General features: G+C 59.5%; 49 protein-coding genes and 1 tRNA gene. 22 read left to right on the forward strand and 28 right to left on the reverse strand.

Features of this window, described 5'->3' with window-relative positions; translation table 11 throughout:
• The first annotated feature begins 181 nt into the window (after positions 1-181).
• Positions 182-1729: a trimethylamine methyltransferase family protein gene (locus ACXAH8_RS19760; RefSeq protein ID WP_475220323.1), complete on the forward strand. Its 1548-nt coding sequence runs from the start codon at positions 182-184 to the stop codon at positions 1727-1729.
• Between the two features lie 136 nt (positions 1730-1865).
• On the opposite strand, the gene ACXAH8_RS19765 is transcribed toward ACXAH8_RS19760, so the two are convergent.
• Genes ACXAH8_RS19765 through ACXAH8_RS19780 form a run of 4 tightly spaced genes read right to left on the reverse strand, consistent with a single transcriptional unit; the run spans position 1866 to position 6350 of the window.
• Complete coding sequence (locus ACXAH8_RS19765) at positions 1866-3206, reverse strand: NAD(P)/FAD-dependent oxidoreductase (protein ID WP_475220324.1); 1341 nt, start codon at positions 3204-3206, stop codon at positions 1866-1868.
• A complete protein-coding gene (locus tag ACXAH8_RS19770) occupies positions 3203-4699 on the reverse strand; it encodes an aldehyde dehydrogenase (protein ID WP_475220325.1) in 1497 nt (498 codons plus the stop codon). Before ACXAH8_RS19770 ends, ACXAH8_RS19765 begins: the two co-directional genes overlap by 4 nt.
• A gap of 3 nt (positions 4700-4702) precedes the next feature.
• Complete coding sequence (locus ACXAH8_RS19775; RefSeq protein WP_475220326.1) at positions 4703-5632, reverse strand: dihydrodipicolinate synthase family protein; 930 nt, start codon at positions 5630-5632, stop codon at positions 4703-4705.
• A gap of 7 nt (positions 5633-5639) precedes the next feature.
• Positions 5640-6350, reverse strand: coding sequence for a GntR family transcriptional regulator (locus ACXAH8_RS19780; protein ID WP_475220327.1), 711 nt, complete (start codon positions 6348-6350; stop codon positions 5640-5642).
• Between the two features lie 163 nt (positions 6351-6513).
• Between ACXAH8_RS19780 and ACXAH8_RS19785 the strand changes: the two genes are divergently transcribed.
• Positions 6514-7464 (forward strand): GlxA family transcriptional regulator, encoded by a 951-nt coding sequence (locus tag ACXAH8_RS19785; RefSeq protein ID WP_475220328.1) that lies wholly within the window; start codon positions 6514-6516, stop codon positions 7462-7464.
• A 378-nt stretch (positions 7465-7842) separates the two neighbouring features.
• Here ACXAH8_RS19785 and ACXAH8_RS19790 read toward each other — a convergent pair whose 3' ends face one another.
• Entirely contained in the window at positions 7843-8382 is a 540-nt protein-coding gene (locus tag ACXAH8_RS19790) for a ZrgA family zinc uptake protein (protein WP_475220329.1), read from the reverse strand.
• Positions 8383-8619: 237 nt separating this feature from the next.
• Here ACXAH8_RS19790 and ACXAH8_RS19795 point away from each other — a divergent pair, with 237 nt between their 5' ends.
• The 10 genes from ACXAH8_RS19795 to speB all read left to right on the forward strand — a co-directional run bounded on the left by ACXAH8_RS19795 (position 8620) and on the right by speB (position 19663).
• Positions 8620-9891 (forward strand): imelysin family protein, encoded by a 1272-nt coding sequence (locus ACXAH8_RS19795; protein WP_475220394.1) that lies wholly within the window; start codon positions 8620-8622, stop codon positions 9889-9891.
• A gap of 125 nt (positions 9892-10016) precedes the next feature.
• A complete protein-coding gene (locus tag ACXAH8_RS19800; RefSeq protein ID WP_475220395.1) occupies positions 10017-10310 on the forward strand; it encodes a (2Fe-2S)-binding protein in 294 nt (97 codons plus the stop codon).
• Positions 10258-10743, forward strand: coding sequence for a bacterioferritin (gene bfr / locus ACXAH8_RS19805; protein ID WP_170556457.1), 486 nt, complete (start codon positions 10258-10260; stop codon positions 10741-10743). The genes ACXAH8_RS19800 and bfr overlap by 53 nt, the downstream gene beginning before the upstream one ends.
• Positions 10703-12250 (forward strand): di-heme oxidoreductase family protein, encoded by a 1548-nt coding sequence (locus tag ACXAH8_RS19810; protein ID WP_475220330.1) that lies wholly within the window; start codon positions 10703-10705, stop codon positions 12248-12250. The genes bfr and ACXAH8_RS19810 overlap by 41 nt, the downstream gene beginning before the upstream one ends.
• Positions 12251-12253: 3 nt before the next feature.
• On the forward strand, positions 12254-13264 hold the full coding sequence (locus tag ACXAH8_RS19815; RefSeq protein WP_475220331.1) for an imelysin family protein: 1011 nt from the start codon (positions 12254-12256) through the stop codon (positions 13262-13264).
• Between the two features lie 3 nt (positions 13265-13267).
• Positions 13268-14353 (forward strand): DUF1513 domain-containing protein, encoded by a 1086-nt coding sequence (locus ACXAH8_RS19820; RefSeq protein WP_170693070.1) that lies wholly within the window; start codon positions 13268-13270, stop codon positions 14351-14353.
• 101 nt (positions 14354-14454) lie between these two features.
• Complete coding sequence (gene speA / locus ACXAH8_RS19825) at positions 14455-16344, forward strand: biosynthetic arginine decarboxylase (protein ID WP_475220332.1); 1890 nt, start codon at positions 14455-14457, stop codon at positions 16342-16344.
• A gap of 14 nt (positions 16345-16358) precedes the next feature.
• Positions 16359-17570 (forward strand): saccharopine dehydrogenase family protein, encoded by a 1212-nt coding sequence (locus tag ACXAH8_RS19830; RefSeq protein WP_475220333.1) that lies wholly within the window; start codon positions 16359-16361, stop codon positions 17568-17570.
• 84 nt (positions 17571-17654) lie between these two features.
• On the forward strand, positions 17655-18824 hold the full coding sequence (nspC, locus tag ACXAH8_RS19835) for a carboxynorspermidine decarboxylase (RefSeq protein ID WP_475220334.1): 1170 nt from the start codon (positions 17655-17657) through the stop codon (positions 18822-18824).
• The gene (gene speB / locus ACXAH8_RS19840) at positions 18821-19663 is read left to right on the forward strand and encodes an agmatinase (protein ID WP_475220335.1); all 843 of its coding nucleotides are present in this window, start codon (positions 18821-18823) and stop codon (positions 19661-19663) included. Before nspC ends, speB begins: the two co-directional genes overlap by 4 nt.
• Here speB and ACXAH8_RS19845 read toward each other — a convergent pair.
• Positions 19660-20250 carry an HD domain-containing protein gene (locus ACXAH8_RS19845; RefSeq protein WP_209255260.1) on the reverse strand — a complete coding sequence of 197 codons (591 nt, stop codon included), beginning with the start codon at positions 20248-20250 and terminating at the stop codon, positions 19660-19662. The two genes, speB and ACXAH8_RS19845, sit on opposite strands and share 4 nt — an antisense overlap.
• A gap of 97 nt (positions 20251-20347) precedes the next feature.
• Between ACXAH8_RS19845 and ACXAH8_RS19850 the strand changes: the two genes are divergently transcribed.
• The gene (locus ACXAH8_RS19850) at positions 20348-21181 is read left to right on the forward strand and encodes a LysR family transcriptional regulator (RefSeq protein WP_475220336.1); all 834 of its coding nucleotides are present in this window, start codon (positions 20348-20350) and stop codon (positions 21179-21181) included.
• On the opposite strand, the gene lptF is transcribed toward ACXAH8_RS19850, so the two are convergent.
• The 3 genes from lptF to ACXAH8_RS19865 all read right to left on the reverse strand — a co-directional run bounded on the left by lptF (position 21178) and on the right by ACXAH8_RS19865 (position 24068).
• Positions 21178-22302, reverse strand: a complete 1125-nt coding sequence (gene lptF, locus ACXAH8_RS19855) for an LPS export ABC transporter permease LptF (protein ID WP_475220337.1) — start codon at positions 22300-22302, stop codon at positions 21178-21180. The two genes, ACXAH8_RS19850 and lptF, sit on opposite strands and share 4 nt — an antisense overlap.
• A 99-nt stretch (positions 22303-22401) precedes the next feature.
• Entirely contained in the window at positions 22402-23247 is an 846-nt protein-coding gene (locus tag ACXAH8_RS19860; RefSeq protein ID WP_475220338.1) for an FkbM family methyltransferase, read from the reverse strand.
• 745 nt (positions 23248-23992) lie between these two features.
• Positions 23993-24068, reverse strand: a tRNA-Trp gene (locus tag ACXAH8_RS19865).
• Between the two features lie 142 nt (positions 24069-24210).
• On the opposite strand from ACXAH8_RS19865, the gene ACXAH8_RS19870 reads away from it, so the two are divergent.
• On the forward strand, positions 24211-24918 hold the full coding sequence (locus tag ACXAH8_RS19870) for a lysophospholipid acyltransferase family protein (protein WP_475220339.1): 708 nt from the start codon (positions 24211-24213) through the stop codon (positions 24916-24918).
• A gap of 96 nt (positions 24919-25014) precedes the next feature.
• On the opposite strand, the gene ACXAH8_RS19875 is transcribed toward ACXAH8_RS19870, so the two are convergent.
• The 5 genes from ACXAH8_RS19875 to ACXAH8_RS19895 form a co-directional block, all read right to left on the reverse strand.
• Positions 25015-25260 carry a MoaD/ThiS family protein gene (locus tag ACXAH8_RS19875; protein ID WP_170468530.1) on the reverse strand — a complete coding sequence of 82 codons (246 nt, stop codon included), beginning with the start codon at positions 25258-25260 and terminating at the stop codon, positions 25015-25017.
• A complete protein-coding gene (locus ACXAH8_RS19880) occupies positions 25253-27508 on the reverse strand; it encodes a xanthine dehydrogenase family protein molybdopterin-binding subunit (protein ID WP_475220340.1) in 2256 nt (751 codons plus the stop codon). The genes ACXAH8_RS19875 and ACXAH8_RS19880 overlap by 8 nt, the downstream gene beginning before the upstream one ends.
• The gene (locus ACXAH8_RS19885) at positions 27508-27987 is read right to left on the reverse strand and encodes a (2Fe-2S)-binding protein (RefSeq protein WP_170484530.1); all 480 of its coding nucleotides are present in this window, start codon (positions 27985-27987) and stop codon (positions 27508-27510) included. The genes ACXAH8_RS19880 and ACXAH8_RS19885 overlap by 1 nt, the downstream gene beginning before the upstream one ends.
• On the reverse strand, positions 27984-28850 hold the full coding sequence (locus tag ACXAH8_RS19890) for an FAD binding domain-containing protein (protein ID WP_475220341.1): 867 nt from the start codon (positions 28848-28850) through the stop codon (positions 27984-27986). Before ACXAH8_RS19890 ends, ACXAH8_RS19885 begins: the two co-directional genes overlap by 4 nt.
• Before the next feature lie 127 nt (positions 28851-28977).
• Positions 28978-32190, reverse strand: coding sequence for a reductive dehalogenase (locus tag ACXAH8_RS19895; protein WP_475220342.1), 3213 nt, complete (start codon positions 32188-32190; stop codon positions 28978-28980).
• A gap of 74 nt (positions 32191-32264) precedes the next feature.
• Between ACXAH8_RS19895 and ACXAH8_RS19900 the strand changes: the two genes are divergently transcribed.
• Positions 32265-33173, forward strand: coding sequence for a LysR family transcriptional regulator (locus tag ACXAH8_RS19900; protein ID WP_475220343.1), 909 nt, complete (start codon positions 32265-32267; stop codon positions 33171-33173).
• Positions 33174-33181: 8 nt separating this feature from the next.
• On the opposite strand, the gene ACXAH8_RS19905 is transcribed toward ACXAH8_RS19900, so the two are convergent.
• Together ACXAH8_RS19905 and ACXAH8_RS19910 are read right to left on the reverse strand one after the other, a co-directional pair.
• Complete coding sequence (locus ACXAH8_RS19905; RefSeq protein WP_475220344.1) at positions 33182-34216, reverse strand: ACP S-malonyltransferase; 1035 nt, start codon at positions 34214-34216, stop codon at positions 33182-33184.
• Positions 34213-36405, reverse strand: a complete 2193-nt coding sequence (locus tag ACXAH8_RS19910; protein WP_475220345.1) for a dehydrogenase E1 component subunit alpha/beta — start codon at positions 36403-36405, stop codon at positions 34213-34215. The genes ACXAH8_RS19905 and ACXAH8_RS19910 overlap by 4 nt, the downstream gene beginning before the upstream one ends.
• Positions 36406-36549: 144 nt before the next feature.
• On the opposite strand from ACXAH8_RS19910, the gene ACXAH8_RS19915 reads away from it, so the two are divergent.
• Positions 36550-37446, forward strand: a complete 897-nt coding sequence (locus ACXAH8_RS19915; RefSeq protein WP_475220346.1) for a LysR substrate-binding domain-containing protein — start codon at positions 36550-36552, stop codon at positions 37444-37446.
• A gap of 118 nt (positions 37447-37564) precedes the next feature.
• On the opposite strand, the gene ACXAH8_RS19920 is transcribed toward ACXAH8_RS19915, so the two are convergent.
• The 3 genes from ACXAH8_RS19920 to ACXAH8_RS19930 form a co-directional block, all read right to left on the reverse strand.
• Positions 37565-38722, reverse strand: a complete 1158-nt coding sequence (locus ACXAH8_RS19920) for an acyl-CoA dehydrogenase family protein (RefSeq protein ID WP_475220347.1) — start codon at positions 38720-38722, stop codon at positions 37565-37567.
• A gap of 80 nt (positions 38723-38802) precedes the next feature.
• On the reverse strand, positions 38803-39387 hold the full coding sequence (locus ACXAH8_RS19925; protein WP_475220348.1) for a TetR/AcrR family transcriptional regulator: 585 nt from the start codon (positions 39385-39387) through the stop codon (positions 38803-38805).
• Positions 39388-39451: 64 nt separating this feature from the next.
• Complete coding sequence (locus tag ACXAH8_RS19930; protein ID WP_475220349.1) at positions 39452-39718, reverse strand: hypothetical protein; 267 nt, start codon at positions 39716-39718, stop codon at positions 39452-39454.
• A gap of 208 nt (positions 39719-39926) precedes the next feature.
• Between ACXAH8_RS19930 and ACXAH8_RS19935 the strand changes: the two genes are divergently transcribed.
• The 4 genes from ACXAH8_RS19935 to ACXAH8_RS19950 all read left to right on the forward strand — a co-directional run bounded on the left by ACXAH8_RS19935 (position 39927) and on the right by ACXAH8_RS19950 (position 46914).
• On the forward strand, positions 39927-42398 hold the full coding sequence (locus ACXAH8_RS19935) for a heavy metal translocating P-type ATPase (protein WP_475220350.1): 2472 nt from the start codon (positions 39927-39929) through the stop codon (positions 42396-42398).
• Positions 42395-42784 (forward strand): Cu(I)-responsive transcriptional regulator, encoded by a 390-nt coding sequence (gene cueR, locus ACXAH8_RS19940; RefSeq protein ID WP_475220351.1) that lies wholly within the window; start codon positions 42395-42397, stop codon positions 42782-42784. The genes ACXAH8_RS19935 and cueR overlap by 4 nt, the downstream gene beginning before the upstream one ends.
• A 90-nt stretch (positions 42785-42874) precedes the next feature.
• Positions 42875-43747, forward strand: coding sequence for an NAD(P)-dependent oxidoreductase (locus ACXAH8_RS19945; RefSeq protein ID WP_475220352.1), 873 nt, complete (start codon positions 42875-42877; stop codon positions 43745-43747).
• A 101-nt stretch (positions 43748-43848) separates the two neighbouring features.
• Positions 43849-46914, forward strand: coding sequence for an aminotransferase class III-fold pyridoxal phosphate-dependent enzyme (locus tag ACXAH8_RS19950; RefSeq protein ID WP_475220396.1), 3066 nt, complete (start codon positions 43849-43851; stop codon positions 46912-46914).
• 40 nt (positions 46915-46954) lie between these two features.
• Here ACXAH8_RS19950 and ACXAH8_RS19955 read toward each other — a convergent pair whose 3' ends face one another.
• Both ACXAH8_RS19955 and hemP read right to left on the reverse strand, forming a co-directional pair.
• Entirely contained in the window at positions 46955-47431 is a 477-nt protein-coding gene (locus tag ACXAH8_RS19955; RefSeq protein ID WP_475220353.1) for a hypothetical protein, read from the reverse strand.
• Positions 47428-47595, reverse strand: coding sequence for a hemin uptake protein HemP (gene hemP / locus ACXAH8_RS19960; RefSeq protein ID WP_170468565.1), 168 nt, complete (start codon positions 47593-47595; stop codon positions 47428-47430). The genes ACXAH8_RS19955 and hemP overlap by 4 nt, the downstream gene beginning before the upstream one ends.
• Before the next feature lie 219 nt (positions 47596-47814).
• Here hemP and gph point away from each other — a divergent pair, with 219 nt between their 5' ends.
• Entirely contained in the window at positions 47815-48489 is a 675-nt protein-coding gene (gene gph, locus ACXAH8_RS19965) for a phosphoglycolate phosphatase (RefSeq protein ID WP_475220354.1), read from the forward strand.
• Between the two features lie 341 nt (positions 48490-48830).
• Here the strand turns inward: gph and dld are convergent, their stop codons facing one another.
• The 4 genes from dld to ACXAH8_RS19985 all read right to left on the reverse strand — a co-directional run bounded on the left by dld (position 48831) and on the right by ACXAH8_RS19985 (position 54928).
• Positions 48831-50519 (reverse strand): D-lactate dehydrogenase, encoded by a 1689-nt coding sequence (gene dld / locus ACXAH8_RS19970; RefSeq protein WP_475220355.1) that lies wholly within the window; start codon positions 50517-50519, stop codon positions 48831-48833.
• Between the two features lie 16 nt (positions 50520-50535).
• On the reverse strand, positions 50536-51687 hold the full coding sequence (locus tag ACXAH8_RS19975; protein WP_475220356.1) for an alpha-hydroxy acid oxidase: 1152 nt from the start codon (positions 51685-51687) through the stop codon (positions 50536-50538).
• A 12-nt stretch (positions 51688-51699) separates the two neighbouring features.
• Positions 51700-53763, reverse strand: a complete 2064-nt coding sequence (locus ACXAH8_RS19980) for a TRAP transporter large permease subunit (RefSeq protein ID WP_475220357.1) — start codon at positions 53761-53763, stop codon at positions 51700-51702.
• Positions 53764-53878: 115 nt separating this feature from the next.
• Positions 53879-54928 (reverse strand): TRAP transporter substrate-binding protein, encoded by a 1050-nt coding sequence (locus ACXAH8_RS19985; protein ID WP_475220358.1) that lies wholly within the window; start codon positions 54926-54928, stop codon positions 53879-53881.
• Positions 54929-55241: 313 nt separating this feature from the next.
• On the opposite strand from ACXAH8_RS19985, the gene ACXAH8_RS19990 reads away from it, so the two are divergent.
• On the forward strand, positions 55242-56015 hold the full coding sequence (locus ACXAH8_RS19990) for a FadR/GntR family transcriptional regulator (RefSeq protein ID WP_170468578.1): 774 nt from the start codon (positions 55242-55244) through the stop codon (positions 56013-56015).
• Positions 56016-56083: 68 nt separating this feature from the next.
• Here ACXAH8_RS19990 and comE read toward each other — a convergent pair whose 3' ends face one another.
• Genes comE through ACXAH8_RS20005 form a run of 3 tightly spaced genes read right to left on the reverse strand, consistent with a single transcriptional unit; the run spans position 56084 to position 57600 of the window.
• The gene (gene comE, locus ACXAH8_RS19995) at positions 56084-56638 is read right to left on the reverse strand and encodes a sulfopyruvate decarboxylase subunit beta (RefSeq protein ID WP_170494501.1); all 555 of its coding nucleotides are present in this window, start codon (positions 56636-56638) and stop codon (positions 56084-56086) included.
• Positions 56635-57141: a sulfopyruvate decarboxylase subunit alpha gene (gene comD, locus ACXAH8_RS20000; protein ID WP_475220359.1), complete on the reverse strand. Its 507-nt coding sequence runs from the start codon at positions 57139-57141 to the stop codon at positions 56635-56637. The genes comE and comD overlap by 4 nt, the downstream gene beginning before the upstream one ends.
• A gap of 51 nt (positions 57142-57192) precedes the next feature.
• Positions 57193-57600, reverse strand: coding sequence for a universal stress protein (locus tag ACXAH8_RS20005; RefSeq protein WP_170380527.1), 408 nt, complete (start codon positions 57598-57600; stop codon positions 57193-57195).
• Between the last annotated feature and the right edge of the window lie 71 nt (positions 57601-57671).

Consider the following 57671-nt stretch of genomic DNA (forward strand, 5'->3'; position numbering starts at 1 on the left):
GCGTGACAAACACGCCGAGGCACCACAGGCCGCAGAATAAACCCACCAAAACACAAACAATCCAAGCGCCGCCCAAAAGGGCGGCGCTTTTGCGTGTCGCATCCTGCAAACACATATCGCTATCAGAGAGGTCGGCGCGCAGCGAATCCGTCATTTTGGTTCCAAGATGGAGGATTGCCCTTTGAATATTCGAACCCAATCACGTTCCGGAGGCCGCGCGGCGCGGCGCGCGCAACGCACAGCTCCGAACTTTGAAATGCTCCCCGGCCTGACCCGCGCCATCCCCGAATGCGAGGTGATGGACGGCAGTCAGGTCGAGATGATCGACAATGCCGCCATGGACATTCTGGAAAATGTCGGCGTTCAGTTCCGCGACCCGATCGCGTTGGAAGACTGGAAGAAAGCTGGCGCCAAGGTCGACGGAGAGCTGGTCTATCTGGACCGCAACATGGTGCGTGAGCTTATCTCGACCATTCCGGCACAGTTCACATATCACGCGCGCAACCCGGCCAAAAACGTCAAGCTGGGCGGTAAGCATTCAGTCTTTGTGCCAATGACAGGCGCGCCTTTCCTGCGCGATCTGGACGACGTGCGCCGCAACCCGCTGCTGGAAGATCTGGCGATGTTCCACAAGCTCAGCCATATGATGCCTGCGCTGCATAGCTCGGCCCACCATATCGTCGAGCCTTATGATCATCCGATCAGTCAGCGCCACCTGCGCATCACCTACTCGTCGATGAAATACTCGGACAAGATGTTCATGGGCATGACCACCTCGCCCAAGAATGCCGAGGACGTGATGGATATGTGCGCGATCCTGTTTGGGGACGAGTTCATCGACACCCACCCCGTGACCACCGGTAACTGCAACGGCAACAGCCCTCTGGTTTGGGATGAGACGATGCTGGGCGCGATGCGTGCTTTCTGTCGCCGCAATCAGCCGGTCCTCTGCTCGCCCTTCGTTCTGGGGGGTGCAAACACGCCTGCCTCTGTACCTGCCACTGTGGCGCAATTGACGGCCGAGGCGCTTTCAGCGCTGGCCTATACGCAGGTGGTCCGCAAAGGGGCGCCCGCGATCTGGGGACACTACCTGTCGACCGTGTCGATGAAATCCGGCGCTCCGATGGCGGGTACGCCCGAGATCAGCCTGATGAACTTCATGATCGGTCAGATGGCGCGGTTCTATGATGTTCCCTGGCGTACCTCGAACACGCTGGGCGGGGCCAAAACCTTTGATGCACAGGCTGGCTACGAATCTGCCACGACGCTCAGCGCGGTTCTGCATGCCGGCGCGAACTACATCTGGCACTCGGCGGGCTGGAACGAGGCCGGCATGCATTGCTCGGTCGCCAAGTTCATCGTGGATTCGGAACAATGCGCCATGGCCTATCGCATGGCGGAAGGTCCCAAATGGGGCGACTTCGATCAGGCACTGGCCGCCGTTCCGGATGTCGGCCCGGGCGGTCACTATCTGGGCCATCCGCATACGCAGGACAACTTCCAGACGGCGTTCTTTATGCCCGAGCTGTTCGACAACAACTCGATCGAGCAGTGGCAGGCCGAAGGCAGCGTTGAGATCACGGAACGCGCCCTCAAACACGCTAAGAAACTTCTGGCCGAGTACCAGGAACCAAAGCTGGACGAGGCCAAGAACGAAGAACTTCTGGACTATATCGCGCGTCGGGAACGGGAGATTCCGGCAGCGGATGAGTTGAACCAGACCTACTGATACCAACTCCCCTACTGGCCCGCCCACCATTCAGGGCGGGCCTTTTTTTTTGCAAAGTCGCTAAAGCTGCAACAGGCGAGAGAACTTCTTGTCCCAAGCCGCTTGGTGTCGGCAGTCTCGGTTGAGCCCGCCATACTCATTCATCCCGCGCACGCCATTCTTTCCATCGCAACAAGGCATTCGCCCCGATTTCCCGGAATGGTTGGGGCGGCAGGCGTTTGGGGGCCTCTTCGGCTTCGAAGAAACCTGTAATGGCGGAAGTGTGGCCGCAGGCCCTCTCGGCTGCGGCGATCCCGGTCAGGGTCCCGCGCGCAGTGCCCAGCCCGTTCTGAACGCAACCGGAAAAAACACCCGGCTCGATCTCTCGGGCGACAGAGACACCATTGAGACTGAGGCACAGGTGACCAGCCCATTGATGTTCCATCCTCAGTCCCGCCAGTTGAGGGAACCGCTGATCGAATTTGCGCTGCATCACTTTGGCCGCGCGCGCCAGATCGCGGGAGGTTGCACTCATGCCCGGGCGCAACGCTGCACAGGTCCGGGTGACAATGCGATTGCCGCCCTGCCCGGTGTCGATCCTGCGCATGGTCGTTCCCATCGGGTCCGAGGGCGTCACGCCCCAGCGCGGCTGACCGCCCAAACGGGCCAGCGCATTGGCATCCAACTCGGGCGTCATGGAGGCAAAGAGGAACAACTGCATCAACCGATCACGCTCGATCCCGAAGCTTTCCAGATGGCCGTTAACCGTCAGGATGATCTTGCCGGTGCTTACGGTGCCTTTCGCAGTCCGCACCATCCAATCGCTGCCGCGTTTTTCAAACCCAAGAACGGGCGAGTTTTCGAAAATGGCGACCCCATCCCCGGCCAACCCCGCAGCCACCCCCCGAACATAACCCGCCGGTTGCAGCATAACCGTTCCGGGCGTGAAGAGGCCCGATTGATAGTGCCGTGATCCGGTGAGCGCGTGCATCTGCGCGGGGTCCAGCATCTCGCTGGTTTCGCCCAAGGTTTCCAGATGCCGCGCGTAGCTGACATTATGCGCATGGCCCGTGTCGCCAAACGCTCCGTTGACCTTGCCCACTTCGTCGAAAAAGTTGCGATCGATCTGGTATTGCTCAACAGCGGACCGCGCGAATGCGATGGCCTGCCGGTTGAGGGCGATCATTGTCTTGTCGTCCCCCGCACCGGCATAGTCATCCGATGCAAGGTCATGCGGCAGATCGATCATAAAGCCCGAGTTTCGCCCCGCGGCCCCTTCGGCCACGCGACCGGCCTCAAGCACGACCACACGCGCCTTAGGGTCCAATTGGGTCAGACGCCGCGCCGCCGACAAACCGGCAAAGCCGGCGCCGACGACCACGACATCAGCCGTCAGGTCCTTGTCCAACTCCACCGCGGGCGGCTGGGCGCCGAGGATGGCGCTCCAGGCCGCAGGGCCGCGATGGGTTGGCAGTTTGCGTGCTGAGTATGCGCTCAATCGACGGCCTCATCCGCATCATCGGCCAGATCAATCCAGATGGTTTTCAATTGGGTGTACTGATCATGCGCATGGACGGAGTTGTCGCGCCCGCCGAAGCCGGACTGCTTGTAGCCGCCAAAGGGCGTGGTGATATCCCCTTCGCCAAAGCTGTTCACGGTCACTGTCCCTGCCCGGATCGCCCGAGCACCCCGGATCGCGCGTTTCGCGTTGGCCGTGAAGATCGAGGCGCAGAGGCCATACTCTGTATCATTGGCGATCTTGATGGCCTCATCAAAGCCCGAGACCTCAATCACCGACAGGACGGGGCCAAAGATCTCCTCACGCGCCAGAGTGGCGTCATTGCCCGAGACTTCGACGACGGTGGCTTCGACAAACCCTTTTTCGGCTTTGCCGCCAATCACTACGTTCTCGGCCTGATCCAGATAGCCACACACTTTGTTATAGTGTCCTTCGCTGACCAGCGCGCCCATACGGGTTTCCGGGTCCAGCGGGTCGCCAATGTTCCACTGTTTGGCGTGATGGGCGATGCGCTCCAGCAGTTCGGCCTTAACATCCTTGTGCACGATCAGCCGTGATGAGGCCGAGCAGTTTTCGCCCATGTTCCAGAACGCACCATTCACGATATGCGCGGCCACGCGATCCAGGTTTTCGGCGTGATCCATCACGATGGCGGGGTTCTTGCCGCCCATCTCCAGCACGACCTCTTTGGCGTTGCTCTCAGCCGAGTAGGTCAGGAACCGCTTACCGGTCACGGTCGAGCCGGTGAACGAGACCATGTCGACATCCATATGCCGCCCGATAGGCTCACCCACCGCGGCACCGCCGCCGGGGACGATGTTGAGAACGCCACGCGGCAGGCCCGCCTCCATTGCCAGTTCAGCCAGACGAAGTGCGGTCAGCGTGGTCTCGACAGCAGGCTTCACCACGACCGAGCAACCCGCCGCCAGAGCTGGTCCGATTTTCCACGCCAGCATGAGCAGCGGGAAGTTCCAAGGCAGCACCAGCCCCACCACGCCAATCGGCTCACGCACGACCATGGCGATATGGTCATCGCTGGCGGGTGAGACCTGATCGTAGATCTTGTCGATCGCTTCCGCGTGCCATTTCAGACAGTGGATCGTTTCGGGCACGTCCACGGTTTCGCAGTCATAGATGGTCTTGCCGCTGTCGATGCTCTCCATCACAGCCAGTTCGCGGGCATTGCGGGTCATCAGTTTGCAGAGCCGGATCAACACGTCCTTGCGCTCCGAAGGGTGCAGTTTCGACCACCGCCCATCATCAAAGGCTTCGCGCGCTTTTTCGACCGCGAAATCAACATCCGCAGCGCCGCAAGCGGCAATATCGGCCAGCTTCTCTCCGGTCGCGGGGTTCACCGTTTCGAACGTCTCGCCTGAGATCGCCGGGCGGTACGCGCCGTCAATGAATGCTCCGGTCGGCAGAGTCAGGTCTGCGGCGATGGATTTGTATTCGTCCTGTGTCAGCAATTCCATGCCTTAGCCCCCAATCTTCTTTTCAGCTACGATATCAGCGATTGTTTTCTTCAACACGCGGGTCACCTGTTCCAGCGCCCGCTTGTCATCCTTGTTCAGCCCCTTCAGCGGAGGCCGCATTGCGCCCGCCTCAATGCCGTTCATGGTGACACCATGTTTGATGGTCTGGATGAACTTGCCGCCCTGTTCCAGCACCCGCATCAGAGGCATCATCGCGCTCATGATCCTGCGGCCTTTGGCGAAATCACCTTCGATCACACAGGCGTTGTACAGCGCCACATGCTCTTCCGGCAAAAAGTTCGACCCACCGCACACCCAAAACGGCGCGCCCCAGGCGAAGAACTCCAACGCCTGATCGTCCATGCCACATCCCAGTTGGATATGCGGGTAGTCGCGCGCCAGCAGATGCACCCGGTTGATATCGCCCGAACTTTCCTTGATGCCGCAGAAATTCCGGCTGCGGCCCACACGGTCGAGGAACTCCTCGCCCATCATCGTTCCGGTGCGGTGCGGGTAGTTGTACAGCATCACCGGCAGGTCAGCGGCCTTGTCGATGGCCAGCGCGTTCAGTGCATTCTCACGATCCGTAGGCACCGAATAGGGCGGGCTTGCCAGCAGGATCGAGTCTGCTCCGATCTCACGCGCCCCCGAGGCCAGCGCAATCGAGTCCGGCGTCAGCATCGCTCCGGTCCCAACGACCAGAGGCAGACGACCTTTCAACTGCGCATGCGTGAACTTGGCCAGCTCCAGCCGCTCTTCAACGGTTTGAGCATAGTTTTCGCCGGTCGAGCCGCCCGAGATCAGCCCGTGAACGCCACTGGCGATCAGGTATTCGATCACTTCGGACAAAGCGTCCCAATTCACGCTGCCATCCTCGTGATAGGGCGTGACCACAGGGGTATAGATCCCCTCAAACTTGAAAATCGGGTTCATTCCGTCCTCATGCAGGTTTCGAAAGAGGCGGGACGCCCATCGGGACATCCAGCGCATCAGGCATCACGAACAGCTCAATCTGATCGCGAGACAGGTTCCAGTGGTCTTCGGCCAGCTGCGCAGCAGCCGCCTCATCGCCCGCCTCGATGGCGGCGATGATGGCGTCGTGCTGACGGCTGGCCTCAGTCAGGTTTTCGGTCAGACCCGTGTTGCGCGGTCTGTAAAAGGTCATCCCGATCCGCGCATGGTCGATCAAAAGGCGATTGAACGACGGCAACAGATATACATTGCCAGACATCTGCCCCGTAACATCGTGAAACCGATTGTTGGCAAGCGCACGATCCTCGGCCGAACCCGACTGCAAAGCCGAACAAAAGGACCGTTGGGCATCCTTCAAGGCGTCAATTTGATCTGGCAGAGCGTTGCGCGCGGCCAGCCGCAGGATGGCGCCATACACCATCGGGGCCGCCAGAAAGAAATCCCGCAGCGTGGTATGCGACATCTCGGATACGCGCGTGCTGCGGTTGGCGCGTTGATCCAGATATCCCTCACCGGCCAGTTGCCGGAACACTTCGCGCAGGGGGGTTCGCGACAGGCCGAATGCCTCGGAAAGATGCGCCTCATCGAGATCTGCGCCGGGTTGTAGCCGCAAGGTCAGAATCGAGACCTTGAGGTGTTCTGCAAGCTCAGATTTGCGCGAACGCGCTTCGTCCTTCATCCGCCGATCCCTTCGCCGCGGCCACTTGGCGAATCGAGATCGCCCAGCCAAGGGCGTTGTATGCGATTATAATACAACTTGTATACAATTAATTTTCGTGCAGCATAGGCAACCTGCGAATAATGTCGAATCCAACCAGCAGCCCGGAAGCGCAAAGACCGCCATGCCCGATCCCAGCCGCATCACTTTCATTCTGATCGAGGAGTTCTCGCACCTCGCGTTTTCCTGCGCGGTCGAGCCTTTGCGGATTGCCAACCTCGTCAGCGGGCAGGATCTCTACAGCTGGTCTTTTGTGTCTGAGCATGGTGAACACGCTGTCTGCTCCAACGGCTCGGTGACTCTGGTACATGGGGGATTCGATAGTCTCCCCAAATCTGATCAGATTTTCGTGCTGTCCGGCATCCACATGCGGAACCACGCCTCCAAACCTCTGCTGGCCTTGCTGCGGCGTGAACGTGCACGAGGAACTGCCATCGGCGCACTATGTTCGGGCGCTTGGCTTTTGGCCGAGGCCGGTTTTCTGAACGAAATGCAGGCCGCCATTCACTGGGAATACCATGACGCCTTCACCGAAGCGTTTCCCGATGTGAACCTGGTACGCAGCGTATTTGTAGCCGACGAAAAGCACATCACCGCCTCGGGCGGAACGGCGACCGCCGACCTGATGCTGCACTTGATCGAACGAGATCACGGGGTCGAGCTGGCCATGGATGTGGCCGATCAGATGGTTTACAACGCCGTGCGCAACGCAACGGCCAAACAACGCGTTTCCCTGCAATCGCGAAACGGAATGCGCAACATCCATCTGGCCAAAGCGATTGAGGTCATGCGAAACAACATCGAAACGCCGGTCTCACCCTCTGCGATTGCTGATGAGCTTGGCATTTCTACACGACAGCTCGAACGGCTTTTCGGGAAATACCTGAATACGTCGCCCAAAAAGTACTTTATGGAGATGCGCCTGGAGCGCGCGCAAAAACTGCTGTTGCAAACCGAGGCTTCTGTGACCGAGGTTGCCATGGCATGCGGATTTGAGAATCCCGGCCATTTCTCACGCGTGTTTCGCCTGAGTTTTGGCGTCACCCCTCACGCACAGCGCAACAAGATTGACTGAAATCAAGCAAACCCACCACTGGGGGAGAGCATCCTGATCTGCCCGAAACTGGGCACATCCACGCTCATCCCCCGATCCCTTCGAGAACCCCCTCATTAAAATCGGACTAGTCAACACCTCGGTAGGATAGTGTGGTGGTACCGACGAATGTTGGCACAACTATTGCCAATTCGTGTCAGATCTTGGTTTCTTTCCGACACAAACATTAATTTTGCGGAATTTGATCAGAATCCAGGTCAGAGTTGAGTGTTTTGTGCACGCATAAGCACCCATGTACCCGCTCAGGCCCCAGGTGATTCCGATCCGACTTTCGAGCTTGTCTACTTTGCTGGTCGACCCATCCTGCCGAAACCTTTTTCGATAAGCGTGGAGGCAGTGTTAGTCCGCGCCTTGTAAAGCCGAGACATCAAGGACCGGCGATTGCGAGGTCACATGGACGCGCCGCGTAGCACTCTGCGACGATGCGGTGATATCCAACGCCGAAACTTGATCAAAACGTTCAAAATACGCGAATTCGATCGTATCCAGAGCGGCCATGTCCGAACACTGAATAACATACTCGGCCAGGAACTCGGGCGCGCCCACCGCGTCTGCATCCGACCCCAGCCCTTCGCCCGTCAACGACACATTGGCCGACGCCGTGGCGCACCCAGCCTGCTCAGGGACGACGAAAAGGGTCAACGGCTTTGACAAGGACGAAATGGCATCCGCGACCGCGGAGCGATCCACGTCATCTGCTGCGCGATGGTCAAACCCCAGAATATCCTCGCTCGGGACTGCTAAAGACACGCTGAACTGAGTTTCCTCAAAGGAAATATCCAATGATCCCGCAGCAGCACTCTGCGCGGGCACCTGATCCCCTGCCCATGCCTGGACGGTTGCTGCACACAAACCGATCGAAGCACTCAACCACTTCATGAACTCACACCACTCGCAATAGAATCACATGGATTAGTCTAACTTTTTACGAACATGGCGCAATCGCGACTGCGTGTAGCAGACCCACCAGATATGGGGATGTCGCGCTGCCGCAATAAATCCGACAATAAAACTCAGGTTGACATTGTCGACTATTTCACTCAGCTATATGCGTGCAAGTGCAGCCCCTTTTGGACGCACCTGACCGAGATTTCTGACATGAAAGACCTGAACCCAATGACGAAATTCTTTGCTGCCGCCAGCACTCTGATCCTATGCGTGGCCACCGCCGCATCTGCCGGTGACGCACCTGCAAAAGCGGACGTACTGGACACTTATGCCGATATTGCAGAAGCCAAATATGATGACAGCCTGATCGCCGCCAAAACGCTGCAAAACGCTGTCAACGCGCTGATCGCCGACCCGTCGGACGCCACGCTGAACGCCGCCCGCGCGGCCTGGATTGCCGCCCGCGTCCCCTATCAGCAGACCGAGGTCTACCGCTTTGGCAACGCCATCGTCGATGATTGGGAAGGCAAAGTAAATGCGTGGCCGCTGGACGAAGGCCTGATCGACTATGTCGACGCCTCCTACGGCGGCGCCACTGACGAGAACGAATTCGCCGTTCTCAACGTCATAGCAAACCCGAACTTCGAGCTTTCGGGAACCGCGATTGACGCAACCGAGATCACCCCCGAACTGCTGGCAGACACCCTGCACGAAGCCGACGGGATCGAGGCCAACGTCGCCACCGGCTACCACGCCATCGAATTCCTGCTTTGGGGGCAGGACCTGAACGATCACGGCGCGGGCGCAGGCAACCGCCCTGCAACCGATTATGCCAAAGGCGACGACTGCACCAACGGCAACTGCGACCGCCGTGCGCAATATCTGAGCGCCGCGACCGACCTGCTGATCAGCGATCTGGAATGGATGACCGCACAGTGGGCCGAAGGTGGTGATGCACGCGTCGCCCTCACCGAGAACGAATCCGCAGGCATCAGCGCCATTTTGACTGGCATGGGTTCGCTGTCCTACGGGGAACAGGCTGGTGAGCGTATGCGCCTGGGCCTGATGCTGAACGACCCTGAGGAAGAGCATGATTGCTTTGCCGACAACACTCACAACAGCCACTACTATGATGGCCTTGGCATTCAGAACGTCTATCTGGGCAGCTACACCCGCATCGACGGCACCCCGATCTCCGGCGCGTCTCTGTCGGATCTGGTGATCGCCGCTGACCCGTCGCTGGATACTGAGATGAAAGTCAAGCTGTCGACCACGATGCAAGCTCTGGGCCGGATCAAATCGACAGCCGAGGCCGGTTTCGCCTATGACCAGATGCTGGAGCGCGGCAATGCCGGTGGCGAGGCCCTGATCATGGGCGGCGTCAACGGTCTGGTCGATCAGACCAAGACCATCGAGCGTATCGTATCGACCCTCGACCTCGACGGGATCGAGTTCGAAGGATCGGACAGCCTGGACAACCCTGACGCGGTTTTCCACTAAACACATAAAAGGGCCGGATGCGTCGGCAAAACGGCGCCTCCGGCAACCCGGCCACCGCAAGGTGACTGGACTTGCAGGAATTACCTTACTAAATGAGTAAGAAACAAAACGAGCCTCGATTCGCCATGATCGTCTGCCACTGCACAAACATCTCCGACCACGAAATCCGGGCCGCTATCGACTGGATGCGGACCTCTGACCCGCAAGCGATCATAACCCCAGGCAAGATCTACCACGCGCTCGGGAAATCTGCCGACTGTGGCGGGTGCATGCCGCTTTTTCTAGACACGATGCGAACCGACGATAATCTGGAAGTCCCCATGCAGCTGCGTGCGTTACGCACCGGCCTATCACAGGAGAAGGCAGATGAAGGGCGATCCCAAGGTCATAGAGTATCTCAACAAATCCCTGCGGCATGAGCTGACAGCCGTCAGCCAGTATTGGCTGCACTACCGGCTTCAGGAAGACTGGGGCCTGGCCCATATGGCCAAGAAAAGCCGCGAAGAAAGCATCGAAGAGATGGGTCATGCGGACAAGCTGATCGAACGGATCATCTTTCTGGAAGGCCACCCGAACCTGCAAAAGCTTGATCCTCTGCGGATCGGGCAGAACCCCAAGGAAACGCTGGAATGCGATCTGGCCGCCGAACACGATGCCCGCACATTGTATGTCGAAGCGCGGGAATATTGCCGCGAGGCGGGCGACTACGTCTCTATGTCGCTGTTTGAGGAACTGATCAGCGATGAAGAAGGTCATATCGACTTCCTCGAAACGCAGCTCGATCTGTATGAAAGGATTGGCGACGCCAATTATGCGCAACTCAACGCCGCGAAAATGGACGCCGAAGAATAGTATTCTCGCCCTCTTGGTGGTCGCATCTGCGGCCACCCCTTCCCTGTCAGCCGAGCTGCAGGACCTTCACCTCAACATCACCCCACGTACCGAAGACGAACGTGCACGCATTGCGGGTGTAACAGCATCGCCGCAGGATTTCAACGCACCGCAAAGGTTCGAAGAACTGCCTGCCGGGGCCGCCACCGTACGTGTGCGCAACAATGCGGATGCGTTCTCGCAACCGTCCAAGAACCTGAGCTTTGAGCAAGAGCTGGATTTCAAAGTCGGCAACGGGTTGTTCAAGAAAATCTGGGTCTCTTCGCCGTCCTCGACCCTCGCGTCTGATGGCCTTGGGCCGCTGTACAACGCGCGTTCATGCCAGCGCTGTCACATCAAGGATGGGCGCGGGCATACACCGAACGGGCCAGATGACAACGTCGTCTCGATGTTCCTGCGCGTATCCATTCCCGGAGGCCCTCAGGACGCGCCGGTGGGGATCGAAGACTACCTCTCCACCTTGCCCGAGCCGAATTATGGCGGCCAAATGCAGGATTTCGCTTTGGCCGGGCATCCAGCGGAATACAGGTTGGAGATCACTTACGAAGGGATCCCAGTTGCGCTGTCCGAGGGCGAAACCGCTTCGCTCCGCCGTCCCACCTACACGGCTGCCGATCTGGGATATGGTCCATTACACCCCGATGCCATGCTCAGCCCGCGCGTTGCCCCTCAGATGATCGGCCTTGGTCTGCTTGAGGCGATCCCTGTCGAGGACCTGCTGGCCAAAGCCGACCCGGATGATACGGATGGCGATGGCATCTCAGGCCGGGCGAACATCGTATGGTCGGTCGAATACGACGCCCCGATGATGGGCCGTTTTGGCCACAAAGCTGGTATGCCCACAGTCATGGAGCAATCAGCAGCGGCTTTCGCAGGAGATATCGGCATCTCGACCCCGCTGTTTCCGGCCCCGTACGGAGATTGCACCGATGCCCAGGACAATTGCGTAAAAGCCCCGCATGGCGACGGCGATGTGCGCGTTTTCGAGGTTGATCAGGTCGGCATGGACCTCGTGGCCTTTTACAGCCGCAATCTGGGCGTCCCCGGCCGCCGGGATGCGGATGACCCGCAAGTGCTGCGCGGGAAAGAGGTGTTCCACACTACAGGCTGCGCCGCCTGCCATACCCCGACCCATGTCACTCATCGCATGGAGGATAGGCCCGAGCATAGTTTTCAGCTGATCTGGCCCTATACCGACCTGCTGCTGCATGACATGGGCGACGGTCTGGCCGACAACCGCCCCGAAGCCCGCGCCACAGGCCGCGAATGGCGCACGCCGCCCCTCTGGGGGATTGGCCTGACACAGCGTGTGTCCGGTCATACCGAATTCCTGCATGACGGGCGTGCCCGCACCCTGCTGGAGGCCGTGCTTTGGCACGGGGGCGAGGCGCAATCCGCCCGCGATACTGTCGTGACCATGCCCAAAGCCGACCGCGACGCCCTTATCCGTTTTCTCGAAAGTCTTTGACCCATGCGAATATTTGCTTTTGCCATTGCCCTCACTGCCCCTCTGGCGGCGTCAGCCCAAGACCGTACAGCGATCCTGACGGATGCGCCTGCCGCGCATATTCTGCCGCGCTTTGCTGAATTGGCAGACGCGACCGAGGCTTTGTCCGCCGCATCCCAATCCGATTGCGCCCCTCAATCAAAGGCTCTGCGCGCGACCTATGGCACCGCATTTGACGCGTGGATATCGGCCAGCCATATGCGCTTTGGCCCCACCGAGGCCGACGACCGCGCCTTTGCCATGGCCTTTTGGCCGGACACGAAAGGCTTCACGCCCAAGGCCCTCTCGCAACATATCGCGGCCGAAGACCCTGCGGTGAACGACACGGCCGCCTATGCCGAAACCTCGGTCGCGGGGCGCGGGTTCTTTGCGCTGGAGCAAATGCTATACGACCCCAAATTCGCTGATCAGGGCAGTGCCGCCTACCGATGCGCTCTGATCCGGGCCATCACGGCCGATATCGACGCAAATGCCGACGCGATGGCGGAAGAATGGCAAAGCTATGCGGTGAAGCTAGAACAGCCGGGGGGCGACAGCCCGTACCGCACGCAGGATGAGGCGATGCAGGAGCTGTTCAAAGCGCTCTCAACCGGGCTGCAATTCACCGCCGAGACCCGATTGGGCCGCCCTCTTGGCACTTTCGACCGCCCTCGCCCCAACAGGGCCGAAGCCCGCCGCTCGGAACGCGCCTTGCGTCATGTCGAGCTGTCTCTGATTGCGCTGCAGGATCTTGCGGCGCGTCTGTCCGCCGACCATCCCGAGATTGCGCAGGATCTGGACGTGGCCTTCAACCGCGCAATCAAAAGCGCCCGGTCCATCGACGACCCCGCCTTCGCTGGCGTAGCAGATCCCGCAGGCCGGTTCCGGGTCGAAGCGCTGCAACAGGCGGTGAATGACATCCGCACCATCGCCACGACCGAGCTTGGCCCAACCCTCGGCATCAGCGCCGGGTTCAACTCTCTGGACGGGGACTGAGTAGTGACCAACCGTCGCCATTTCCTGGCCGGTCTTGCGGCTGCAAGCCTTGCGCCCGCAACGGGGTGGGCCTCGGTCGGAGCACCCGCCTTTCTGGCCGCCGGGCTGTTCCCGGATGGCGCGTTCCGTCTGGCCGGTTTGGATGAGGGCGGAGACATCCTGTTCTCGCTGCCCCTGCCCGCAAGGGGCCACGCTGCCGCCGCACACCCCCACAAGGCGCAGGCCGTGGCCTTTGCCCGCCGTCCCGGCAGGTTTGCTCTGGTCATCGACTGCGCGACCGGGCGAGAGCTTACCCGGCTACAGGCCCCCGAAGGGCGGCATTTCTACGGTCACGGCACGTTCACAGCAGACGGCACCCGGTTCTTTGCCACCGAAAACGACTACGAGGCTGGCGAAGGCCGTATCAGCCTATGGGACGCCACCAGCTTTGAACGTCTGGGAGAGTTTTCCTCGGGCGGCATCGGTCCGCATGACATGCGCCTGATGCCGGATGGTCAAAGCCTTGTGATCGCCAATGGAGGAATCGAAACCCACCCTGAGACCGGGCGGACGAAACTGAACCTACCCGTCATGCAGCCAAACCTGACCTATCTGGACCTGTCCGGTCGACTGCTTGAACGGGTCGAGCTGCCAAACGCCCTGCACAAGAACTCCATCCGCCACCTCAGCGTGCGCAACGACGGGCTGGTGGGGTTCGCGATGCAGTGGCAGGGCAGCCAGACCAAGCACCCGCCATTGTTGGGCCTGCACCGTCGGGGCGCGCCGCCGCAACTTCTGTCCGCACCAGAAGACCTCCAAAACACCTTGCAAGGATACGCTGGCAGCATCGCCTTCTCGGCCAGTGGCGCCGAGGTCGCCATAACCTGCCCACGGGGAAACGCACTGCATCTTTTCGACGTAGCAGGTCGCAGCTTCACGAATGCCTTCGCGCTAGAGGATGTCTGCGGTCTGGGCGCAGGTCCGGACGGGTTGGTCTTTACCACCGGCACAGGCACGTTTGGCGCTGTAGACGGGCTCCGCACGCGGGTTCTGGCCCGCCCCGATTGCCAATGGGACAACCACCTGATCCCGATCCGCTCGCACGCGTAACGTTCGGCAATCCCTGTCACATAGTTTACACTTGGACGAATCAAAATGCTGCCGTATTGGCGGGCGCGAAACAGGCACCTCTGAGTTAAGGACTGACTTGATTGAAACACACGCCCGACGCACCGCATACCATCTACGGGGTTGAGAAATGGGGCAAAGGCCTCATCGAGGTGACGGAGCAGGGCGAGATCGGTCTGCTCAATCCGATGTCTCCGGATACAGCGGCAATCAGCCTGCCCGGTATACTCAGCGATCTGGATGACCGTGGGATCAAGGCACCGATGTTGCTGCGCGTCAGTTCGTATCTGGAACATGAGATCGCGCATCTGAACGAAAGCTTTGCCGACGCCATCGCGCGGGTGGGCTACAAAGGCCCCTATCGTGGCGTGTTTCCGATCAAGGTGAACCAGCAGGCGCAGGTGGTGGACCGCATCGTCGAGTTCGGTAAGAAATACAACTATGGCCTCGAGGCCGGATCAAAGCCCGAACTGGTCGTGGCTCTTGCGCATCGTCTGGCGCGTGAGGCGCTGATCGTCTGCAATGGCGTCAAGGATGCCGAGTTCATCCAATTGGCGATCCTGTCCCGCAAGATCGGGTTCAATACCGTCATCGTTCTGGAAAGCCCGAAAGAGGCGGACACGGTGATCGAGGTCTACAAGGAACTCGGCATCGAACCTCTGATCGGCGTGCGCGTGAAACTGACCAACCAGATCAGCGGCAAGTGGGAAGAAAGCTCGGGCGACCGCTCGGCCTTTGGCATGAACACCGATCAGCTTGTCGCCACTGTGGACAAACTGCGCGAGGCGGGTCTGTTGCACTGCCTCAAGCTGCAGCACTCGCATCTGGGCAGCCAGGTGCAGGACGTGAACGACGTCCGCCGCGCCGTGGGTGAGGCCTGTCGCTACTACACTGAACTCACGCGCGAAGGCGTTCCGCTGACCCACCTGGACCTCGGCGGCGGCATGGGTGTGGACTATACGGGCGAGAAGAAGGCCGCTGAGAACTCGATCAACTACACAGTCGAGGAATATTGCAGCAACGTGGTTGAAACCGTGGCCTATGCCATGGACGAGGCCGAGATTGCGCACCCGACATTGGTCACCGAAAGTGGCCGCGCTGTAGTGGCGACCTCATCCATGTTGGTGTTCAACGTGCTGGAAACCACGCTCTACGATGCGCCCACCGCACCGGATGTGGAGCCTGATGACAACCATCTGGTCTCGGACCTCGCTGCGGTACACGGCTACCTCAGTAAAGACCGCCTGCAAGAATGCTGGAACGATGCCACCTTCTACCGCAACGAACTGCGCGCCCTGTTCCGCCGTGGATATGTGGACCTGCGCCAGATGGCCCGGGCCGAGCGTATCTATCTGTCGCTGATGGCCCGCCTCAAGGCTTTGGCGGCCAGTGATGATCTGGAAACGGACGTCGATGACCAGCTTGAGAAAGTGGCCGATATCTACCACTGCAACTTCTCGCTTTTTCAATCCCTGCCCGATGTCTGGGCCATCGACCAGTTGCACCCGATCGTCCCGCTACAAGGGCTGAACGAAACGCCCGACCGCCGTGCCGTCCTGTCCGATATCACCTGCGACAGCGACGGCAAGATCGATCAGTTCATTCTGGCCGACGGCGTCTCGCCCAGCCTGCCGGTGCATTCCCTGCCCGAGGATGACGAGTATTTCATGGGCGTCTTCTTTGTCGGCGCCTATCAGGAAACACTCGGCGACTTGCACAACCTGTTCGGAGACACAAATGTCGTCACCATCGACCTGCGGGCAGATGGCGGGTTCGACCTGCTCCATGAACAAGAGGGCGACACGATCAGTCAGGTCCTGTCTTACGTTGAATTCGACCCACAAGACTGTGTCGCCGCCTTCCGCAAAATGGTGGACGAGGCGATCTCGACCGGTACTCTGCAAGCCAAGGACCGCAAAACCCTGATGAGCGCCTATCGCGACTCCATCAACGGCTACACCTATTACGAATAAGAAGGAGACATACCATGGGCAAAACACTGGTTGTCGGCGCGGGCGGCGTATCCCACGCAGCCGTGCATAAGATGGCGATGAACTCGGATATCTTCACCGAGATCACTCTGGCCAGCCGCACGAAGTCTAAATGCGACGCCATCGCCAAAGCGGTGAAAGAGCGTGTAGGCGTTGACATCAAGACCGCCGAACTTGACGCCTACAAGGTCGAAGACACAGTCAAGCTGATCAAGGAAACGGGCGCTGAGATACTCGTGAACCTCGCCCTGCCCTATCAAGATCTGGTGTTGATGGACGCATGCCTTGAGGCAGGTATCCACTATCTCGACACCGCGAACTATGAACCCGAGGATGAGGCCAAGTTCGAATACCACTGGCAGTGGGCATATCAGGAGCGCTTCAAAGAGGCCGGTCTGACCGCTATCCTCGGCTCGGGCTTTGACCCGGGCGTGACATCCGTCTTCGCGAAATGGCTGAAAAAGCACAAGCTGGAGACGATCCGCCAGATCGACGTTCTGGACGCCAATGGCGGCAGCAACGATCAGGAATTCGCGACCAACTTCAACCCGGAAATCAACCTGCGCGAAGTGCTGGCCGAGGTCCGCCACTGGGAAGGTGGTGAGTGGAAACACTCCCCCGCCATGACCCACAAGGTCGAGTTCGACTTTCCCGCCATCGGTCCCAAAAACATGTACTTGATGTATCACGAGGAACTGGAATCGCTCAGCACCCACTTCCCCGAGATCGAACGCGCCCGCTTCTGGATGACCTTCGGTGACGCCTATATCACTCACGCCAAAGTGTTGGAAAATGTCGGCATGACCCGCATCGATCCGGTGATGCATGACGGTAAGGAAATCATCCCGATCCAGTTCCTGAAAACCCTGCTGCCTGACCCCGGCGATCTGGGCGCGGAAACCAAGGGCAAAGCCTGCATCGGCGACATCGCCACGGGTCAGGCCAAGGACGGCTCGGGCGAAAAGACCTACTACATTTATAACATCTGCGACCACGAAGAATGCTACGCCGAGGTCGGCAGCCAGGCTGTTAGCTACACCACCGGCGTTCCCGCCATGATCGGGGCGGCACAAGTTCTGAAAGGCAACTGGACCGAGCCGGGCGTGTGGAACATGGAACAGCTCGATCCGGACGATTTCATGGATATGCTGAACACTCAGGGCCTGCCCTGGCAAGTCCACGAACTCGACGGCCCGGTCGAGTTCTAGATCCGGCACTTCATCTGGCTAAAAATATCCCGGGGGGTCCGGGGGGCTGGCCCCCCGGCCTCTCCACAATCGGAGACGCCCGACATGTCCGACATGATGACAACCCAAGCCGGTGACGCCGGTGCCTTCCGCGATTTCGACCTCAGCCGCGTCCCCACACCCTGCTTTGTGGTCGATGAAAAAGCGGTCGAGCGAAACCTGACCATCCTCTCCGAGATTGGCACCCGCTCGGGCGCGCATATCCTCAGCGCGCTCAAAGCGTTTTCCATGTTCTCCCTAGCCCCATTGGTGCGCCAACACCTCGGCGGCACCTGCGCCTCTGGCATCTACGAGGCCCGACTGGGCCGCGAGGAATACGGTGGCGAAGTCGCAACCTTCTGCGCCGGGTACAAAGACGCGGATATCGATGAAATCCTGTCGCTCTCCGACCACATCATCTTCAACTCACCCGCTCAAAAAGACCGGTTCCTGTCCAAAGCCCAAGCGGCCAATGTGCAAATCGGCCTGCGCATCAATCCGGAACACTCCGAAGGAGAGATTCCCAAATACGATCCCTGCGCACCCTGTTCACGCCTCGGGACACCCGTCAGCCAACTGTCCGAAGACACTATGATCGGAGTAGACGGCCTGCACATGCATACGCTCTGCGAACAGGGCTTCGAACCGCTGCATCGCACGTGGGATGCCGTTGAGCCGAAACTCAAACCCTTCCTCGGTCAACTCAAATGGCTGAATTTTGGTGGCGGTCACCATATCACGCGCGATGACTACGACCGGGACGGGCTGGTGGAATTCATCAAATCCATACGCGCGAAATACGATGTCGCCATCTACCTCGAACCCGGCGAGGCCGTCGCGTTGGACGCGGGCATACTGGTTGGAGAAATCCTCGACCTGCCCACCAATGGCATGACACTCGCGATCACCGATATCTCGGCCACCTGCCACATGCCCGACGTGATCGAGGCCCCCTATCGCCCTGCCCTGATGGACGAGGCCGAGTCGGGCCACACCTATCGCCTCGGCGGGCCCTCCTGCCTGGCAGGCGACGTGATCGGCGACTACACATGGGATCAGCCGCTGGAGATCGGGCAACGCTTTGCCTTCCTCGATCAGGCGCATTATTCGATGGTCAAGACCAACACGTTCAACGGTGTTCCCCTGCCGACCATCGCCCTGTGGAACAGCAAAACGGACGAGCTGAAGATCATCAAACAGTTCGGCTATGACGACTTTAAGGACCGCCTCTCATGAGCATTTTCCTCGACAGCGAATTGACTGAAGCCGAACGCAGCGAGGACGCCCGGTTCCGCGTGATCCCCGTGCCGCTAGAGCGCACCGTCTCATACGGCTCGGGCACCGCCAAAGGCCCCGAGGCAATCATCGAAGCCAGCAACGAGCTGGAGCGCATCACCGGCCACGCAGAACCCTGCGTCGAGGGTATCTTTACCGAAACCCCGTTGAACTGCGAAGGCCCTATGCCCGAGGTCATGGAACGCCTCGCCCAACGGACCGAAGCCGCAATTTGTGCAGGCAAGGTGCCCGTGACTCTGGGCGGAGAGCATTCCCTCAGCTACGGCGCGGTGATGGGCGTAGCGCGGGCGCTGAACCAGCCTATCGGAATAGTCCAGATCGACGCCCATGCCGATTTGCGCAACGCGTATCAGGGCGAGAAACACTCCCACGCCTCGGTCATGCACCTGCTGGCCGAAGAGGGTATCCGACTGGCCCAGTTCGGTGTCCGCGCGTTTTCAACCGAAGAGGCCAAGAACCGTCTGAAAAACCACGTCTTCCACGTAGACGCCGAGGAACTGGTCACCGGCAATATCCACGCCGTAAACCTGCCCGAGGATTTCCCGGAGCTGGTCTATGTCAGCTTTGATGTGGATGGTCTCGACCCGTCCCAAATGCCCGCCACCGGGACGCCCGTCCCGGGCGGTTTGGGATACTATCAGGCGCTGCGGCTGGTCGAACACGCCCTTAAAGGCCGCAAATGTGTCGGCTTTGACGTGGTCGAACTGGCCCCCGACGGCAATGCCGCCTGGGACTTTACCACCGCGCAGATCGTCTATCGGCTGATGGCCGCCTGTTAACCCTCGGACGTTTCGTTCAATTCCATGTGCCCCTCGCCCTTGTTCAACACGCGGCGCAGCATGGGTTCGAAGAACTCCAGCGGTTTTGTTGGATAGTTCGGGTCAAACGCCTTCTGATCGTATTCGTGACAGAAATAGCGGCAGTCCTCCCAATAGGGGCTGTCGCGATACTTGTCGCGCGCGTTGCGGTCTCCGCCAAGATGGTGGTTGTAGTAGTAGCCCTGAAACACACAATGATGCTTGAGGATCCAATGGGTTTTTTCGCTGACATAGGGCTTCATCATCGCCGCTGACAGCTCACCATGGTTGTAGGGCGACAAGATATCGCCTGTGTCATGGATCAGCGCGGCGACCACAAGTTCTTCATCCGCTCCATCCTCATAGGCCCGCGTCGCGGCCTGCAGAGAGTGTTGGTACCGGTTCACCGGATATGGCGTCCATTCCTCATCCAACGAACGAATCGCGTCCAGGATCCGGTCTGGCAAAGCGGCATTATAGGCCTCTTCATAGTCCATAACGGCGTCCCAGTCGGCCTTTGTGGCCTCTTCAAAACTGGTCCAGGTCGGCTTGTGGCTTTTGTCCAGCATAGCATTTCCTTTGTCCTAATCGGGAACAGGATATCTGGACTTGTGTGCTGAAAAAAATGAATTGATTTTATCAAGGCGATCAAAAAATACTGCCGTTATGCAGATCAAAGCTTTTGAAACGTTTCTATGCGTGGCCGAGACCGGAGGGTTTCACGCAGCAGCGCGCAAGCTGAATGTGACCCAAACGGCTGTCAGCGCGCGCATACGGCAGATCGAGGACGCCACCGGAAAGCCCCTTTTCACCCGCGGGGCCGGAGGCACGGCACTAACGGATTTCGGGCGCCAATTTCGCCCTTACGCCGAGCAGATGCTCTCACTCTGGTCCTATGCTTCGACTGATTTGCCCACGCAAAACCAGAATCGTCCGGCACTGAGGCTGGGGGCGCAGCTCAGCGTTTGGGACCCCTTGCTGGTCGATCTCGCCATACGTTTCGAACAGCATCTTGGCCAATTGCTGCTGACGCTGAACTACGATCATGATCTGGATATGGTGGATGCGGTCGCAACACATGTGCTGGACGCCGCGCTGACCCATGAAAAGCCCTCAGACCGGCGGGTCATTTTTGAAGCCCTGCCACCAGAGCGGTTGGTTCTGGTCGAAACCGCTGAGGCGGTGGTCGACAACTCGGTATTCGTCAATCTCGAACTTGGCGCAGCTTATCAGGACCATGTGCGGACCACGGCCCGCCAGGCAGAGGGGCAGACGGTCTTTCTGGGCAATTGCATGATGGCCCTGCGCTATGTCCTCAAACGAGGGGGGCGTGGGTTTTTTCCCGCCTATTTGGCTGCCGAGCATATTCGCTCTGGCGCGCTGGTGCGGGTTGAGCCGAGTCCAGACCTAATGTTGCCGCTATATCTTGTAACCCGCCCCGACAGCGCTGCATTCGAGGATATTCTAGACTGCTTGCAAGTTCTGCGAGACCCTGCCTAGACAGCGACCTCGGCCCTGGAACGGCGCCAGATTGGGCGTCCCGCAACCGCCAGGAACAGGCACGAGATCAGGATACCGATGACCGCCGGTGCGTAGAGAACGATCCAAAGACCCGGATCACCTATGACGACCGGAGAGACAAACCCCCGAACACCCTCCAGCAGAACCAGAATGGTAAAAGCTCCCAGAATCTGCGGCCACAACCCGAACCTCGAGAAACTGCCCAGCATCAAGGTGGCATATCCGACCAGCCCGACGGCGACGCAAATCGCGATCCACGAGAACCGTTGGTGCAACTCATCAGTCAGTTCACCCGGGCTGAACCCTTCTGCGCTGGCGATAGCCTCGCGGTCCCGGATCAATTCCATCGTGGGGATCGCTTCAAGGCTGCGGACGCTCATCCCTCCGGTACTGGTCAACGCCGAGATATCGTATGAGGCGTCCTGAAACAGGGTCGATGACAGGGTGCGCCCGTCCTTGTCCAGACGCAGCGCCACCCCATCCAGCATGACAAGGTTGATGCCGGCCGCATTGTTCACCAGATACGCTGTTGAACTTGAATAGCTGACAGAATTCGCCGGGTCCCGCCGGTCTGAGACAAAGACCTCGTGCAAAGTCCCGTCCAGATCAATCCGACCGATATAAACAGTGACACCGTCGGCGGGGTGCAGAAACTCACCTTCGTTCAGCAATTGGGCGGTCACGTCACCTGCGACCTCGGCCTGCCGAATCTCGAGCTGTTCGACAGATGCAGGGCGCAGGAAAACGCTGATCGCCGCCATCATCATCCCTGTAACGAGACCGAAAAGGACCACAGCCCGCGCGAGGCGCCAAGGGCTAGAGCCGGTCGCCAGCATAACCGTCATCTCACTTTCCCGGCTGAGGCGGTTCGTGGCGTAAACGGCAGCAGCAAACACAGCCATCGGCATCACCGTCCGGATCAGGGTCGGCAGCGTCAGAGCGGTGAATTCGAGAAACACAACCGCCGACTGGCCACCACTGATCACCCGATCAAACAGGCTGACAGACCGCGTGATCCAGAAAACACCGACCAGAACCAGAGTGAAAAAGCCAAACAGCACCAGCAACTGCCGCAGGAAGTAACCATCGAAACGCGACATGTACCCTCATCCCTGGTGTCTGCGATTTGAGGGGACTTTAGGCTATCCCGCTGGCAGAGGAAAGACGGTCGCCGCCCGGCTTTGAGATCGGTTGGCGTTTCAGAAAACCAACAGATCGACCTGATGTTCGATCTCCGCAAACTCGTCCCGCGATACGGAGTGAAAGCCCCCAGCGTGACGATATACGCCTCGATAGTTGTCAAATAGCAGGTCACACAGCTCTTGCTGGGTGCTGTGCTGTCCGTCCGGAGTGTATTCCAGAAATATGGCTGGCCTGTATTCTGCGATGAGTTGCTTCATCCCCTTCAGGGCAGATAGCTCATGGCCCTCAACATCCATCCAGACCAGCCCAATTTGATCAGCCTTAAGGGTGCCCGACTGTACCAGATCGTCAATCCGGACGATCTCGACTGAAAAACTCTCTCGGGTTTTGCCGCTTTTGCGTTTGGCCCCCAGACGTGAGCCGCCGCGGTTGAACAGATCTCGGGTAAACTCCGCCGTTCCAGTCGTGTCCGAAGCCGCTACACCCAAAATCTCCACTTTGTCTGTCAGCCCATTCAACGCAAGATTGTGACGCAGCAGGTTCTTGTTGTCCGGGTCTGGCTCGATCGCCACGACGGCGTCACACTGGAGATCGAGGAAGAAATACACGGTTTGGGTGCCGATATTGGCCCCAACCTCCAGAACGGACATGCCGGGCTTATAGGCATTGTTCTGTTCAAGAAACGCCCGCAGATCCTTGACCGAGCCGCGGGCGAACTCACCAGTTTCGCAAAGCGAACGTCCGATGGCATCCGTTGGAAAGAAGGCAAAGGCATGATCGCCCAAGTCCCGAAACAACAGAGTATCCTGATCAAGCAACTCATTCATGACGGCGCGCCGGATTTTACCGTTGCCCAGAACACGTGAGGCAATCTTTTCGGCAATCACGCTTCGCAATCCCATTCAACACCTTTGAATACAAATCAAATCTTGCTCACGGTGCATATCGCCACGTTCGCCACGCAGCAACACTGGGATCGAATTGATACTAAGTATGGTGCATTTGCGCCCTATCGGGCTAGGCATGTTCGCCGTAGGACTACATTCGGCAAGTGTCAGAGCCTTCATCGCCTGGTTGCGGCTTTTTCATTTCCAAAAGAGTCGTTTGAAACAGGCTTCGGAACTCAACCTCTTTCAGCGTGGGTTCGCTTGTTTCTTCATCCGCAGCACAGGTCTCTTGGGGTCGAGGCCGCGTCAGTCGTGCCGCGTGTGAGCGAGAGTCGCGAAAGATCGACCAAAAACTCTGTATCAAATTCCTTCCCTCCCAATGAACTGTGCAAACCTTGTCACTGCGGGGCCGATCCGAACCTCAGTGGTTGGCCGAGGCTCAAGGATCACAGTCCGTGAGTGGCACCCCGCAGTGACGAGGTGCATTTAGGGGTTTCGTTTTGAGACGTAAGGGGGAAGAAAACGCCGGTTTTCGTCACTTTTGTGCATGCAAAACAAAAAATCGAGCGGAAGCTTACGTTTACGTCAACTGTGCCGAAGCGAAAGAAATTTCGCGACGCTACGTCAAATCCTGACCCACTGCACAATATGGCCGCCGCTTCAACGGCGCCTGAGTAACCTCGAATGGAATATCGCCCGGCAAGTCTGGGATTCGACACAACCGCGAAAGTCAACATCTAAGTTTTTTGGAAGGTTTAAATGGCAGGGGCAGCAGGGTTCGAACCCGCGACCTACGGTTTTGGAGACCGTCGCTCTACCAACTGAGCTATACCCCTAGGCTGAGCCTCAGATATGCCAGCCGCGCGGAGGACTCAAGAGGCTTTTTCAGTTTCTCGACCACTTCTCGACAAGACAAACAAGTTGCACGCGGCGTTGAGTTCTATAAGACACGGTTTGGTCAGTATGAGGGACCCATCCGTGAGTATCCGCAAAAAGATCGCCGACAGCGAAGCCGTGTTAAACTGGGCGGCGCGCCGTATTGCGAGCTATATTCGGATGGTCAACCGCAACACCAAATGGCAGCGCATTGGCTATGAAGAACTGGACCAGTTGGCCGAACAGGGCGAACCGGTCATCGTTGTTCTGTGGCATCAGCGGTTGGCGCAGTCACCCTATTTCTTCCCGCTGGACAAGGCGCAAATCTGCTCGATCACATCTTCGGCGCGGGCAGGCAGCATGGTGGGCCGCGTGCAAAAGCTGTTCGGCATGGACACGATCGCCATGGCCAGCAAACACAAAAGCAACGTCGCCGTGTCTCGCGAAGTTCTCGGCAAGATGAAACAGGGGATTTCCATCGGCATCGCCGCCGACGGACCCCGAGGGCCGGAGCGGGTGCTGTCGACCGTACCTTTGGTCTGGGCGCGCACATCCGGCAAACGGGTGTTCGGAATCACCTTCTCGGCACGTCACGGCAGCGAGGCGGGCACGTGGGACCGATTGTTGATGCCCCGCCCCTGGCGCAACGAAGGTGTATTTTTGTGCCGCGAATGGACTGAGACCGTCCCGCGCAAAGCCAGTGAAGAACAGATCGAAACCCTGCGCCAAAACCTTGAGCAGCACATGAACGACATCACGGCCGAGGCCGACCGGATGGTCGGGCGCGAACCGTGGTCGCCTAGACCCTAAAGCGTTTTGCGTTTCACGGGAGGCAAGGCCATCGAAATGCGTGTTCGACCGCAGGGAGAGGCAGCGTATTTCGATTCAAATCAAACGCAAAGCGATCTAACCACCGCGCAGCCTCTGCATCAGATAGACTTCGCTGCCTTCCGGGATTGGCTCCGTCAGGCCCGTAGCAATCACGCGCCCGTCGATCGCGATTGAGACGCCCGCATCAATAGGGGCCTGCAATTGTGGATGCGCGCGCACCAGAGCACGCAGCAACTCTCCTGTCGTTTTGGCCTCGACCTCGACAACGGCCAAGCCCCCGGTCAGAGACCGGAGGCCGGACCAGAGGTGAACCTCAACCATTGCCTTTGAGCGCGGCCAGAATGCGCGGGGGTGACATCGGCAGTTGCTTCATCCGCACACCCGCCGCGTTGGAAACCGCGTTGGCGATCGCGGCAAGCGGCGGCACGATGCCGGTCTCGCCCACACCGCGTACCCCAAACGGGTGGCCGGGGTTGGGCACTTCGACAATCACCGTGTCGATCATCGGCAGGTCACTGGCGACGGGGATCCGGTAGTCGAGGAAGATTGAGTTCTGCAACCGCCCGTCCTCGCCGTAGATATATTCCTCGTTCAGCGCCCAGCCGATGCCTTGCGCGGCACCGCCTTGGAACTGGCCTTCCACATAAGTTGGGTGGATCGCCTTTCCGGCGTCCTGAATGACCGTGTAGCGAGTCACGCTGGTCTTGCCGGTTTCCGGGTCGACCTCGGCGTCGACGATATGGGTGCCAAAGGACACGCCTGCGCCTTCCGGAGTTGCCTCGAAATGACCCGAGATCGGGCCACCGGTGCGCCCCATATCCGCCGTGATATCGGACAGTGCCAGCGGGTCGAAATCGCCTGCGTTGGGGCCTGACGGCACGGCGCAGCCGTCCTCCCATTTCACCGCCTCAACCGGGATACCCCACTTGGCTGCAGCGCGCTCGCACAGTTTTTCGACCGCGTGTTTGGCCGCTTTGATGGTTGCCAGACCTGACGCGTAGGTCACGCGCGAGCCGTGTGAGACGTCGTTATAACCCAGCGTCGCCGTATCCGCGATGGTCACGCGGATGTTCTCGTATGGGATGCCCAGAACCTCGGCCGCCATCAGCGCCATCGACGCGCGTGAGCCGCCGATATCCGGCGTTCCCACCATCAGCTGGGCCGAGCCATCTTCGGACAGGGCCAGAGATACTGAGGTCTCACCGCCGTGGTTGAACCAGAAGCCACAGGAAATCCCGCGCCCCTGCCCCGGCTTCAGCGGGGCCGAATAGTGCGGGTGCGCCTTGGCGGCCTCCAGCGTTTCGACCAGACCAATGCGTTCGTATGTCGGGCCATAGCTGGCCTTGGTGCCTTCGTGGGCGGCGTTTTTCAGGCGGACATCAACGGGGTCGAGACCCAACTTGTTGCACAGCTCATCAATCACCGACTCAACCGCAAAGGCACCCATGGGTGCGCCCGGCGCGCGGTAAGCGGCCTGTTTCGGACGGTTCGACATCACGTCATAGCCGATCTGCTTGACGTTGGTCAGGTTGTACGGCGCGAAGGCGCACATGGCAGTCATATCGCCCGGCGCGCCGGGGAACGCCCCGCCCTGCAGGCGGAATACGCCTTGTGCTGCCGAGATGGTCCCGTCCTTCTTCATGCCGATCTTGACGTCCATCGACGCCGACGCCGTCGGGCCGGTCGCCCGGAACACCTCGGACCGGGTCATTACGACCTTGACCGGACGGTTGGCTTTGCGGCTCAGCGCAAGCGCAACGGGTTCGATGAAAACAGTGGTCTTTCCGCCGAAGCCGCCGCCAATCTCGGACGCGGTGACGCGCAGTTGCGAGGTCTCAATGCCAAGCAGCGCGGCGCATGTCTTTTGCGCGATCCAGTGGCCTTGCGTGGTGCACCACAGCTCACCCTTGCCGTCATTGCCCAACATGCCCAGACAGGCGTGCGGTTCGATATAGCCCTGATGGGTCGCTTCGGTAACAAAGCTGTCTTCAATGACCAGATCCGCTTCGGCAAACCCGGCCTCGACATCTCCGTGGCCGCTTTCGTGGTAGCGTACGACGTTCGGGTGCAGACCTTCGGGCACCGAGTAGTCCGCCGCGCCTTCGCGAATGACCGGCGCATCCGACGCCATCGCTTTGTCCACGTCGGTCACATGGGGCAGAACTTCGTATTCGACCACGATCAGTTTGAGCGCATCCCGCGCCGCCAAAGCCGAAGTGGCCGCGACCGCAGCGACAGCGTGACCGTCATAGAGCGCCTTTTCGCCCGCCATGACGTTTTCCAAAACGTTCCAGAACTCACCCTCGAGACCGGGTTTGAACGGGACATCGGCAAAGTCCGCGCGGGTGACTACAGCTTTGACGTCCTTATGCGCCTTGGCCTTCGAGGTATCGATCTTCACGATCCGCGCGTGGGCATGGGGAGAGCGCAGAACCGCTCCGTGCAACATGCCGGGCGCATAGGCATCAGCCCCGAATTTGGCGCGGCCCGTGACCTTGTCCAAGCCATCCGGTCGGTCCGGACGCGTGCCAACGAAAGTGAATACAGATTTGCGATCGTCGAGTGCCATTACGAAGCCTCCCGCAGCTCTTCCGCCGTTTCCATCACGGCGCGAATGATCTTGTCATAGCCGGTGCAGCGGCAGAGATTGCCTGCCAGCCAGTACCGGGTTTCCTCTTCGGTCGGGCTTGGGTTCTTCTCGAGCAGCGACTTGGCCGCCACCAGAATGCCCGGGGTGCAGATGCCGCACTGAAGCGCCGCGTGTTCGATGAACTTCTTCTGCAGCGGGTGAAGAACGTCGCCATCCGCGATGCCTTCGACGGTTTCGATGGTCTTGCCCTCGGCCTCGACGCCCAGCATCAGGCAGGAACAGACCAGACGGCCATCGACAGTGACGGAACACGCGCCGCAATCGCCGGTGCCGCAGCCCTCTTTCGCGCCGGTCAGGTTCAGCTTGTCGCGTAGACAGTCCAGCAGCGTTTCGCGCGGGTCGCAGAGGTATTCGACCGTGTCCCCGTTCACGGTAGTGGATACGTGGAGCTTGCTCATGCGTCTTCTCCCTTGGCGCGGGCATAGGCGATTTTCGCGGCGCGCTTGGCCAGAACGCCAGCGACCTCGGTGCGGAATTCGATCGTACCGCGTTTGTCGTCAATCGGGTTACAGGCGGCCGAAGCGGCCGCGGCCAACGCGTCGAGGGCGGTGTCGTCCAGTGTGCTGCCGACGATGGCTTTCGCACAGTCTTCAACCAGCAAAACGGTCGGAGCGACAGCGCCCAAGGAAACCCGCGCCTCGGTGATCATGTCGCCGTCCAGACGCAGGCTGACACCCACGCCGACCACAGCGATGTCCATTTCGGTGCGTGGGATGAAACGCAAATAGGCGTCGCCCGCATTGTCGCCCCGCGCGGGGATATTGACGGCCGAGATCACTTCACCCTTCGACAGCGAGGTCTTGCCCGGTCCGGTGGGGATGTCCTCAACAGCAACCTCGCGCGCGCCATCCGGGCCGGTCACGGTGACCGTCACGCCCGCCGCAACCATCGCAGGCACCGAATCCGCCGCCGGCGAGCCATTGCACAGGTTGCCCGTCAACGTCGCGCGGCCCTGCACCTGAGTCGATCCGATCAGATCCATCGCCTCGACCACACCGGGCCAGTCGCGGCCCAGCTCGGGATGCTCGCTCATTTCTGCGCCGGTGACAGCGACGCCAAGCGTCCAGATGCCATCGGCGTTTTTCGTGATCTGATCCACACCGTTGATTTTCTTGATGTCGATCAACGTATCGGGCGTCACCAATTCCGAGCGCAGCTGCACCAACACATCGGTGCCGCCTGCCAGAAACCGTGTCGTGCCCGTCGCGTTTGCAGCCAGAGCCGACGCCTCGGCAAAGCTGGCGGGGCTGTGATAATCCATGAAAATACCTCGCACCTGTCAATCAGGATTCACTGGGTTCTGGGGGAAGGTAATGCAGTGCCTCAGCGGCGTCCATGGCCGCAGCGACCAATTTTTCTATAACTTCATGTCGTTTTTCGACCTCGAGTCAGAGATCGATCTCAATCACGCCATCCGGTTGCGCGGCGCGGCTTTGGCACAAAATGATATCGCTCTCTCGTTGTTTGTTGGACAGGACAAAATCGCGATGTTCGATTTCACCCGAAACAACACCGCATTTGCAGACGCCGCATATGCCATCGGCGCATTTAACATCCACGTGAATACCTGCCTCATTCAACACCTGCGCAGCGTCCTTGTCTTCCGGCACGGTCAGTTCATGGCCTGATTTCGCCAGTTTCAAGGTGAATGGAAAGTTTTCGTACTCCGGTTGCTCGGGGACCGAGAAATACTCCAGGTGCCGCGCTTCGTCAGGGAAGCTCTGCCGCCCAGCCGCTTGCATGACGCCGTCCATGAAGCGATCTGGCCCGCAGGTATAGACGTGCCAGCCGGTTTGATAACCTGAGAGGATCGCATCCAGATCAGCCCGCGTGCCTTCATCCGAGAAATGGTAATGTACGTGATCTGCCCACGGCATCGCGGCCAGATCGTCCAAATAACCGGCCTCTGTGCGGGTACTGGCCGAGTAGTGCAGCTCGAACGGTTTGCCCAGCGCGTGCAAACGATGGGCGAAGGCTATCATCGGGGTGATGCCGATCCCTCCGCCCATCAGGAAGGTTTTTTTCGCGGTCTCATCCAGCTCGAAATGATTGATCGGCTTCGAGATGAAAACCTTGCGGCCTTCGTTAAAGATGCGATGCAGCAGAGCCGAACCACCGCGTCCCTCGTCTTCACGCAAGACACCGATCTGATAGCTCGCCCGGTCCGAGGGGTCACCGGACATCGAATACTGGCGCAGGAACTCGGGCGCGACCAAAACGTCCAGATGCGCGCCCGCTGTCCATTCGGGTAAAGGAGAGCCGTCCAGCGTCGAGAACTCATACTTGGTCACGTCAGCCGTCATCTTGTCGACTTTGGTCAATTCGACCCGCATGACCGGCGCATCGCCGGCGATCTCATAACGATGGACGACCGACATATCGCCAGCCGATTTGCGCGCCTTGTATTCCTCGGCGCTCACCATCGCTTCATAGGCGGCAATCCCCGCCTCGCGGTCCATGGCAAAGGGATAGGGCCACGGATGCGGGGCCAGATAGGAGGGGTAAACGGCCAGCGTCTGATCTTCGTATTTCAGATTCAGATCGGGCTGCAGATCACGCCGATTCAACGGATACATTGAGGGTCGATAGGCGCCATCCGACTGCAGCTCGATATCCCACCACCATTTTTTGACATCGTTTAGACCACCATTGCCCACCGCGTCATCCAGTTTCGCCAATGCCGGGGCCGCCTGAGGGATGTTCATCGCCGCCCATCGGAATGGGCGTTCTTTGAAAATTCCCTCAAGGTTCCACGGGCAGGTCTTCATGCAGCGTCCGCACATCGACCCTCCGGGCGTTGTTACGCGATAGGTCGCGCATTTCTGGCTGTCGGATTTCCAGATTTCATAGCCGTTGAACATCAGCTTTGGCCCGGCGGTGATCGCCCCCGACGGGCATTCGCGGGCGCATTTGTTGCAGCTTTCGCAAAAACTCTGCAGGCCGAAATCAATCGGCTTATCATGCACCATCGGCATATCAGTTGTCACCGCCCCTGATTTCAGACGCGGACCGAGATAGGGGTTCAGGATGACCTCACCGATCCGGCTGACCTCGCCCAACCCCGACAACAGCAATAGCGGAGGTTGCAGCACCTCCCCATCCATCACTGTATGGGCCTTGGCTTTGTAGCCGAGGTTGCGGATCTGCTGCGCGATCACGCCACCCAGCAGTGAAAACCGCAGATAGGCGCGCATCGATTGCGCAACGCTGATCCAATCGTCACCGCTTGCGCCCTCCATCGTCTCATAGCCCTGGTCGATGATCATACTGATGGCCTGATCATGGGGCGGCGTGATCTCTTCCCCCGTCGCATCGTGAGAATACCACGCCCAGTCCGGGCAACGGCTGAGGCCGACCGCATCGACCCCAAGGAAGTAACTGGCGGCCTTGATATTGGCGGCATTGCGCTCGGCATCGGTCGGGGGCGAGACCTTTGCGCTTTCGCCATCCTGCAAAAGAACAAACGCGCCCAGCGCCCGGCGTTGCGCGAAACTGGGGGCTGATTTGCGCACGTAATATCCGCCCTTGGCCGCGTCCTGCAGATGTTTGCCCATATCGCCAAATTGCGCCCGCGCGAACATGTCGGCGCGCTTGGGAACGCGGGCGACGTTGGCCTCATCAATATAGGTGGTGGGCGTCTCGACCCGCTTGAGCCGCTCAAAAGGGTGCGCCCCATCCACATAGCGGCGTTTGGCATAGGCATCGCGGTTCAGAGCGTTTTTGGCGAACCCGGTGCCCAACCACCACGCAGGTCCTTGAGTCCGGAACCACGGTTGCTGCGCCATCGGTTGCAGGGACTGATCGTGGGCAATCTCCATCTCGGTCGTGACAGCGGCCAGACCAAAACGGCGGCCCAACCATGGGGCAAAAAGCGTGCCGTCTTCGACCGAGGCCAAACCCGCCGCGACCGCCAGCCTGCCCAGGTCCACCTCGGTCGACATCGCCGTATGCGCCCGCGCATCGAACCCCAGCAACCTGATGTAGTTGGCGATCACAACGGCATTCTCGGTCGCCAGCAGGCAGGCCCGGTGGTCCTGCGCATCCATGATCCACTCAGACCCCGGCTCGTCCGGGTTCGGATCGCGGTTGTGTTCATAGAGGAACACCAGTGCATGACGATGCGAGGCCATCGGACGCGGCGCGGCCTCCATGCTTTCCTTAAGATCAGCCATGATGACATCGATCCCCGAGGCCAGTGTTTTGGTCTGGCGTGTTTTCAACGCATGGGCCAGACGGTCGATATCGGGGTTGCGGCGCGGCTGGTCCAACAGCGCCTCGGGCGGCAGCGGCCCGCAGCCCATCATCGAGGCATCGTTGAAATAGCCAAACGCCTTGAGGTGATCTGCACGCGTCTGCGGGTCCTGCGGGATGTCCGAGGCGACAGGGTTCACCAGCCCATCCCGGATCGTGTCCAGCATAGCCTGAAACTCGCCCATTGCATTCACGATGCTCTCGGGCCGGTCTGGCCGGTGAAAGCTAAGCTCGGGCATCGGGGGCAGTTGGGACAGGTCGGGCATCGCCTTCTGACGCGCCAGACGCTCCAACGGGTACGACCCCATGTGAACCGGTCGGTTCTTGTCCGAAAAAAAGCGAAGTCCCATATGCGTGCCCCTTGTTTGCGACTGACCTAGCGCCCTCTCGACAGCAAAACCATTCATACTTAATCATAGATTGTATGAGCAAAATCGATTTCACCGATCTGGACGGCAAGGTACTGCGCATATTTCTGACGATACTCGAGGAGAGCTCGGTCTCGAAAGCGGCGGATCGGCTGGGTGTCACACAGTCGGCCATCAGCCACACATTGGCCAAGCTACGGCAGGTGCTGGGCGATCCTCTATTCGTACGATCCGGCCAGGGCCTGACACCGACCGAACGCGCGCTTGCCCTGCAAGAGCCGGTCCGCAACGTTCTGGACGGCATGCGCGCCCTGACGGATGAACGCCCCTTTGATCCCCTGTCAGAGCAGATGGAAATCCGCATCGCCACCAATGACATGCCGCGAGAGCTGATCTTTCCCGACCTTCTACGCGCGACCCGTGCCGAGGGGATTAGGCTGCAGTTGGAATTCATCTCATCCGGCGTACCGGGGCCGGACCTGCTGCGCAACGACCGGTGCCAGTTGATGCTTACGCCGCTTCCGCCGGATGGGCCGGACATCTTTCAGAAGCGGCTGATCACAAGCCCCTTGATGGTGTTTTATGACAGCAGTCAACGCACCGCGCCCGAGACGTGGGAGGCCTACTGTAAGAGTGAGCATGTCGAGGTTCGCTTTCCCGACGGCCGGAATGCGCGCGCGGTGATGCGCGGCGTGGATCAAAGCCAGATCCGTCCGCCAACCGTCGTACTGCCGCATTTCAACGCCATCCCGTCTTTCATCTCGGGCAGCCCGCTGATTTCCACCGACACGGCGCTGATGAAAAACGGACCGCTGGCCGCACTGGATTGCGCGCCCTTGCCGTTCGACTGCGAGCCAGTTTCGATCTACATGGTCTGGCACCAGCGCTCGGCCAATGACCCGGCCCATCGCTGGCTACGCGACCGGATCGAAACCCTCGCCAGCACTATTCAGACCGAGACCTGAAGCAGGGCCTAGCCTGTCGCCAGAGCCCTCTGATCCTCGCGCCCCATGGCCAACAGAATAGGTGAGGCCTCTTGCCGCGCGATGAATGAGGTCTTGTCAGTCATGCCGCTCCACCCCGCCACGGTCAGAGACTGCGCCACCGCACCGCTCAGTGTCGCCCCCGGCCCCGTCACTATGAACAGATCCGGTGCGAACTCTCGCGCGGCGGTTTGAATGGCGTGGGTGAAATCGTAGGGCTCGGTCACCTGATGGCCCAGCGTATAGTCCCACAGCGCCTCGGTATCGGTGGCGCCCGGCCACCAGATCTTGCCACACCCGTCGATCATCGGGTGGCGGGGCTGGCCGAACATATCGGGTTTCAGCCGCGCCCGACCTTCGGCGGCAATCGGAGCCTGCAGAGAGGTATGGAACGCCGCATGGTTCGGCAGCCGCATGGGAAAACGGTCCTGAACGGTGGGATGAGATGCCTCGAACGCTGCGAGACCGGCCTCATTCCCGGCCAGCACCAGCATACCGCCCAGATCAATCGACAGCGCCAGATCCTGCCCTTCGACCGCGTTGATGTCAGAGACGTCCTGCAACAACGCCTGTTTCTGGTTCGCGCTGTCGATCCAACTGTCATCGGTGAAGGGATAGACCAACTGCCCCCCGATCAGATGTTCCTGCATCAGAGTGCCCATGGTGTTCACCACGCGGAACCCGTTCTCAGCGCTCAGTGCACCAGCGGCGGCCAGTGCGATATACCAACCCATCGAGTTTCCGGTCACGGCCACCACCTCGATATCATCCGCCAGCGACTGCGCATCCGCCAGCGCGGCCGCATAGATCAGAGGTGAGGCCACATCGCCGCGCGAATAGGTACTGACCACAAAGCGCGCCGCCCCGTCCAGCGCTATTACCCCCTCTTGTCCGGCCTCGGCGCGCATGGCGTCAAAGCGCTGGAACATCGGCATCTTGTCCGCGTGATGACGGTGCAGGTAGCCCAGTTCGAGCTTGTTATAGGTGCCCCGACCGGGGCAGATCACGACAGCTGTTCGGGTCATTTCCGCACTCCGGTGAGGTTCAGGGCTGCGGCGACGATACCGTCCTTCGACGGCAGTGGCGCGGCATAGGCCGGGCCGGTCGCGATAAAGCAATCCTCTGCCACAACACGGGCGACCCGCGTCTGGGCGCTTTCTTCGCGGAAGAGGGTCATCAGCCCCTCGGACTGGCTGCCTGTGCTGCGGCATTCATCCACGATCAGAACGTGTTTGCAGTCCTTGGTCGCCTCTAGCAGCGCCTGGGCCGGTAGCGGGGCCAGCCAGCGCAGATCGACGATACGAGCGTTCACTCCGGCCGCCGCCAGCTCAGGCAGCGCCTGACGCGACAGGTAGTGGCCGTTGCCATAGGTCACGATGGCCAGATCAGTGCCGTCGCCATGCAACCCAACCTCGCCCAGCGCAATCCGGCGGTCGGGCGAGGGGTAGGTCGTCATCCAGCCCCCGTCCTGCGCCCCATTCAGATCCCGCATGGGATAGAGCGCAATTGGTTCGAGGAACACAACGACCCGCTGCTCTTCCCGCGCCAGCCGCACGCATTCGCGCAGCATCTGTGCCGCGTCTTCCCCAGTCGAGGGGCAGGCAATGATCACACCCGGAATGTCGCGCAAAACGGCCAGAGAGTTGTCGTTGTGGAAATGCCCTCCAAAGCCTTTCTGATACCCAAGTCCGGCAATTCGCAGAACCATCGGGTTGGTGAATTGCCCATTCGAGAAGAAGGGCAATGTGGCAGCCTCACCGCGGATCTGGTCTTCGGCGTTGTGCAGATAGGCGAGGAACTGGATTTCGGGGATCGGCACAAACCCGTTGTGGCCCATGCCAATGGCGAGGCCGAGGATCGACTGCTCGTCTAGCAAAGTGTCGATCACACGGTCCTGTCCGAACCGCTGCTGCAGCTTCTGCGTCACGCCGTAGACACCGCCTTTGCGGCCCACATCCTCGCCCATACAGACGATCTCGCCATGTTCCAGCATCAGATCGGTCAGCGCCCAGTTGATCAGGCGGCTCATGGGCTGCGGGTCGGACATCGCGCGCATGTCGCCCCCGAACGCCTTTGCCCGCGCATCCGCGCTGGGGCCGTTCGTTGGCTTGCAGGTGCGTTTGGGCGGGATCAGGCTGGCCATGACATCCTGCGCGGTCGACAAATGTGGGCGCGTGACAGCCTCGGCAGCCACACGATCCGTTCGGGCGCAGCTGTCCTGGTAGATTTTCAGCGCCTCATCCGGCGCCAACGCCCCCGCCTGATCCAACAGGCGAACGGAGTGGAGAAGCGGATCATTTGCCTCATCCGCCTCGACCTCGGCCTTGCTGAGATATGTTGTCGGCACATCCGCCCCCGCATGGCCATAGAGGCGCACGGTCCTCAGGTGCAGGAAGGCGGGCTTACGGCGCGTGCGGACATACTGCGCGGCTTCATGAACCACGACGTAGGTCTCGTAGATGTCCAGCCCGTTGGCCTGAAAATACTTTATGCCTGGACGATGAGCCATCGACGCCTCGATCCAACCTTTGGGTGTTTTCACCGAAATCCCAATACCGTTGTCCTCGCACACAAACAGCAAGGGCAGCGGCGTGGATTGCACGCTGGTCCAACCCGCCGTGTTGATCGCCCCTTGCGCGGTCGAATGGTTGGCCGAGGCGTCCCCGAAGGAACACATGGCGATGCCATCTTCGGGCAGCACCCGATGCTCGGGGTCATGCCGCCGCGCGGCCCCTAGCGCATAGGCAGCCCCAACCGCTTTGGGCAGGTGGCTGGCGATGGTTGAAGTCTGAGGCGGGATCATCAGAGCCTTGGAGCCAAGCACCTTATGACGCCCGCCCGAGGTCGGGTCCTCTTTCGAACACGCAAAGCTTAGCAGCATATCCCAGGCGATCTGTTGGCCCGGAACCTGCTCGGCCCGGGCAATCTGGAACGCTGCATCGCGGTAGTGCAAAAAGGCGATATCCGTCGGGCGCAAAGCGTGGGCCACGGCAGCCATGCCTTCATGACCAGATGAGCCGATGGTATAGAACCCCTGCCCCGCCTTCTGAATCGCCCGGCTGGTGCGATCCAGCGCCCGGCTGAGGACCTGCGAGCGGAAAAGCGACACCGCATCTTCATGGCTCAGCCCGCCGACCGGAGGCGCACCTTCGGGAAAATCCCGGTTTGCCACGCGGGAAAGGAAATTCTCATGGACGATCTGCGCGCGATCCATAGCTCGGCCTTCTCAAATGGTGCGGGGCTGTCCGCGGGTCTTGTTTTCGAACGGCGCGGGCGCGCGCGTCACAGGCCAGTATATCCGGCTGGTGTCCGCAAAAAGCCAGTGATAATCAAACCCAAAGGTATGAGGAAATGTAATATGATCGCGCCCCGCCGCTTTCTTCCGTCGATTTCATCCCTGCTCGCGCTCGAGGCCGTGGACAGGCTGGGCAGCGCCTCGGCTGCGGCCGAGGAACTGTCACTGACGCAAAGCGCCATCAGCCGTCAGTTGAAAACGATGGAGGAGCAGTTGGGTATCGAACTGATCCAACGCACCCAGATGCGGCTGCACCTGACCCCCGCCGCGCAAGAATATGTCCAGACGGCCCGCACGGCGCTGCATCAACTGGCGCAGGCGTCGTTGAAACTGAAGGCCAACCCAACCGGAGGGTCCCTCAACCTGTCCATCCTACCAGCTTTCGGGATGCACTGGCTGGCCCCGCGCCTTCAGGACTTCGCCCGCAATCATCCCGAGGTGACGGTCAACCTGAACACAAGGCTGCGACCCTTCGACTTCGAGACCGAAGCCTTCGACGCGGGTTTTCACTTTGGTCGCCAGAACTGGAGCGGTGTGAACTATCTGAAGATCATGAAGGAATATGTCGTGCCCGTCTGCGCCCCTGACCTTCTGCCCAACCAGAGTGATCAAATCGACTGGCTGGAACAGGCACCTCTATTGCACATGGAAACGCGCCCCGACGGGTGGGAGCGCTGGTTTGCTGCTCAGGGTCATCCGGTTAGCGGGTCGCGCGGGATGCTGTTCGATCAGTTTTCAACGATGATACAGGCCACAATCCATGGGTTGGGCGTTGGCCTGTTCCCCAGCTATTTGGTCGAAGAGCATCTAAAAACCGGCCGCCTTGCCTTGGCGTGGGATGGGCCAGAGGTCAGCTTGGGCGCGTACTATCTGGTATGGCCCAAGAACAGGATTGAGTCCGAACCGTTGAAGTCATTTCGAGCATGGCTCGAACGGCAGCTGGACCCAGAGGTCACATAGAGTTCTGAACAGGCCGCCACCCGAAAAACTGCGCGGCCTATGGCCTTGCGTCCTGCGGACGGCAGGGGGCCGGGCAGGAGATGTTCCGAAAGGAACTTCGACGACGGGCGGGAGGGCCTCAGACGTCAATCGAACGCGCGATGAGTTCCTTCATGACCTCATTTGTGCCGCCATAGATCATCTGCACGCGCGCGTCGGCATAGAGACGGGCGATCGGGTATTCCATCATGAAGCCGTAGCCGCCAAAAAGCTGCAGGCATTCGTGCATGATCTCGTTCTGGACCTCAGAGCCCCAGTATTTGACCATCGACGCGGTGGCGGCATCCAACTCACCCGCCTCCAGCTTGCCAATGCAATCGTTGACGAAACTACGCAGCACTTCCGCCTTGGTTTTGCACTCGGCCAGTTTGAACCGCGTGTTCTGGAAATCCATGACGCGCTGTCCAAAGGCCTTGCGCTCCTGCACGTATTTCACAGTCTCAGTGATGGCGAAATCAATCGCGCCCAGCGCCATGATGCCGATGGTCAAACGCTCCCACGGAAGCTGTTTCATCAACTGGTAGAACCCTTGCCCCTCATCCGGGCCGAGCAGATTTGTCATCGGCACTTTGACATCTTCAAAGAACAGCTCGGCGGTGTCATTGCCCTTCATGCCCAGCTTCTTGAGGTTGCGCCCGCGCCGGAAACCCTCGGCCCCGTCCGTCTCAACCACAATCAAAGACACGCCCTTGGCACCCAAGGTCTTGTTTGTCTTGGCGGCAACGATGATCAGATCGGCGCTCTGACCGTTGGTGATGAAGATCTTCGACCCGTTCAGGCGATAGGAGTTGCCGTCTTTCTCAGCCGACGTCCGCACCGCCTGCACATCCGAGCCCGTTCCCGGCTCGGTCATGGCCAAAGCCCCGACCATCTCGCCCGAGGCCAGCTTGGGCAACCAACGCTGCTTTTGGTCTTCGCTACCATAGGCTGTGATATAGTGCGTCACAATCGACTGGATCCCATATCCCCATCCGGCGTCCCCACGCGCCGTCTGTTCGTACAGAGTGACCGAGTCAAAACCCATGCCCCCGCCGACGCCGCCATGTTCCTCCGGGATCGCACCCGCCATCAGACCGGTTTCCCCGGCTTTGTGCCAGAATGCACGGTCTACGATGCCGTTCGCGGCCCAGTTTTCGGCATTGGGGACCAGTTCATCATCCAAAAACCGCCCCGCCATTTCGGCAAACATCCGGTGTTCGTCAGTGACCCAGGCTGCGGTCGAGGTAAAAAGCGACATGTGGTATTCTCCGATCAGGTGTTACCTGAAAGGCTATAGCGGCACCGTAGATAGGCCAATCCACGTAACGCCGCGTTCCGTCAATGCAACGCAGCGTTCTTTCGGGTCAGGGCAGCATCCAGCAGCATTTGCGCCGCAGCCTTGGCGTCTTCAGCCGGATTATCGTACTTCAACAAAACGGCCGAGACGATGGCGCCCTCTTGCAGCAAGGCGATCTGACGGGCCAGAAGCTCTGGCGCATGCGCGCCGGATTGGCGCGCCAATGAGGTCAGGTGTTCCAACATAACCCGTTTATGTTCTGCTGCCTGCACATGGATCGGATGGCTGGCATCCTGATACTCGGCAGCGGCTTTCAGGAATATGCATCCGCGGAAATCGTCCTCTTCGAACCACTCTTTCAACGCATCAAAAGTAGCAATCAATTGCTCAGCCGGTGTATCCGCCAGCTGCTCAACCCGTCGCAGGATCCGATTGCGGAAACTCTCATCCCGCAGGCGCAGAACGGCCAGGATGAGATCCTCCTTGGTGCGGAAGTGTTTGTACATCGAGGTCTTGGACACACCGGTTTCCACCACCAGCTTGTCCATGCCGGTCGCGTGGAACCCGTCTCGGTAGAACACATCCATCGCCTTGCGCACCAGTTCATCGCGTTTGTTGGGACGCATCAGAAAGCACCTGAGTGTACCGGCCTGTACATTTTTATCCCACTTCCATTGCGGTTTCTTCACGTCACTGCACGTCGTGAACCCAAAGCATCACAACGACTTCACTTTTTTGCAGCGCGAGCTCTTGTAAATCATAGCCAGTGAGAACATTTTTTAAAGGGTTACCGATCAGTACACTCAAGGATCTGACGATGAAACGCCACTCCAGCTTTGTTGCCACGCAATATGTCCCAATCATTTTGGTGCTCGCTTTACTGACTGCGGCGGTGGCCACGTGAACAGGCGATAGTATGATACGCTCAGCTTTGCAGATCGTCTCGGCCTTGATCATCGGGTCTGCCTTTTTGTTGCTTGTGGTACTGTTTGGCTTTTTTGCCTCACCGAATGCGGTGCGGTTGACCCCTGAGAGCGCCAATGGCCAATCCTTGCTTGAAAGCCTATTTAAGCGCGAGGGCCGCTAAAAAACAGGCACTACCTCTTGACCTTCCCGTCACTGGAACCCCCATGTGGACGGTAAGATATCTGTCGGGATGAGTCGCATGACCCAAAGCACTCAATTGAAAATCACAGGCATGAGCTGTGCCTCATGCGTTGGACGCGCCGAGGCCGCATTGCAGGCTGTTCCCGGCGTACAGGACGCCTCGGTCAATTTTGCGACCAAGACGGCTCAGATCACTTTTGACGGCCCGGTCTCGGCCCTCAGTGATGCATTGCAGGCCGCTGGCTATCCGGCTGCAACGCATCAGTCCACTTTGCAGATTACCGGGATGAATTGCGCCTCTTGCGTGGCCAAGATCGAGCGCACTCTGCAAGAAAGCCCCGGCGTTCTTGAGGCGAGTGTGAACCTTGCCAACCAATGCGCATCGGTCACCTACATCGAGGGCGCGACCACGTCGCAGGCGCTGGCACAGATCACAAGTCAGCTTGGGTTTCCCGCGCAGCTTAAGACATCTCCGGGGTCGGAAACCCAATCCTATGACACGACGGATGAGGCACGCGACCTGAAACGCGCGACAGTGATGGCTGCCATTTTGGCCCTGCCCGTATTTGTTCTGGAGATGGGCGGACACATGGTTCCAGCCTTCCACCATTGGGTTCACGCAACCCTAGGACAGCAGACCAGCTATCTGATCCAGTTTGTCCTGACCACGGCCCTGTTGATTGGCCCGGGACGCGTGTTCTACGCCAAGGGTATTCCGTCGCTGCTGCGCGGGATGCCGGACATGAACGCTCTGGTCGCTTTGGGGACGGGAGCGGCCTACCTGTTCTCCATCATCTCGACCTTCGCGCCCGGCCTGCTGCCGCAGGGTACAGCGAATGTGTATTTTGAGGCCGCAGCCGTGATTATTGTGCTGATCCTTCTCGGCCGCATGATGGAGGCGCGCGCCAAAGGCAAAACCGGCGCGGCAATCCGAGCGCTGATCGGGCTTCAGCCCAAAACCGCGCGCGTCGAACGAAACGGAGCAGCAGAAGATCGCCCTATTGCCGAAATAGCGGTGGGTGACCTGCTGCAAATCCGTCCCGGAGAACGCGTTCCGGTGGATGGAGATATCCTCGACGGAACCTCTTACGTCGATGAAAGCATGATTACGGGAGAGCCGGTACCGGTTGGCAAATCCGCAGGCGACCCGGTGGTGGGCGGCACCGTAAACGGAACCGGTGCGCTGCGTGTGCAGGCGACTCGCGTTGGGGCGGATACGGTTCTGGCCCAGGTTATCGCAATGGTGGAACAGGCGCAGGGGGCCAAGCTGCCCATCCAAAGCCTGGTCGACCGGCTAACCTATCGCTTTGTTCCAGCTGTGATGCTGGTTGCGGCTTTGAGCATCACTGCTTGGCTGATCTTTGGGCCTTCCCCCTCACTGCCGCTGGCGCTGGTGGCTGGGGTATCGGTCCTGATCATCGCCTGCCCCTGCGCCATGGGTCTGGCCACGCCGACCTCGATCATGGTGGGAACAGGCCGCGCGGCGGAACTGGGTGTTTTGTTCCGCAAGGGCGATGCGCTGCAACATTTGCAGCAGACCAAGGTGATCGCCTTCGACAAAACCGGTACGCTGACCCTCGGGCGTCCCGAACTTGACCACGTGACCACCACCAACGGCTTTGAGCGGGATAAGGTCCTGCGGCTCGCCGCCGCGATCGAGGCGCGCTCGGAACACCCTATTGCTTCTGCGATCACCCGCGCCGGGCCCTCTGTTCTGCCCGAGGTTTCTCAGGTTCAGTCCCTCACCGGCCTTGGCCTTCAGGGCCGCGCAGAGGGGCATGACCTGCTGGTTGGCTCATACAAATTGATGCAGCAGAAAGGCGTGGATATCTCGGATCTGAAGCCGGACGCCGATGCACGGGCCTCTCAGGGGGCGACCCCACTGTTCTTGGCCATTGATGGGGTGGCTGCGGCCAGTCTGGCTGTCTCGGACCCTGTGAAGCCGGGCACGGCCGAGGCGCTGGCCAAGTTACACGACATGGGCCTGACGCTTGCCATGGTAACCGGAGACAACGCGCAGACGGCGCAAGCGATGGCCGACAGGCTGGGCCTTGATCAAGTGGCCGCCGACCTGCTGCCCGGTGCCAAACAGAAAACACTAGAGGGCTTACGCAGTGAATTCGGCACGCTCGCCTTTGTGGGCGATGGGATAAACGACGCGCCTGCTCTGGCGGCAGCTGATGTCGGCGTCGCCATCGGCACCGGAACAGATGTCGCGATCGAGGCCGCCGATGTAGTTCTGATGTCCGGCGATCTGCGTGGCGTCGTGAACGCAATCGACATCAGCCATCGGACGATGCGCAACATCCGCCAGAACCTCGGATGGGCGTTTGGCTACAACACATTGCTGATTCCGGTGGCTGCCGGAGTGCTGTACCCCTTTGGCGGGCCATTGCTGTCCCCGGTGCTTGCGGCGGGCGCGATGGCCCTATCCAGCGTCTTTGTCGTCACGAATGCGCTGCGTCTGCGGTGGGTCCGCCCCAACGTCGCGGAAGGTGCGCAAAAAACCGCGAAGGAGGCCCACGCATGAATATTGGCGATGTCTCAACCCGCACCGGACTGCCTGCGAAAACGATCCGCTACTATGAGGATATCGCGCTGATCAAACCTCTGCGCGATGACAACGGCTATCGCCGGTTTCGCGAACAGGACATTCACAAGCTAACCTTTCTAGGGCGCGCCCGCGCCTTGGGGTTTACCATCGAAGACTGCCGCACACTGCTGGCGCTATATGAAGATGAAAGCCGGGCGAGCGCGGATGTAAAGCAAGTTGCACGGGATCATCTGGCGCAGATCGACGCAAAAATCGCCGACCTCAAGGCGATGCGCGACACGCTGAGTCATTTGGTCGAGGCCTGCGCCGGAGACGACCGACCGGACTGCCCGATCCTGAAGGATCTAGGCGGGAACAGCTAACACGGGGTTGCCCTTTCGCGCAGGCTTTGCTTTGTCAGTGCCAAACACTCCGGCAATCAAGCAATGCCGGTCAGCGGAGAGGATAATCCCATGGCAATAGTCGCGTTTCTTGGTTTGGGCGTCATGGGTTATCCCATGGCTGGGCATCTTCAGGCTGCAGGGCATCAGGTCACCGTTTACAATCGGACCGCCTCCAAGGCCGAGGCCTGGGTGGCTGAACATGGCGGCGCAATTGCGACGACCCCCAAAGAAGCTGCGGAGGGGGCAGAATTCGTCATGTCCTGCGTTGGCAATGATGACGACCTGCGAATGGTCTGTACCGGTGCGGATGGTGCCTTTGCCGGGATGACGGATGGCACGATCTTTGTGGATCACACGACCGTCTCGGCCAAGGTGACGCGCGAGCTTTACGAAACGGCTAAAGGGCGAGGGATCTCTTTTGTCGACGCGCCGATCTCCGGCGGTCAAGCCGGGGCCGAGAATGGCGTGCTGTCGATTATGTGCGGCGGCGATCAGGCGGCGTTTGATGCGGCAGAGCCGATCATGCAGGTCTATTCGAAAACCTGTCGCCGGATTGGCGACAGCGGTGCCGGTCAGATGACCAAGATGTGCAACCAGATCGCCATCGCCGGTCTGGTCCAAGGCCTCAGCGAAGCGCTGCATTTCGCCGAAAAGGCCGGTCTGGACGGGAGCGCGGTGGTTGAGGTGATCAGCCAGGGTGCGGCGGGCAGCTGGCAGATGGCGAACCGGTACGAGACTATGCTCGACGACCATTTCGACCACGGCTTTGCAGTGGACTGGATGCGCAAGGATCTGGGTATCTGTCTCGACACAGCCAATGAGACGGGCGCGTCTTTGCCTGTCACCGCGCTGGTGGATCAATTCTACAAGGATGTGCAAAAACTTGGTGGTGGGCGGTGGGATACCTCGTCGCTGATCAAGCGGTTGCGGGCGTTGGATTAAGGGGGCTGTCTGCCCCCTCTTGGCCCTATGGGCCAATTCACCCCCGAGGATATTTTTAGCCAGATGAAGAGATCCGCGTTGCGCGGCGGATAGGGATGGGAATGAAAGACATGAGTGATTTCTGGGCAGATGCTCTGCGCAAGTTTTGGGGGTTGGAGGCCCGTCTGACACGGCTGGACGGAGAGTATGACCTGAACTTTCTGGTCGAAGCGAAGAACGGTCAGGATTATGTCCTGAAAGTCATGCGCGCGGGGTGCGAGCCAGAGTTTGTCGACCTTCAAGTCAAGGCGCTCGAACATATCGCGGCTGAGGCGCCGGGTCTGCCCTTCCCCAAGGTATTCCCCTCGTTGGATGGTGCGGTCCTGCCCGAGATCGAAGATCAGGAAGGTGACCCGCGTTTGGCGTGGTTGTTGGAGCGCCTTCCGGGCCAGTGCTACGCCAAGGTCGAGCCGAAATCCGAAGATTTGATCCTGAAGCTGGGGCGTGTTCTTGGCGCAACCGATCGCGCTCTGGCCGGGTTTGCGCATGACAGCCTTCGGCGGGACGATTTCAAATGGGACCTGATGCAAGGCGACTGGATCGCAGATCAACTGGACGCGGTCAGCGACCCGTCCCGCCGCGCGCTGTTGGGCGAAATTGTGCAGGGTTTCACTGCCGTCTCAGATGCGCTGCAAACCCTTCCCACCCAAGCCATTCACAACGACGCCAATGACTACAACATCCTCGTCGAAGGAGAGCTGAGCGAACGTCGTACCGTATCCGGCCTGATCGACCTGGGCGACATGTGCGCCGCGCCGCGTATTTGTGAGGTCGCCATTGCCGGGGCCTATATCGTTCTGGATCACCCGAAACCCGAACGCGCGCTGACCGCTCTGGTCCAAGGCTATCACGCCGCCAATCGGCTGAGCGCCGAGGAGGTCGATCTGATCTGGCCCCTGCTGCGCATGCGGCTGGCGGTATCCGTAGTGAACTCGACCCTGATGGCGGCTGAAAACCCTGACGACCCTTATGTGACCATCAGTCAGGCCTCGGCTTGGCGGTTCCTTGAGAACGAAGCCGTCAATGGCGGCTTGATGTCCGCCCGCTTGCGCAGCGCTTGCGGCTTGCCTGTCGTCGACGGGGCTGAGCGCATCCACGCCTACCTCTCCGACCATCGCGGCCACTTTGCCGAGATGTTTGGCCAGGACCTGAGCGATGTGCCAATGGGGTCTCTTTCTGTTGAGAACTCCACATGGCCGCAGAACCCGTTCCATATGCCGCTCGAAGAAGCCGCGCGGGTGGGTGATGAATTCGGTGAGGGCCTGTGGCTGGGTTACTACAACGAACCCCGCCTGATCTATGCCGAGCCCGGGTTCCGCAAGGGGCCCTGGAAGGCCTCGGACAGGCGCACAGTGCATTTGGCGGTGGATGTCTTTGCGCCCGCCGGCACGGTTTTGCACGCGCCGATGAGCGGCCGGGTCGAAGTGGTCGAGAACCGCAACAGCCATCTCGACTATGGCGGCGTGGTGATCCTGCATCATGAAACGCCCGAGGGGGATCCTTTCTATACGCTCTACGGCCATCTGGACCCAGAGGTTTGTGACCGTCTGAAACCGGGCGATCCGGTGGCGCAGGGCGCTGCGTTCGTGCGGCTTGGGGATGCCTCGCAGAATGGTGGTTGGGCCCCGCATGTGCATTTCCAACTTGCCCTGACAACCGGCGGCATGGACGCCGACTGGCCCGGTGTCGCTGACCCCGATGAGCTGGAGCTATGGAACGCGGTCTGTCCGAACCCGGCGGCTTTGCTGAATCTGGCCGATGACAAGGTGTGCTATCAGCCGACCGACAAACAGGCCGTTCTGCAAGGGCGTCACGATCATTTTGGCGGCAATCTGAGCCTGACCTACAATGACCCGGTCATGTTGGTGCGCGGTTGGAAACACCACCTGTTCGACGAATGGGGGCGCCCCTATCTGGACGCCTATAACAACGTCCCACATGTGGGCCACGCACACCCACGCATTCAGGCCGTCGCGGCGGATCAGCTGAAGCGAATGAACTCGAACACCCGCTATCTACACCCGGCGCAGACCGCATTTGCCGACAAGGTGTTGTCGAAGCTGCCGGATCACTTTGAGGTCTGCTTTTTCGTCAATTCAGGCACCGAAGCCAACGAATTGGCCTTGCGTCTAGCCCGCGCCCATACCGGCGCCAAGGGGATCGTGACGCCGGATCACGGCTATCACGGCAACACCAACGCGGCCGTGGCCATCTCGGCCTATAAGTTCAACAAACCCGGCGGGGTGGGTCAGGCTGATTGGGTCGAGCTGGTCGAAGTCGCGGATGACTACCGTGGCTCGTTCAAACGTGACGACGCCGACCGCGCGCAAAAATACGCAGATCTCGTGGACCCGGCGATTGCTGCTCTGGAAGAAAACGGTCAGGGCGTGGCCGGTTTCATCGCCGAGACTTTCCCGTCGGTCGGCGGACAGATCATTCCGCCCAAGGGGTATCTGCCTGCAGTGTATGAGAAAATCCGAACGGCTGGTGGTGTGTGTATCGCGGATGAGGTCCAAACCGGGCTCGGACGGCTGGGCGAATACTATTTCGGTTTCGAACACCAAGGCGCGCTGCCCGATATCGTTGTCATGGGTAAACCGATCGGCAACGGTCACCCTCTGGGCGTGCTGGTGACGACAAAGGAAATCGCCCAAAGCTTTGACAACGGGATCGAGTTCTTCTCGACCTTCGGCGGCTCCACCCTGTCCTGCCGCATCGGGAAAGAGGTTCTGGACATTGTTGATGACGAGGGACTGCAGGACAATGCCCGCGATATGGGCGACCGTCTGTTGGCAGGTCTGCGGCAGATCGAATCCGAGTTCGGCTGCGTAGGCGACGTACGCGGGATGGGCTTGTTCCTTGGGGTCGAACTGATCAACCCGGATGGCTCGGAAGGGACCGAGATCTGCAGCTTTGTGAAGAACCGGATGCGTGATCATCGCATCCTGATCGGAAGCGAAGGCACTAAAGACAACATCCTGAAAATCCGCCCGCCCCTGACCATCGAGGCCGAGGATGTGGACATGATCCTATGGGCGTTGCGCGATGTCCTGAAAGGCGTCGGCGACTATGCCCCTGCCCCGGTTTGCGACCACGATCATCATCACGCGGGATGTGGCTGCTGCTAAGTAGAAACCCCGGCGCAACCGCCGGGGTTTCATTTGCCGATCAATGCAACACGGCCGAGGGGGTCTGATGACCGGTTGTCGGCATTGGAACGGCCGCTGTCATGCGGCGCAGGGCCATCCCTAGCTCCTCTGACAAAGAGGCAAGGGCCGGCGCAATATCCGGGCGCACTATCAGTGAGGCCATCATCATCGCGTCTTCCCGCGCGCCTTCCGATGCGGCCGCAATCATCTGGGCAAAACAATTCTCATCCGCGCCCAGACAGGCACATCCCAATTCATGACGGATCAACGGGCGGCGGCCATAGCTGGCGCACAGCGAGCATAGACGATCCAAGGTCAGCATCGCGGCGCGCCCCTGATCTGCGCCCAGGGCGATGTCGAAATCACTGGCAGCATCTGCGCGGCCTCTGGCACCTTCGCTCCAGAGGCGCAGATACATCACCGCACCTGCTTCGATTGGGGCAAGGTCTGTCAGGCGGCCAACCGCTGCGCCACCCCGGGACGACTGGCTGCTCATTTCGTCAGGATCAGTTTGCCTGCACGGGTAATGCGCAGCGTATATAGCTGATCACCCAGTTCGATATGGGCGAGATTGCCGCCTTTGGTCAGCTCTTCGGCCTTGTGCGAAGGCAGCACGGATACGGCAAAGGACTGGGTGGCGATAGGGGTCTGCGCGTTCATTTGACAACTCCGGAGTATCTAAGGCATGGGCCTGATCTGTTCGCTTTCTCAATGACCTGGCTGACCCGAGTCCGGGGTGGCTGTCGGCTTCTGCTCTTATTCTGATTATTTTAGTAAGGATTGTCAAGCCGCGCATTTGCGCTTGCAGAAAGTTGCCGTGTTGCGCCTTCTTGACGGGCAGGATAGGCCTGAACGCATAGGTAAAACACTGAGGTCACAATGGGCGCGGCAATTGTATTTGATCTGGACGGAACTCTGGTCGACAGTCTGGGAGACATCGTTGCAGCCGCGAACCAGACGCTGAGCGATCTCGACCTGCCCCCTCTGCCGCGCGAGGTGATCGGGCGATTCGTCGGCAATGGTCTGCCCAAGCTGGTCGAGCGTATGATCCGGCACTGCGAGCTGCCTCTGGATCGTCATGACGAACTAACGAAAGTGACGCTCGCGCATTACACGGCAGGGGCCAGCAAGACGACGGTGCCCTATCCCGGCATTCCTCAGGCTTTGGCCATCTTGCAATCGCAAGGGCACATACTGGGCGTCTGCACCAACAAGCCCGAGGCCCCTGCCCGGCATATTCTCGACGTACTGGACCTGTCGCGATATTTCGATGTGGTGCTGGGCGGTGATAGCCTGACCACAAGGAAACCCGACCCTCAGCATCTATTCGCAAGCTTCGACGCATTGCCAGCTCATGGGTCGCGTGTTTTCGTGGGTGACAGCGAGGTGGACGCAGAAACAGCCGAGAGCGCCAAGATCCCCTTTCTCCTGTTCACCCAAGGCTATCGAAAGTCGCCCGTGACAGATATTCCGCACGACATCGCCTATGACACGGCCGAGGAGATACCGTCCTTAGTTGCGCAGATGGTGAAGATGTCTGATCAGGTGAAATAGGCCTCAGCGTATACCCTGAAAATTATTGAGGGGCCGGCCGAGGGGGTATGGACCAGCCCCTCATCGGGGAAACTCTGTATGGCCCGCTGGGGCCAGTTGTTGTCACCTGTTTAACGGGACGCGACGTGTGGCGAAATTGGGGGATTCCCGTAGGGCTGGTTTTTTTGCATTAACCCAGCTGTGAAACCTGCGCTTGACCTCAAGCTTGAGAGGCAATCAATCCCCTAACCGAACGGCCCAGGCGCACCGAATTCGGGCTTCTCCCGGACGAACCGCATGAGACGACAACTTGGTCGGGAATGGGCCTTTGACAAGATCAGGGGTGAAAACGCCAGAGCCTACTATTCGGGCTCCGCGTAGTTGCGCGCTTTGGGCATTTTGCCGATCCCCGGATTGAAGGAATTGGTCGGGTCGCAACATTTGTAATGGGCCGCTAGATCGGGCTTGGCCTTGTACAGATGCCCCACATTATGCTCGGCGGGGTATTCCGCGCCTCGCGTGTCGAACAACTCCAACATTGCGGCTTTCAAAACCTTTGGGTCAGCGCCTTTTTTGACCACGTAGTCCTGATGCATCACGTGGCACATGAAATGACCGTAGTAGAGCTTGTGGACCAGTTGATCCTCAATCTCGGGTGGAAGCGTCTCAAGCCAGTCCTGATCGTTACGCCGCAAAGCCACATCGAGCGCAATGATGTCTTCGACCTCATTGCCATGCAGTGCCATGTACCTGACGGCAGCCCCGGCGGCTGCAAAGCGGTGCAAGCCCGCGATCTTGGCCTCTCGCGGGGTGCATTCGAAGGCATCGCCGTCACGATCTTTCAGGAATATGGGCAGCCATTCGGCAGCCTCGGCAATCCCTTCGTTCTTCATCTTCAGGATCAGATGGTGTTCGTAACTGTCGCGAAACTCGACCATCCGTTTCGGCAAGACACGCGGCCAGACACAGACCGCCATCTGCATAAATCGATCAGTGAAATTGCGCAGGAAGGGAATTCGGCGCAGGCGGGCATCGATTGCGCCTTTGAGCGCAAAGAACATCGGCAGCCGGTCGGTGCCCAGCTTGTCGATCATCACGACAGTATCCTTGCCGTATCGCGCCGTGATGTCGAACACTTCGCGCTGCATGTATTCAGCGGACACCGGCAGAGACTTGAATTCCGACAGGATATGACGGCGCAGGGCGGCCAGATCATCGGGGCTGTTTGTTCCGATGTAAAAGACCTTCTCGGCCTCGTTTTTCGGGAATGTATCAAGCCGCACGGCAAAGACGGCCAGCTTGCCAGCCGACCCGGCGGATTCGAACAATTTGGCCTTGTCCGCATTGAACCGCGCAGGCGTTTCAGCATCCACATCGCGCACGATCTGCGCGTAGTCGCTGGCCGAGGCGCGTTTGTTCGTGGCCCCGGGGTTGCGGTCGAACGTGCCCGCATCGAGATTTGCCAGAATCTCTTCAGGCGTGTCGCCCAGATCGATTCCCAGATGGTTGACCAGCTCCAACTCGCCCTTCTCGGATATCCGCGCGTGGACGGACAGTTCGGTGTAAACGGGGCCACGTTCCACCAGTGACCCGCCCGAGTTGTTGCAGACCCCGCCCACAATCGACGCACCGATACATGAGGAGCCGATCACCGAGTGCGGCTCTCGCCCCATTGGGGCCAACAGTTTTTCCAGCGCAAACAGGGTGGCGCCGGGAAAACTAACGATCTGCTCGCCGTCGTTCAGCGGCACCAGAGTGTCCATGCGGCGCGTGTTGATCAGTACCACGCCCCGGTCATAGCTGCCCGAGGGGGTCGACCCCTCGGTCAGGCCGGTGTTGGCCGCCTGCATGATGACAATCTTATCGGCTGCAACGCAGGCCTTCAGGACCTTCCACTGCTCCACAAGACTGCCGGGCTGGATGACGCACAGCGCCTCGCCCTCGCCCGAACGGAAACCACGCCGGAACCGTTCGGTCGCGCGTTCGCCGGTCAGGACATGCCGCGCACCAACGACAGAGCGGAAATGTTCAATCAACGCGTCATTGGTCATGGCATCCCTCGTGTCTTTATGCGGCGCGGAAACGGATATTCTCGCGGCTCAGTTGGTCGATTCTGGTCACACCCATCAGCTTCATGTCGCGCTCGATCTCGGCCTGCATGAGGCCCAGCGCTCGCTCGACACCCGGCTGACCAGCGGCGGCCAGAGGATACAGGTACTGGCGTCCAACACCGACCGCTTTGGCCCCGATCGAAAGTGCCTTCAGCACATGAGTACCGCGCTGAATGCCACTGTCCATGATCACGTCCAGCTTGTCGCCGACCGCATCCACAATCTCGGACAGTTGATCAAACGGCGTGCGCGAGCCATCCAGCTGCCGCCCGCCATGGTTCGACAGGATGATGCCGGTGCAGCCGATCTCAGCCGCGCGCTTGGCGTCTTCTACGGTCATGATCCCCTTGAGGCAGAACTGACCGTCCCAATCCCGCACCATCTGCGCCACGTCATCCCAGTTCATCGACGGGTCGAGCATGTCGGTGAAATAACCACCGATCGAGCTGGCCCCGCCGCCCATATCCACGTGTTCCTCAAGTTGCGGCAGGCGGAATTTTTCGTGAGTGACATAGTTGATCCCCCACATCGGCTTGATCGCAAACTGGATCATCCCTCCCAAGGTCAGCCGGAACGGGATCGAGAACCCCGTCCGCAGGTCGCGTTCTCGGTTGCCGCCGGTGATGCTGTCGACGGTCAGCATCATGACCTCGACACCCGCCTCTTTGGCGCGCTGCATCATGGCGGCGTTCAGGCCGCGATCTTTGTGGAAGTAGAACTGATAGACTTGCGGGTTCTTGTGTTTCTTGCGCAGTTCTTCAAGCGAGACAGTCCCCAGAGATGAGACACCGAACATGGTGCCATATTTCTCGGCCGCGGCGGCTACGGCGCGTTCCCCCTGATGGTGAAACAGCCGCTGCAGAGCTGTTGGCGAGCAGTAGAACGGCATATCCAGCTTTTGGCCCATCACGGTGACGGACATGTCTACGTCCTTCACCCCGCGCAGAACCGAGGGCAGCAGATCGCAGCGGTCGAAAGCGGCGGTGTTCTGGCGATAGGTCACCTCATCATCCGCACCGCCATCGATATAGTTGAAGATCGGCCCCGGCAGGCGGCGCTTGGCCAGCCGCCGGAAGTCGTGAAAGTTGTGGCAATGCTTGAGACGCATAGCGTGATCTCCTTAGTACGCCACAGAGGGCAGCCAGGTGGCGAGTGTCGGCCATAGGAAGACAAGCGCCAATCCGGTCAGTTGTAGCAGCACAAAGGGGATGATGCCTTTGTAGATATGCATCAGCTTGATCTCGGGCGGGCAGACGCCTTTCAGGTAGAAAAGAGCGAAGCCAACCGGCGGGGTCAGGAAGCTGGTTTGTAGCGTCACCGCCACGAGGATCACGAACCAGACCAACGCGGGTTCATCCAGCACTCCGAAGCCCGGAATGTCGATGCCCAAGCCGTTCACGATCGGACGCATCAGAGGCAGCACGATCAGGGTGATCTCGATCCAGTCCAACACAAAACCCAGCAGGAATACGATGAACAAGATGAACAGGATCGTGCCGTTGGCACCAAAGCCGGTGGATTGGACCACATGTTCGATCAGTTCATCGCCGCCAAGTTCCCGCAGAACATAGGAGAATACCGTCGCACCAAGGAAGATCGCGAAGATATAAGCGGTGGTGTTGAAGGTCGAAACCAGCACGTTCCACAGTTTCGCGAAGGTCAGCTTGCGATATCCCAGCGCCAACAGCGTCGCGCCCAATGCGCCGATGCCCGAAGCCTCAGTCGGGGTGGTCAAACCTCCGAAGATCGAGCCCAGAACCGCGAGGATCAGCAGCAGCGTTGGAATGACCGCGATCAGAACGTCTTTGACAGCATCCCAGTCGGGCGCCTTTGCCCCTTGGGGCACGGGGGCCGCGTCACGCTTCACCTGTGCGAGGATGAAGATATAGGTCAGGTATAGCCCCCCGATGATCACGCCGGGGAAGACGGCGGCCATGAACAGGTCTCCGACGGACAGAGCCATCTGGTCGGCCATGATCACCAGCATGATCGAGGGAGGGATCAGGATACCCAGCGTGCCCGAGGCAGAGACTACGCCCGCTGCCAGCGTCGGCTGATACTTCTGCTGCATCATCGACGGCAAAGACAGCACGCCCAGCAGCACTACGGAGGCCCCAATAATACCGGTCGAGGCCGCCAGAATGATCCCGATCAGGGTCACAGTAATCGCCAAACCACCCCGCACGGTGCCGAACAGGCGCTGCATCGAGGTCATCAGACGCTCGGCCACACCGGATTCGTCCAGCATCAGCCCCATGAAGATAAACATCGGCAAGGCCACCAAAACCGCGTTGGACATGGTCGCGTAGACCCGGTTTACCACTGCGCCGAGGGTCAGGTAGTCGAGCCCGGTAAAGGTGCTCTCCAACCCGGTCCACAGCATCAGGTCGTTGTCGAATAGGTAAGCTAGACCGCAATACGCAACACCGACACCAGCCAGTACCCAGGCCACCGGATAGCCGGTGAAGAGCAGCGCGATGAATGTCAGGAACATCGCAATGACCAGCTTTTCTTCCGTCGTTTCGACCAGGAAGGTCAGGCCCACACAGACGGCGGCGAACACAGCCAGAACCAGCAGGATACGGCGCAGAGGAGCCCCCTCACGTTCCGAGGCCGGCCCGTACATCAGTGCGTGCCCGTCATGGATCAACCGCGCCAGAGCAGCCAGCGCCAACAGAACAAAGCTGATCGGAATGACCGCCTTGAAGGCCCAACGCGCAGGCAGACCGGTGGGGCTGTCCGAGCGTTCGTTAACGCGGAAGCTTTCGTAGAAATAGTCATAGCCCTGATCGATCATCAGATAGATGAACGGGGTCAGCAGGGTCAGAATGCCGATCACCTCGATGATCCGCTGCGCCCGGCGGGACAATTGCATATGCAGCACGTCCACGCGTACGTGGCTGTCCGTGATCAAGGCATATGAGATACCGATCATCGTAACGATGCCATAGAAGTGCCACTGGATCTCATCCAGCTTGGGGTAGTTCTGGCTTAGCAAATAGCGGAACGCGACCTGCGAGAAGATTGCCGCCATCAGCAGAACATTCGCCCACATGACGACATGGCCAACAGCCTTGACGCTGGTATCAATGGCTACGGCGATCTTTTGGCGGTCGGTATCGGGATGCTCCAGGATGCCTTCATAGGCCTCAACCGGATCTTTGGTGGTATTTGGATTGCTCATGGTCATTCCTCGCCCGGCAGCCCTGTGCAAGGGCGGTGAAAGTTTGGAAAAATCCGAAGATCAGAAATCGACTGGGGCAGCAGTGTCCGCTGCCCCAGAGACGTCAGTGAGGAAGTTACTGACGTGGGAGGAAGGCGTTGGTCTTCCAGAGGTTGTAGCCGTCGCGGAACTCGGTCATGTCGGCCAGAACCTTGGCAAAGAAGGCGTCATTTGCGGCCTCTTCGGCGGCGACCACTTCCCAAGTGCTGCGGAAGGTATCCAGCATCTCGGGCGACCACTGCTTGAGGGTGACGCCGTTGTTTTCAACGTTGTCGATCAGAGCCGCGTGCTGGATCGCTTCGCCTTCGGCAAAGCTGTCGGCCATCGAAGCCTTACAGGCGTTTTCGATGATCGCCTTGTGCTGCTCGCTGGTCTCTGCCCAGACGTCTTTGTTGATCATCAGCTCGAAAACTGTCGCTTGCTGGTGCCAGCCGGGGAAGTAGTTAAACTTGACCAGCTTGTGGAAGCCCAGACGCGCGTCGATCGCAGGCATCGAAAACTCGGTCGCGTCGATCGCGCCTTTTTCAAGCGCAGGGAAGATCTCACCCCCGGGCAGCAGAGAGGTCGCAACACCCAGTTTCTGCATAACCTTGCCGCCCAGACCGAAGAAACGCATCTTCAGGCCGCTCAGGTCTTCGGGTGAGTTGATCTCGGTGGCGAACCAGCCCGAGGTCTCGGGTGCAATGACAGCGCAAGGGATCACGTGGACGTTGTAGCCCGCCTGATCATACATCTCTTGGTACAGAGTCATGCCGTTGCCGTAGTAGAGCCACGCCATGTATTCGCCCGCCTCAGGGCCGAAAGGAACAGCCGAGAACAACGGAGCAGCCGGGATTTTACCCGCCCAGTAACCGGCGGTGGTATAGCCCGAGTTGATCTTGCCAGTCGAAACCGCGTCTAGAATTTCGAACGGTGGAACCAGTTTGCCTGGCTCATATACCTTCATCTTCAGCGTGCCGCCCGACATCAGGTCCAACTGCTCGGCAACGCGCGGGATTGGCGAGCCGAGGCCCGGCAGTTCGGTCGAGAATGCAATCGGGGTTTTCAACAGCAGCTTATCTTTAGCAACCGCAGGTGCGGCCATCAGGCTGGCGGCTACGGCAAGGCTCGTCAGGGTCTTTTTCATAATGTCTCCTCCTGGGTGGGTCGGGCATCTGCCTCAAACACAAACGCAGACCCTTGCGGGTTTGCACTAGTGGTTCACTAACTTTACCAGTGCTACTCAGTCAATAATTTTATTTACCACTGGATCTGCAGAAATGCCCCCGACTGGGCGCACTCAGTTTCGATGAATTACTGCATATTCTCGGAAATTTTTATTTGATTGAACGCGTTAAGTTGCATTTCCATGCTGGAACTGAACGCTTGAAAAACGCACCAATATGGTTACATTTATTTACCAATATATCTCACGTCGACATCTTACTTAGGTATATCCCATGAACACCAAGGCGATTTTTGAACCGGTCGGACACGAATCGCTGGCCGATGCCGTGGTGGCGCAGATCGAAGACCTCATCGCGTCGGGCATTCTGAAACAGGGGCGCAAGCTGCCGTCCGAGAGGGATCTGGCCGAGATGCTTCGGGTCTCACGGCCAAAGCTGCGCGAAGCACTGGCCGTACTGGAGGAGCGCGGGCTGGTCACCACTCAGCATGGTGAGGGGACCTTTGTCGCCGCCCTGACCGGGCAAGCGATGTTGCCGGCCCTTCTGGCGCTCTACGAACGGCACGAGCCTGCCTTTTTTGACCACCTGGAATACCGCCGAGAACAAGAAGGCTTTGCCGCCCGCCTTGCCGCCCGCAGGTCCACCAAGGCCGACAAGGAGAGGATCGCCGAAATCCTCGACGAGAATGTGCGGGCGTGGGAGGCGAACGATGCGCAAGCCTCACGCGAGGCGGATTTCGCCCTGCATGCGGCCATCGTCGACGCCAGCCAGAACGCCACTTTGATCCATATGATGGCTTCGATCTACGAACTGACCAAGCGAGGTGTTTTCTATAACCGCAGTTTCCTGAAATCGATTGACGGTTCGGGTAAACAACTGCTGGATCAGCACCTTGCCCTGGGTCAAGCGGTGATTGACGGAGACGAAAAGCGCGCCGAACAGGCCGCATTGGACCATATCGACTTTGTTGAGCGCTCCTTCCGGACGGGGATAGAACAGCAGCGCCGCGAGGTCATGGCCGAGAAACGGCGTCTTCTGTCGCGCTAGACATTTAGTACCAAAGCCGCCCGCAACGGACGGCTTTGAGCAGTGCGTTCCGCAAAACGAAGAGGTGTTCAGGCCTGTACGGCCTTCATAAACCGATCTCGGATCACTACAGGGTCCATCGTGATCGGCGGCATCTTGGCGTTGCCGCTTTCGCATTTGCTGACGATGATGGTCATCTGCCGGGCGTCCAGCGCCTCCTGCAACACGCGACCTGTATCTTCGGCGGCGCATTCAATCACGCGCTCACATCCTGCCGCAGCCGCCATTTTCGCCAATGACGTCTTCAACCCGGCATAGGTAGGCTGATCCCCGGTGGACCCGTATGAGCCATTGTCGACGATCAGCAGGATATAATTGTCAGCCACGTTGTTCGCGATGGTTGGTAGCGTTCCCAGATTGGTCAGAACGGAGCCGTCCCCATCGATCACGATCACCGGCTTGGGCTGGGACAGGGCCAACCCCAGACCTATGGATGAAGCCAACCCCATCGTGCCCAGCATGTAGAAATTCGTTGGCTGGTCATCAATCGCGTGCAGCTCTTGGCTGGGAATGCCGATGTTGCAAACCACCAGTTGATCACGCAGGATCGGAGCGATTTCTTTCAGGATTTCAGAACGGATCATTGGTCGCCATAGCCTCCCCAGAAGTTGGCGTCGGTCAGAATGGCAACCGGCTTGTTGCACATGAACGCGTATTTCAGGATCGCATCCAACTCGGCCACATCCGCCTGATGGTGAAAGTGGTAAGTCGGGATATTGAGCTGCGCCAGCAAAGCTTTGGTGTGAACCGCCATCTCAACCTGACATGCAATCGGCTCGCGCAGCTCACCCCGGTACGAGATCAGCATCGGCAGTGGCATCCGATAATACTGGATCAGGGTCGCCAATGTGTTGATCGTCACCCCGATCGCTGTGTTCTGCATGATAATGGCCGGGCGCTTACCACCCATCCATGCCCCCGCGCACAGGCCCATCCCCTCGTCCTCTTTGTTCGAAGGGATGTGATAGATGCCTTCGCGCTGGTCGATCTCATCAATGACACCGGCCAATTGCTTGCAGGGGACGGTGGTCACGAACGAAATGTCGTTCGCCACCAGATCGTCAGTGATCTTCTTGTCTATATTCATCTTCCGGCTGTCAGTCCTATTGTTGTCGCCCAAGAGCGTGATTGACGGTTATCACCTGCGGTACACATGCACCGCGCAAGGGGCATGACGCACAACGCGCGACGCTGTGGAGCCCAGGAAATAGTCGCTGAGGTCGGGCTTGTGAGAACCGATGACGATGCAATCGACACCGTTCTCTGCCGCATAATCTATGATCGTGCGCGCCGTGTGGCCCTTTACGAGTTCGGAACTTACCCCTTCCAGCCCTTCGACTTTGCGCGACAGTTCCAGTCGGGCGCGGCGATATCCTTCTGCCACCAGATCCTTGTCCAGAAACGCACTGACCGAGCCCTGAGGCATTTCATAAACATGCAGAGCGATGATCTCTCCGCCGCCCTGCGACAAGGCACGCGCCACTTCCAGAGTGTGTTGCGAGATATCGTGATCCAACGCCATTGGAACGAGAACTTTCTTGTACATGTCAAACTCCTTTCAGCCCGGTCGGCCCTATCAAACCAAGGATAGTACCCAGTGTGCCATCAAGGCCAGCG

The organism is Ruegeria sp. ABV3_008, from assembly GCF_056161185.1.

Bases quoted from the DNA above. Each gene is read 5' to 3' on its own strand.
- ACXAH8_RS19985 (WP_475220358.1), bottom strand. From the start codon at position 54,928: ATGAAAAAGACCCTGACGAGCCTTGCCGTAGCCGCCAGCCTGATGGCC.
- ACXAH8_RS19935 (WP_475220350.1), top strand. From the start codon at position 39,927: ATGACCCAAAGCACTCAATTGAAAATCACAGGCATGAGCTGTGCCTCA.
- ACXAH8_RS19900 (WP_475220343.1), top strand. From the start codon at position 32,265: ATGAGCAAAATCGATTTCACCGATCTGGACGGCAAGGTACTGCGCATA.
- cueR (WP_475220351.1), top strand. From the start codon at position 42,395: ATGAATATTGGCGATGTCTCAACCCGCACCGGACTGCCTGCGAAAACG.
- nspC (WP_475220334.1), top strand. From the start codon at position 17,655: ATGTCCGACATGATGACAACCCAAGCCGGTGACGCCGGTGCCTTCCGC.
- hemP (WP_170468565.1), bottom strand. From the start codon at position 47,595: ATGAACGCGCAGACCCCTATCGCCACCCAGTCCTTTGCCGTATCCGTG.
- bfr (WP_170556457.1), top strand. From the start codon at position 10,258: ATGAAGGGCGATCCCAAGGTCATAGAGTATCTCAACAAATCCCTGCGG.
- ACXAH8_RS19975 (WP_475220356.1), bottom strand. From the start codon at position 51,687: ATGCGTCTCAAGCATTGCCACAACTTTCACGACTTCCGGCGGCTGGCC.
- ACXAH8_RS19910 (WP_475220345.1), bottom strand. From the start codon at position 36,405: ATGGATCGCGCGCAGATCGTCCATGAGAATTTCCTTTCCCGCGTGGCA.
- ACXAH8_RS19850 (WP_475220336.1), top strand. From the start codon at position 20,348: ATGCAGATCAAAGCTTTTGAAACGTTTCTATGCGTGGCCGAGACCGGA.
- ACXAH8_RS20005 (WP_170380527.1), bottom strand. From the start codon at position 57,600: ATGTACAAGAAAGTTCTCGTTCCAATGGCGTTGGATCACGATATCTCG.
- ACXAH8_RS19925 (WP_475220348.1), bottom strand. From the start codon at position 39,387: ATGCGTCCCAACAAACGCGATGAACTGGTGCGCAAGGCGATGGATGTG.
- ACXAH8_RS19875 (WP_170468530.1), bottom strand. From the start codon at position 25,260: ATGGTTGAGGTTCACCTCTGGTCCGGCCTCCGGTCTCTGACCGGGGGC.
- ACXAH8_RS19800 (WP_475220395.1), top strand. From the start codon at position 10,017: ATGATCGTCTGCCACTGCACAAACATCTCCGACCACGAAATCCGGGCC.
- comD (WP_475220359.1), bottom strand. From the start codon at position 57,141: ATGAATATAGACAAGAAGATCACTGACGATCTGGTGGCGAACGACATT.
- ACXAH8_RS19895 (WP_475220342.1), bottom strand. From the start codon at position 32,190: ATGGGACTTCGCTTTTTTTCGGACAAGAACCGACCGGTTCACATGGGG.
- ACXAH8_RS19775 (WP_475220326.1), bottom strand. From the start codon at position 5,632: ATGAACCCGATTTTCAAGTTTGAGGGGATCTATACCCCTGTGGTCACG.
- ACXAH8_RS19920 (WP_475220347.1), bottom strand. From the start codon at position 38,722: ATGTCGCTTTTTACCTCGACCGCAGCCTGGGTCACTGACGAACACCGG.
- ACXAH8_RS19980 (WP_475220357.1), bottom strand. From the start codon at position 53,763: ATGAGCAATCCAAATACCACCAAAGATCCGGTTGAGGCCTATGAAGGC.
- comE (WP_170494501.1), bottom strand. From the start codon at position 56,638: ATGATCCGTTCTGAAATCCTGAAAGAAATCGCTCCGATCCTGCGTGAT.
- ACXAH8_RS19810 (WP_475220330.1), top strand. From the start codon at position 10,703: ATGCGCAACTCAACGCCGCGAAAATGGACGCCGAAGAATAGTATTCTC.
- gph (WP_475220354.1), top strand. From the start codon at position 47,815: ATGGGCGCGGCAATTGTATTTGATCTGGACGGAACTCTGGTCGACAGT.
- ACXAH8_RS19885 (WP_170484530.1), bottom strand. From the start codon at position 27,987: ATGAGCAAGCTCCACGTATCCACTACCGTGAACGGGGACACGGTCGAA.
- lptF (WP_475220337.1), bottom strand. From the start codon at position 22,302: ATGTCGCGTTTCGATGGTTACTTCCTGCGGCAGTTGCTGGTGCTGTTT.
- ACXAH8_RS19790 (WP_475220329.1), bottom strand. From the start codon at position 8,382: ATGAAGTGGTTGAGTGCTTCGATCGGTTTGTGTGCAGCAACCGTCCAG.
- ACXAH8_RS19785 (WP_475220328.1), top strand. From the start codon at position 6,514: ATGCCCGATCCCAGCCGCATCACTTTCATTCTGATCGAGGAGTTCTCG.
- dld (WP_475220355.1), bottom strand. From the start codon at position 50,519: ATGACCAATGACGCGTTGATTGAACATTTCCGCTCTGTCGTTGGTGCG.
- ACXAH8_RS19915 (WP_475220346.1), top strand. From the start codon at position 36,550: ATGATCGCGCCCCGCCGCTTTCTTCCGTCGATTTCATCCCTGCTCGCG.
- ACXAH8_RS19930 (WP_475220349.1), bottom strand. From the start codon at position 39,718: ATGATCAAGGCCGAGACGATCTGCAAAGCTGAGCGTATCATACTATCG.
- ACXAH8_RS19830 (WP_475220333.1), top strand. From the start codon at position 16,359: ATGGGCAAAACACTGGTTGTCGGCGCGGGCGGCGTATCCCACGCAGCC.
- ACXAH8_RS19955 (WP_475220353.1), bottom strand. From the start codon at position 47,431: ATGAGCAGCCAGTCGTCCCGGGGTGGCGCAGCGGTTGGCCGCCTGACA.
- speB (WP_475220335.1), top strand. From the start codon at position 18,821: ATGAGCATTTTCCTCGACAGCGAATTGACTGAAGCCGAACGCAGCGAG.
- ACXAH8_RS19795 (WP_475220394.1), top strand. From the start codon at position 8,620: ATGACGAAATTCTTTGCTGCCGCCAGCACTCTGATCCTATGCGTGGCC.
- ACXAH8_RS19945 (WP_475220352.1), top strand. From the start codon at position 42,875: ATGGCAATAGTCGCGTTTCTTGGTTTGGGCGTCATGGGTTATCCCATG.
- ACXAH8_RS19880 (WP_475220340.1), bottom strand. From the start codon at position 27,508: ATGGCACTCGACGATCGCAAATCTGTATTCACTTTCGTTGGCACGCGT.
- ACXAH8_RS19860 (WP_475220338.1), bottom strand. From the start codon at position 23,247: ATGGGATTGCGAAGCGTGATTGCCGAAAAGATTGCCTCACGTGTTCTG.
- ACXAH8_RS19845 (WP_209255260.1), bottom strand. From the start codon at position 20,250: ATGCTGGACAAAAGCCACAAGCCGACCTGGACCAGTTTTGAAGAGGCC.
- ACXAH8_RS19990 (WP_170468578.1), top strand. From the start codon at position 55,242: ATGAACACCAAGGCGATTTTTGAACCGGTCGGACACGAATCGCTGGCC.
- ACXAH8_RS19950 (WP_475220396.1), top strand. From the start codon at position 43,849: ATGAAAGACATGAGTGATTTCTGGGCAGATGCTCTGCGCAAGTTTTGG.
- ACXAH8_RS19770 (WP_475220325.1), bottom strand. From the start codon at position 4,699: ATGGAATTGCTGACACAGGACGAATACAAATCCATCGCCGCAGACCTG.
- ACXAH8_RS19905 (WP_475220344.1), bottom strand. From the start codon at position 34,216: ATGACCCGAACAGCTGTCGTGATCTGCCCCGGTCGGGGCACCTATAAC.
- ACXAH8_RS19780 (WP_475220327.1), bottom strand. From the start codon at position 6,350: ATGAAGGACGAAGCGCGTTCGCGCAAATCTGAGCTTGCAGAACACCTC.
- ACXAH8_RS19815 (WP_475220331.1), top strand. From the start codon at position 12,254: ATGCGAATATTTGCTTTTGCCATTGCCCTCACTGCCCCTCTGGCGGCG.
- ACXAH8_RS19890 (WP_475220341.1), bottom strand. From the start codon at position 28,850: ATGGATTATCACAGCCCCGCCAGCTTTGCCGAGGCGTCGGCTCTGGCT.